General features: G+C 45.5%; 48 protein-coding genes (2 of these 48 running past the window's edge). 20 read left to right on the top strand and 28 right to left on the bottom strand.

The annotated features are described in order from the left end of the window. The 3 genes in view from sufB to DXN04_RS28510 are tightly spaced (at most 46 nt apart) and all read right to left on the bottom strand, a layout consistent with a single transcriptional unit that may run on beyond the window. A protein-coding gene (gene sufB, locus DXN04_RS28520) for a Fe-S cluster assembly protein SufB (RefSeq protein WP_116856818.1) crosses the window boundary here: on the bottom strand, positions 1 to 381 show its start. It extends 1,062 nt beyond the left edge of the window; only the first 381 of its 1,443 coding nucleotides appear in the window; its start codon is at positions 379 to 381; its stop codon lies beyond the left edge, outside the window. Positions 382 to 427: 46 nt separating this feature from the next. Continuing rightward, positions 428 to 757: a HesB/IscA family protein gene (locus tag DXN04_RS28515; protein ID WP_116856817.1), complete on the bottom strand. Its 330-nt coding sequence runs from the start codon at positions 755 to 757 to the stop codon at positions 428 to 430. 30 nt (positions 758 to 787) lie between these two features. After that, complete coding sequence (locus DXN04_RS28510) at positions 788 to 1,345, bottom strand: NADPH-dependent FMN reductase (protein WP_116856816.1); 558 nt, start codon at positions 1,343 to 1,345, stop codon at positions 788 to 790. A gap of 122 nt (positions 1,346 to 1,467) precedes the next feature. Between DXN04_RS28510 and DXN04_RS28505 the strand changes: the two genes are divergently transcribed. After that, positions 1,468 to 2,142, top strand: coding sequence for a helix-turn-helix transcriptional regulator (locus DXN04_RS28505; protein ID WP_116856854.1), 675 nt, complete (start codon positions 1,468 to 1,470; stop codon positions 2,140 to 2,142). A 15-nt stretch (positions 2,143 to 2,157) separates the two neighbouring features. Here DXN04_RS28505 and DXN04_RS28500 read toward each other — a convergent pair whose 3' ends face one another. The 4 genes from DXN04_RS28500 to DXN04_RS28485 form a co-directional block, all read right to left on the bottom strand. Next, positions 2,158 to 2,649: a GNAT family N-acetyltransferase gene (locus DXN04_RS28500; protein ID WP_116856815.1), complete on the bottom strand. Its 492-nt coding sequence runs from the start codon at positions 2,647 to 2,649 to the stop codon at positions 2,158 to 2,160. A gap of 316 nt (positions 2,650 to 2,965) precedes the next feature. Further along, positions 2,966 to 3,541: a GNAT family N-acetyltransferase gene (locus DXN04_RS28495; RefSeq protein WP_116856814.1), complete on the bottom strand. Its 576-nt coding sequence runs from the start codon at positions 3,539 to 3,541 to the stop codon at positions 2,966 to 2,968. Between the two features lie 53 nt (positions 3,542 to 3,594). Continuing rightward, positions 3,595 to 4,701 (bottom strand): AI-2E family transporter, encoded by a 1,107-nt coding sequence (locus DXN04_RS28490; RefSeq protein WP_116856813.1) that lies wholly within the window; start codon positions 4,699 to 4,701, stop codon positions 3,595 to 3,597. A gap of 122 nt (positions 4,702 to 4,823) precedes the next feature. Beyond that, a complete protein-coding gene (locus tag DXN04_RS28485; protein WP_116856812.1) occupies positions 4,824 to 5,753 on the bottom strand; it encodes a helix-turn-helix domain-containing protein in 930 nt (309 codons plus the stop codon). Positions 5,754 to 6,203: 450 nt separating this feature from the next. Here DXN04_RS28485 and porG point away from each other — a divergent pair, with 450 nt between their 5' ends. Then, positions 6,204 to 7,085, top strand: a complete 882-nt coding sequence (porG, locus tag DXN04_RS28480; RefSeq protein ID WP_158569206.1) for a type IX secretion system protein PorG — start codon at positions 6,204 to 6,206, stop codon at positions 7,083 to 7,085. A gap of 468 nt (positions 7,086 to 7,553) precedes the next feature. Here porG and DXN04_RS28475 read toward each other — a convergent pair whose 3' ends face one another. Then, a complete protein-coding gene (locus DXN04_RS28475; protein WP_147320089.1) occupies positions 7,554 to 7,757 on the bottom strand; it encodes a hypothetical protein in 204 nt (67 codons plus the stop codon). Between the two features lie 96 nt (positions 7,758 to 7,853). Between DXN04_RS28475 and DXN04_RS34650 the strand changes: the two genes are divergently transcribed. The 3 genes from DXN04_RS34650 (at position 7,854) to DXN04_RS28460 (ending at position 10,918) form a co-directional block, all read left to right on the top strand. Next, positions 7,854 to 8,186: a hypothetical protein gene (locus DXN04_RS34650; RefSeq protein WP_147320088.1), complete on the top strand. Its 333-nt coding sequence runs from the start codon at positions 7,854 to 7,856 to the stop codon at positions 8,184 to 8,186. 349 nt (positions 8,187 to 8,535) lie between these two features. Continuing rightward, the gene (locus DXN04_RS28465) at positions 8,536 to 10,461 is read left to right on the top strand and encodes a menaquinone biosynthesis decarboxylase (RefSeq protein WP_116856808.1); all 1,926 of its coding nucleotides are present in this window, start codon (positions 8,536 to 8,538) and stop codon (positions 10,459 to 10,461) included. Continuing rightward, on the top strand, positions 10,433 to 10,918 hold the full coding sequence (locus DXN04_RS28460) for a DUF6265 family protein (protein WP_116856807.1): 486 nt from the start codon (positions 10,433 to 10,435) through the stop codon (positions 10,916 to 10,918). The genes DXN04_RS28465 and DXN04_RS28460 overlap by 29 nt, the downstream gene beginning before the upstream one ends. A 284-nt stretch (positions 10,919 to 11,202) precedes the next feature. Here DXN04_RS28460 and DXN04_RS28455 read toward each other — a convergent pair whose 3' ends face one another. Next, positions 11,203 to 12,786, bottom strand: coding sequence for a peptide chain release factor 3 (locus tag DXN04_RS28455; protein ID WP_116856806.1), 1,584 nt, complete (start codon positions 12,784 to 12,786; stop codon positions 11,203 to 11,205). Positions 12,787 to 12,833: 47 nt separating this feature from the next. Between DXN04_RS28455 and DXN04_RS28450 the strand changes: the two genes are divergently transcribed. From DXN04_RS28450 to DXN04_RS28435, 4 genes are all read left to right on the top strand, one after another. After that, positions 12,834 to 14,141, top strand: coding sequence for an ABC transporter permease (locus DXN04_RS28450; RefSeq protein WP_158569204.1), 1,308 nt, complete (start codon positions 12,834 to 12,836; stop codon positions 14,139 to 14,141). Positions 14,142 to 14,240: 99 nt separating this feature from the next. Next, entirely contained in the window at positions 14,241 to 15,245 is a 1,005-nt protein-coding gene (gene tsaD / locus DXN04_RS28445; protein WP_116856804.1) for a tRNA (adenosine(37)-N6)-threonylcarbamoyltransferase complex transferase subunit TsaD, read from the top strand. 7 nt (positions 15,246 to 15,252) lie between these two features. Continuing rightward, complete coding sequence (locus DXN04_RS28440; RefSeq protein WP_158569202.1) at positions 15,253 to 15,966, top strand: tRNA1(Val) (adenine(37)-N6)-methyltransferase; 714 nt, start codon at positions 15,253 to 15,255, stop codon at positions 15,964 to 15,966. Between the two features lie 21 nt (positions 15,967 to 15,987). After that, complete coding sequence (locus DXN04_RS28435) at positions 15,988 to 17,040, top strand: mechanosensitive ion channel family protein (RefSeq protein WP_116856802.1); 1,053 nt, start codon at positions 15,988 to 15,990, stop codon at positions 17,038 to 17,040. Positions 17,041 to 17,287: 247 nt separating this feature from the next. Here DXN04_RS28435 and DXN04_RS28430 read toward each other — a convergent pair whose 3' ends face one another. Next, positions 17,288 to 18,487: an NAD(P)-dependent oxidoreductase gene (locus DXN04_RS28430; RefSeq protein ID WP_116856801.1), complete on the bottom strand. Its 1,200-nt coding sequence runs from the start codon at positions 18,485 to 18,487 to the stop codon at positions 17,288 to 17,290. A 173-nt stretch (positions 18,488 to 18,660) separates the two neighbouring features. Between DXN04_RS28430 and DXN04_RS28425 the strand changes: the two genes are divergently transcribed. Then, positions 18,661 to 19,497, top strand: a complete 837-nt coding sequence (locus tag DXN04_RS28425) for an MBL fold metallo-hydrolase (protein WP_116856800.1) — start codon at positions 18,661 to 18,663, stop codon at positions 19,495 to 19,497. Positions 19,498 to 19,580: 83 nt separating this feature from the next. Here DXN04_RS28425 and DXN04_RS28420 read toward each other — a convergent pair whose 3' ends face one another. Continuing rightward, a complete protein-coding gene (locus DXN04_RS28420; RefSeq protein WP_116856799.1) occupies positions 19,581 to 20,465 on the bottom strand; it encodes an SDR family oxidoreductase in 885 nt (294 codons plus the stop codon). Between the two features lie 202 nt (positions 20,466 to 20,667). Between DXN04_RS28420 and DXN04_RS28415 the strand changes: the two genes are divergently transcribed. The 6 genes from DXN04_RS28415 to DXN04_RS28395 all read left to right on the top strand — a co-directional run bounded on the left by DXN04_RS28415 (position 20,668) and on the right by DXN04_RS28395 (position 30,816). Then, complete coding sequence (locus tag DXN04_RS28415) at positions 20,668 to 21,312, top strand: toll/interleukin-1 receptor domain-containing protein (protein ID WP_116856798.1); 645 nt, start codon at positions 20,668 to 20,670, stop codon at positions 21,310 to 21,312. Continuing rightward, positions 21,312 to 23,429 (top strand): tyrosine-protein kinase family protein, encoded by a 2,118-nt coding sequence (locus DXN04_RS28410; protein WP_116856797.1) that lies wholly within the window; start codon positions 21,312 to 21,314, stop codon positions 23,427 to 23,429. Before DXN04_RS28415 ends, DXN04_RS28410 begins: the two co-directional genes overlap by 1 nt. Before the next feature lie 51 nt (positions 23,430 to 23,480). Continuing rightward, entirely contained in the window at positions 23,481 to 28,838 is a 5,358-nt protein-coding gene (locus tag DXN04_RS28405) for a DUF7379 domain-containing protein (RefSeq protein ID WP_116856796.1), read from the top strand. Between the two features lie 3 nt (positions 28,839 to 28,841). Beyond that, complete coding sequence (locus tag DXN04_RS28400) at positions 28,842 to 30,086, top strand: RDD family protein (RefSeq protein ID WP_116856795.1); 1,245 nt, start codon at positions 28,842 to 28,844, stop codon at positions 30,084 to 30,086. Positions 30,087 to 30,100: 14 nt separating this feature from the next. Further along, complete coding sequence (locus tag DXN04_RS35660; protein ID WP_262512545.1) at positions 30,101 to 30,226, top strand: hypothetical protein; 126 nt, start codon at positions 30,101 to 30,103, stop codon at positions 30,224 to 30,226. A gap of 188 nt (positions 30,227 to 30,414) precedes the next feature. Further along, the gene (locus DXN04_RS28395; protein ID WP_116856853.1) at positions 30,415 to 30,816 is read left to right on the top strand and encodes an NUDIX hydrolase; all 402 of its coding nucleotides are present in this window, start codon (positions 30,415 to 30,417) and stop codon (positions 30,814 to 30,816) included. 195 nt (positions 30,817 to 31,011) lie between these two features. Here the strand turns inward: DXN04_RS28395 and DXN04_RS28390 are convergent, their stop codons facing one another. The 4 genes from DXN04_RS28390 to DXN04_RS35285 form a co-directional block, all read right to left on the bottom strand. After that, a complete protein-coding gene (locus DXN04_RS28390) occupies positions 31,012 to 31,794 on the bottom strand; it encodes a DUF4249 family protein (protein WP_158569200.1) in 783 nt (260 codons plus the stop codon). A 1-nt stretch (position 31,795) separates the two neighbouring features. Then, a complete protein-coding gene (locus tag DXN04_RS28385; protein ID WP_116856852.1) occupies positions 31,796 to 34,123 on the bottom strand; it encodes a TonB-dependent receptor in 2,328 nt (775 codons plus the stop codon). 328 nt (positions 34,124 to 34,451) lie between these two features. Next, positions 34,452 to 36,098 carry a serine hydrolase domain-containing protein gene (locus DXN04_RS28380; RefSeq protein ID WP_116856793.1) on the bottom strand — a complete coding sequence of 549 codons (1,647 nt, stop codon included), beginning with the start codon at positions 36,096 to 36,098 and terminating at the stop codon, positions 34,452 to 34,454. 218 nt (positions 36,099 to 36,316) lie between these two features. Then, a complete protein-coding gene (locus DXN04_RS35285) occupies positions 36,317 to 36,487 on the bottom strand; it encodes a hypothetical protein (protein WP_199415156.1) in 171 nt (56 codons plus the stop codon). 213 nt (positions 36,488 to 36,700) lie between these two features. On the opposite strand from DXN04_RS35285, the gene purL reads away from it, so the two are divergent. Continuing rightward, positions 36,701 to 40,360, top strand: coding sequence for a phosphoribosylformylglycinamidine synthase (gene purL / locus DXN04_RS28375; RefSeq protein ID WP_116856792.1), 3,660 nt, complete (start codon positions 36,701 to 36,703; stop codon positions 40,358 to 40,360). 588 nt (positions 40,361 to 40,948) lie between these two features. On the opposite strand, the gene DXN04_RS28365 is transcribed toward purL, so the two are convergent. Next, positions 40,949 to 41,827: an SDR family NAD(P)-dependent oxidoreductase gene (locus tag DXN04_RS28365; protein ID WP_199415155.1), complete on the bottom strand. Its 879-nt coding sequence runs from the start codon at positions 41,825 to 41,827 to the stop codon at positions 40,949 to 40,951. 136 nt (positions 41,828 to 41,963) lie between these two features. On the opposite strand from DXN04_RS28365, the gene DXN04_RS28360 reads away from it, so the two are divergent. Beyond that, positions 41,964 to 42,338, top strand: a complete 375-nt coding sequence (locus DXN04_RS28360) for a helix-turn-helix domain-containing protein (protein WP_116856790.1) — start codon at positions 41,964 to 41,966, stop codon at positions 42,336 to 42,338. A gap of 18 nt (positions 42,339 to 42,356) precedes the next feature. On the opposite strand, the gene DXN04_RS28355 is transcribed toward DXN04_RS28360, so the two are convergent. From DXN04_RS28355 to DXN04_RS28345, 3 genes are read right to left on the bottom strand one after another with little or no spacing between them, the layout of a single operon-like run. Then, entirely contained in the window at positions 42,357 to 43,121 is a 765-nt protein-coding gene (locus tag DXN04_RS28355) for a DUF4846 domain-containing protein (protein WP_116856789.1), read from the bottom strand. A 39-nt stretch (positions 43,122 to 43,160) separates the two neighbouring features. Next, complete coding sequence (locus DXN04_RS28350) at positions 43,161 to 43,757, bottom strand: class I SAM-dependent methyltransferase (RefSeq protein WP_116856788.1); 597 nt, start codon at positions 43,755 to 43,757, stop codon at positions 43,161 to 43,163. 35 nt (positions 43,758 to 43,792) lie between these two features. Next, entirely contained in the window at positions 43,793 to 44,329 is a 537-nt protein-coding gene (locus DXN04_RS28345) for a ribonuclease H family protein (RefSeq protein ID WP_116856787.1), read from the bottom strand. Between the two features lie 169 nt (positions 44,330 to 44,498). Here DXN04_RS28345 and DXN04_RS28340 point away from each other — a divergent pair, with 169 nt between their 5' ends. After that, positions 44,499 to 44,858 carry a hypothetical protein gene (locus tag DXN04_RS28340; protein ID WP_147320087.1) on the top strand — a complete coding sequence of 120 codons (360 nt, stop codon included), beginning with the start codon at positions 44,499 to 44,501 and terminating at the stop codon, positions 44,856 to 44,858. A 75-nt stretch (positions 44,859 to 44,933) separates the two neighbouring features. Here DXN04_RS28340 and DXN04_RS28335 read toward each other — a convergent pair whose 3' ends face one another. Continuing rightward, on the bottom strand, positions 44,934 to 46,367 hold the full coding sequence (locus tag DXN04_RS28335) for a serine hydrolase (protein WP_116856785.1): 1,434 nt from the start codon (positions 46,365 to 46,367) through the stop codon (positions 44,934 to 44,936). A 304-nt stretch (positions 46,368 to 46,671) separates the two neighbouring features. Here DXN04_RS28335 and DXN04_RS28330 point away from each other — a divergent pair, with 304 nt between their 5' ends. Next, entirely contained in the window at positions 46,672 to 48,225 is a 1,554-nt protein-coding gene (locus DXN04_RS28330) for a family 43 glycosylhydrolase (RefSeq protein ID WP_116856784.1), read from the top strand. Between the two features lie 333 nt (positions 48,226 to 48,558). Here DXN04_RS28330 and DXN04_RS28325 read toward each other — a convergent pair whose 3' ends face one another. The 8 genes from DXN04_RS28325 to DXN04_RS28290 form a co-directional block, all read right to left on the bottom strand. Beyond that, positions 48,559 to 49,581, bottom strand: a complete 1,023-nt coding sequence (locus tag DXN04_RS28325; protein WP_116856783.1) for a glycoside hydrolase family protein — start codon at positions 49,579 to 49,581, stop codon at positions 48,559 to 48,561. A 155-nt stretch (positions 49,582 to 49,736) separates the two neighbouring features. After that, positions 49,737 to 50,267, bottom strand: coding sequence for a DUF1349 domain-containing protein (locus DXN04_RS28320; protein ID WP_116856850.1), 531 nt, complete (start codon positions 50,265 to 50,267; stop codon positions 49,737 to 49,739). 4 nt (positions 50,268 to 50,271) lie between these two features. After that, positions 50,272 to 51,420, bottom strand: a complete 1,149-nt coding sequence (locus tag DXN04_RS28315; RefSeq protein WP_116856782.1) for an MFS transporter — start codon at positions 51,418 to 51,420, stop codon at positions 50,272 to 50,274. 168 nt (positions 51,421 to 51,588) lie between these two features. Next, a complete protein-coding gene (locus DXN04_RS28310) occupies positions 51,589 to 52,272 on the bottom strand; it encodes an HAD family hydrolase (protein WP_116856781.1) in 684 nt (227 codons plus the stop codon). 11 nt (positions 52,273 to 52,283) lie between these two features. Then, on the bottom strand, positions 52,284 to 53,309 hold the full coding sequence (locus DXN04_RS28305) for an alcohol dehydrogenase catalytic domain-containing protein (protein ID WP_116856780.1): 1,026 nt from the start codon (positions 53,307 to 53,309) through the stop codon (positions 52,284 to 52,286). Between the two features lie 12 nt (positions 53,310 to 53,321). Then, positions 53,322 to 54,560 (bottom strand): aspartate aminotransferase family protein, encoded by a 1,239-nt coding sequence (locus DXN04_RS28300; protein ID WP_116856779.1) that lies wholly within the window; start codon positions 54,558 to 54,560, stop codon positions 53,322 to 53,324. A gap of 416 nt (positions 54,561 to 54,976) precedes the next feature. Beyond that, a complete protein-coding gene (locus tag DXN04_RS28295; RefSeq protein WP_116856778.1) occupies positions 54,977 to 56,686 on the bottom strand; it encodes an IlvD/Edd family dehydratase in 1,710 nt (569 codons plus the stop codon). 11 nt (positions 56,687 to 56,697) lie between these two features. Beyond that, positions 56,698 to 57,671, bottom strand: the 3' portion of a protein-coding gene (locus DXN04_RS28290; RefSeq protein ID WP_116856777.1) for a SusD/RagB family nutrient-binding outer membrane lipoprotein. The gene runs 550 nt beyond the window's last position; 974 of the gene's 1,524 nt are visible here — the last part of the coding sequence; the start codon falls outside the window, past its right edge — the gene reads right to left on this strand; it ends in the stop codon at positions 56,698 to 56,700.

Raw genomic sequence — 57,671 nt, 5'->3', positions numbered from 1 at the left:
GTCTACAGCTACACCGGTGAGCGCTTTCTGCTCATTCAGGGGAATCCCCAGTTTCTCCATGGTCGCCAGGATTTCAGGATCTACTTCATCCAGGCTTTTTAATGATTTCTTTTTTGGAGCGGCATAGTAAGAGATCTTCTGCAGGTCCAGTTCAGGCATTTTAAAGTGCTGCCAGCTGGGCCACTGCATTTTCTGGAAGGCAGCGAATGCCTTCAGGCGCCATTGCAGGAGCCATTCTGGTTCTTCCTTTTTAGCAGAGATGTAGCGAATGGTATCCTCGTTGAGGCCAACGGGAGCCATTTCCATCTCGATGTCGGTGGTGAAGCCAAACTCGTATTCCTTGTTGGCTATGTCGTCAATTATTTCGTTGCTATTTCTCATTTTCCGGATTAATTAAGTATGCTGCCTTGCTGTCTTTATTTTATTATTATACAGCGAAGCTCTCCCCACAACTACATGTACGGGTAGCATTTGGGTTGTTAAAGAAAAGCCCTTTACCATTCAGACCGTCGCTGTAGTCCAATTCTGTACCGTAAAGATACAAGAGGCTTTTCATCTGTACTACTATCTTAACACCTTTATCTTCAAAGATTTGATCGCCGTCCTGTTTTTCTGATTCCTCAAATTTCAGTACATATTCCAGGCCGGAGCAACCCCCACCTTTAACGCCTACGCGTACAAAGGTATCAGGTGCATGGTTTTCCTTGACCATCAGGTCCTTAATATATACGCTGGCTTTATCTGATACTGTTATCATAATTGCTTCCTATTTTATGATATTAACCTATTACTGTATGTGTTTTAAAATCTTCGATTCACCTAACAGGGAGATCAGGCGATTGAACTTATTCTTGTAGGGCTCGGTAAAGTCTTTACCATCCGCCGTGTACAGGTGTTCTTTCATGATGGGAACGGAGTAAGGCAATACCCACGCTCTCAATGCTTTAGCTACGGAATCCATTGCATTGATGCCCTGCATGGCCTGATGACCATCTCCCCAGCACACCAAAGCTACGACCTTTCCTGTTAAATATGGATTACTGAGTTTGCTGGTCATTTCTAACCAGTCCAAAGCATTTTTCATGACCCCGGTCATACTTCCATGATAAAGCGGGGTGAGCCATACCAGCACATCTGCTTTTAAGAAGGCATCGCACATGGCCTTTACGGATTCGGGCATGTCGCCCTTGGGATATTCAAAGAACGGTATATGCCCGCCTTTTGGACTGAAAACTTCGGTAGAAAAGCCTTTTTGGCGGAACTGTTCTTCAAAATAGGCAGACAGCCTGTTTGCCGTGGTGTATGGACTTGTATCCATCGTTCCATTGAAGATCAAGACGTTCATCTGTGTCCTTGTATTTATCGTTTAGCTGCCGGCTTTTTGGACCGTGGAGCCCGTTGATTGTCGCAACAAATTTTTTTTACTCCTACAAAATTACGACATTTGAGAATAAAACAAGTAAATACTTGGAAAATTATAAACCCATCACGAAGGCAACAGCAGATAGATTCCTGCAGTTACTGAAAACGAAGGGGCCTCAGTCGGCCGCTATGCTGGCCGCTGCTTTGAATATTACAGGAGAGGGCGCCCGGCTGCAACTGCTGAAACTGGCAGAAGAAGGACTGGTGATGTCGGTAACGACATCTAAGGGGGTAGGTCGTCCCGTGCAGATCTGGGACCTGACCCCGGTTGGGCATGCTCATTTTCCGGATACCCATGCAGAATTTACTTTACAATTATTAGAAACTATACGTGTTGAGCTGGGTGAAGAGGCGCTGGATAAAGTAGTGGCCGCCAGGGAACAGCAGCAGCATGAGAAATATTTTAATGCACTATCTGGTATTACAGACGTAGCGGAGAAACTGGAGGCGTTTGCGGCTTTGAGAACCCGGGAAGGGTACCTGGCGGAGTGGCAGGAAGACGGGGAGGGTGGTTTTTATTTTATTGAAAACCATTGCCCGATCTGTAATGCGGCGCTGAATTGTGCCAATATCTGTAATTCGGAGCTGAAGACCTTCAGGAACCTGATGGGTGATGGGGTGGAGGTGGAGCGCGCTGATCATATCATCAGCGGCGCCCGCAGGTGTGTGTATAAGATTGTGGTAACGGTCAATTCCTGGTCTAAAGAACTTGATTCCTGATATAATTAGAATTTTTTAATAAATCCTTTTCCCAAGAATATCCAGGCTCCTTTCGATGCCATCCAATACGGCGATATTGGGCAAATGCGCCCAGGAACTGAATCCCAGTTTCTCAAATAATTTAATACTCGGTTCATTATGGGAGAAAATAAATCCCAGCAATGTCTTTACCCCAATTGAAGGGCATTGTGCCATCGCATATTCGAGAATTTTCTTTCCATATCCCTTACCTCGTTGATTTTCATCTAAATAAATACTGATTTCGGCGGTACCATCATAGGCCGGCCGGCCATAAAAAGACTGGAAGCTTACCCAGCCTATCATGATTCCATTTTCTTCTACGACCCATAAAGGGCGTTTTTCCGGGTTGTGTACATGAAACCATGGCATACGGCTTTCTACGGATACAGGTGCTGTGTCGGCAGTAACCATTCTGCCGGCAATGGTGCTGTTGTAGATGGCTACAATAGCGGGCATGTCGAGGGTGGTGGCGTTTCTGAATTGCATAAAGGCAAAAATATAAAGATTTTGGACAGGGCAAAAGGGGCTGCAGGGTGGATAAGGATTGAAATATTGGGGCTGGCAGGTAATACTGCCTTTAAAACGGGTTCTAACCTACGCCTGTTCTACTTTGTAAGGTAGATATTCCGCAGATAACCCGCAGATAACCCGCATATAAGCCGCCAATAACCGGCATTCTAAAAGAGGCGGCTTATCTGCGGGTTATTTCCGGCTCATAACCGGCTTATCCGTATTTTTTACCATACAAAAGGCCCGGTTTAGCATGGCGCTAAACCGGGCCTTCATTCATATACTTCACTGGTTAATAATGTAATTCGTAATTGTACTCGCTGGAGAGGAGACTGAACATATAGGCATCTACAAACTTCCCTTTCTGGAAAAAGGCTTGCCTGAGCAGCCCTTCCTGCTGAAAACCGAGTCGTTCCAGGAGCAGGATCGACAGTTTATTGGCCGGGTCTACAACCGCTTCGATCCGGTTCAGCGACAGTACTTCGAATGCGTATTGCAGTAAGCGGTTCAGGGAGGCGGTCATGATACCCTTGCCCCAGAAAGCGGGGAGGAGGTCGTAACCCATTTCCGCCTTATAATGCGTTTTGTTGATATGATGCAGGCCGCAGGTACCGATCAGGGTATCATTGTCCTGCTGGAAGATGCCCCAGCGCATACCTTCTCCGCTCAGCAGCTTCTCCCTGAAAAAGACGACTAACTGTGCGGCTTCGGATACATTGATGAATCGCTCTATATCCATAAAACGGGTCACCTTTTCCGAAGAAAATAAATTGAACAATGCGGCGATGTCTTTTTCGCTGATAGGTCGCAGTTGTAAGTGTTCTGCTTCCAGCACAGGAACTTCCATCTCTTTATATTGTTGATTCATGCTTTATTTTTCGGCCGACTCACGCTTGTGAGCCACGCTCACTTTTCCTTAACTTACTTCTCCGGCGCAGCTTCCGCCGCAGCCTCACTCGTTCTGCGCACCTCCACCTTCTTCAATACTGCATCCCCCAATAAAATAGCCCAGGGCTTCATTTGTTCGATATTTTCAAAAATAATCTTCAAAATAGCAATGAAGGGAATGGCCAGGAACATTCCCGGTACGCCCCACAACAAATTGCCCGCTACTACCGCCAGGATGGTAATAAGTGCATTGATCTTCACCTTGCTGCCCACGATGCGTGGCAGCAGCACATTACTATCCAGGAAGTGCACTACCAGCAAACCTACACCCACCTGGATGGTAGTTCCGAGTGTACTGTTTGTCAATGTCAGCAACATAGAAATGACGGTCGCCACATAGATGCCCAGGTAAGGAATGATATTGAAGATCGCGGCCATAATACCTAACAGTGTCGCATACTTGATTCCTAAGATCCAAAAAAGACAACAGTTCACAAAAGCAACAACCACCATTTCAATCATCAGTCCTGTTACATATCCCTTAATGATCAGTCGTGTCTCTACAATCACACTGAGCAGGGTTTCCCGGTGTTTTGCATCGAACACGGTAATGAGGAATGTAACCAGCAGTGAACGATAGAGCAGGAGGAAGAAGGTATATAATAACACGAAGATAATAAAGATCAGGAGGGAAGACAATGACAAGAGGGTAGTGCTCACAAAAGCAGTAGCAGAGCCCAGTGTGCCCATGGCCAGTTGTTCTAAATAATCCATCTGGCGGGCGGAGTCAATGTGAAATTTCATATTCACCCAGGCTTGCAGATCGGTAATGGTATGAAGCAATTGTTGTTGCAGGTGTGGAAAATCGGCTACAAAAGTGCCCATTTGCGTAGCCAGCAGCATACCGACACCAAAGAGCAAAATCACGACTAACAGGATAGTGGTAAGGGCGGCCAGGGCCCTGGAGAACCGGCATTTTTCAAGAAAGCTGGCGATGGGCAGCAGCATGATAGCTATCAGAAAAGCAAAGGCCAGCGGTACCAGCAGCTCATGTCCCAGCCTGGCAATATACATGAGCAGGATAAGGGACAACAGGGTGAAAGCAAGTCTTGCATTAAAGGGTAGCTTTACTTCATTCATGGGATGGTTTTATAATATTTTTATAAAGGAAGGTAAAAAAGAGCAATAAATTGGCCAAAGCCTAAATAAAAACGGTTCTGCCGGGAGGCAAAACCGTTTTATTTTTTTAAAGTATTGCTTATTTACAACAACTGCTTCATATATGGAATATAAATCTCACTTTCATTCGGTCCTACCAGCGAAATAAAGAAATGATTCCCGCTCATTTTAAAAACTCCTTCCTTCACATACCTGTCTATAAACTCATACATCGGGATGCCTGCCATCGCAAAATCCATGGGTACAGGCAGTTTGATGTAGTGCCCTGCAGGTATACGCTTCGCCATCAGGTTCTCGGTCAGTGCCATCGTCATCAGGCCCTGTGTCACATCTTTACATGGCAAAAAGATCCCGGCGAACATACTCATTTGCTCATACGAAGTAACGGGTACTGCATCCAGCGTACTGGTAATCACCCTGGCCTGTGGCAGTTCCTGTATTTGCAGGATCTTCCTTAAGCGCAGCTCCTCCCTCGTCATCTTCATAATCATATGCGCCACCGGATCCTGGCCCCGCGACAGGATAGTATAATACAACATACTCTCAGGCAGGTACGTCATCTCAGTGCGCTCAAAATTGAAATAAGAAGTGATCGTATCGCCCTTTTTATCAAACGCTTTCACGATAGAATCTACCAATTGCAGGGTACGTTGTTCATTGGGCAGGGTGGGAATCTTCCTGAAGCTGCGGGGACTCTTATCAAAATACTGGGTAAACGCTTTTGTAAAAGCAGCAACAGTTGCATAACCTGAGCGTTCAGCAATCTCGCTGATATTGTACCCGCTATGCCTGAGCAGGCCTGCAGACAACTCCAACCGATGTCTTTTTACATATTGCCAGTAAGGTTCCCCGATTACCTGAGTAAAACTGTGATAGAAGTAAGAGTAGGAGATGCCAAGCCATTCGGAAACGTGTTTCATCTCAAAAGAGTCAGAAACATGATCATCTGCAAAACACAGTGCTTTGAGTGCTAACAGCTCCATCTGCTCCTGAGGGGGAGGTTTTTGTTTCATAGCGAAGTTTATTAAAGCAATCAATCGGTTAGGGCTAAATGAGGTTCATCGTTAAGGACCATTTCATCCAAAATTCTGGTAGTATTTTACGATGAATTGATACTATTCGAAAGTAAGGTATTAGGTTCAGATAATAAAAAAAACGTTTCAACAAATGTATGCAACTAAACTCCCTGATGCTAAGCATTTAAAGCTAATATGTGAGTGTTTTTGTCTATTTATAAGTCTCAATATCGAGTGCCTGTAAATAATAATTGAGTAGTTCTAATTTCCCGGAGTAGTTGTTCAGCCTGCAAAAATGTACTATTTTGCGGCTGTTGTTTTGAATGAGAATGCCTGCTTTACAATTTTATGCCAGTCTAATTCGTTATAAAACAATGTCCTGATACCCCGTTACAAATACCTATCGAAATGCGATGAAAAAAGGTCACTAATCAATCACGAATGTTGATGCCAAATCTAATTGCATTGAGAAACCATTTTATGCGTATTATTTCCAGGAAGGTACTAGTTACTTTATTTGTTTGTCTCCCCTTTGCCGTTTTTGGGCAGTACTGGCAGGTTGGTGGTGCATTAGGGATCAGTAATTACAGCGGGGATTTATCACAGTCACGGGTGGATATGCGCTATACGCGATATCACATTGGTTTGTTTGTAAAAAGGGATCTCACTCCCCATGTTACACTGGGTGCCGGGTTTACATATGCGCGGATAGCCGGTGCAGACAGTACAAACAAGCAGATCGATTTAAGAAACAGGAACCTGAGTTTCCGTTCTCCTATCATGGAAGGTCATATTAGGTTAGAATTAAATTTATTTGATATTGATGATAAGGGCTGGACTCCATATGTATTTGGTGGAGTAGGTGTCTTTAATTTTTATCCGACCACCCGCGATGCGAATGGAGACGTGATTAAACTGAGAGGACTGAATACAGAAGGGCAGGGGCTTCCACAGTATCCTGACCGTAAGCAATATAATCTTACAAGTGTTTCCATACCATTTGGTGCAGGTGTAAAGTTTTTGGTGCGTGACAACCTGGTAGCGGGTTTTGAAATAGGCCTCCGTAAAACGTTTTCTGATTACCTGGATGATGTGAGTAAGGGCTATGCGGATTACAATACATTGTTGGCTGCATATGGCCAGAAAACGGTGAGTTATGCATACAGAGGACCGGGTGCTTATCCTGAAGAAGGGTTTCCCAGAGGGTCACAGAAGTATGATGACTGGTATGTGTTTACTGGTTTTACGCTGGCGTATCGCTTTGGTGGTGGCAGCGGCCCTTATAATCATTGGGGTAAACAGAAGGTGTCCAACTGTCCGAAATTTTAAGGAAGGATGCGTTTGAAAAAGCGTATTAAATTGTATGTCCTCAAAATTTTACATGTACTTAAAGACACAAAAAAAAGCAGCCTGTATTTAGGATATAGTGTACGAACAGGACCATTTCCCCACTAAAAGAAACACGAAATTCTAAGCTGTTCAAAGTTTTAGTAAGTGTAAGTTGGTGCTGGTCAACGATCTTCAAGGATTTTTGATTTTGGCATACTTCTTGAAATTTCATAGGCAAAACAGGAATAAAGAGAAAGCGATTAACAACTGATCATTGAAGTGAACGAATTCAGAAATCGCGGAGAGAGTAAAGAATAAGAAGCACTGTGATGGTTGTACGCTTTTCCTCCCTGTTCATTTGTTACCACTCTCCTCATGAAGATCCGATCGCGCTAACTTTATTTTACTTACTAAACCTTAGGATCATGAAAAAGATAGTATTCATCATCTTATTTATATTAGGAGGGTTCATTGTTTCGAATGCGCAGCCACCAAGGCCTCCGCATCCGCACTATGTAAGGCATCACAGGCATTTACCGCCACATCCTCCACTGCCACCGCGTCCGCCATTGCCGCCGCATCCGCATCACAGGGTGACACACCATCACCACTGGCATCACCGGCCGCACAGACCACATCGTTATCACCGTCATGTGTATAGTGATGTAGCACCGGCACACACTTTAAATGCGACTTTTAACGTTTAAGTATATATTAATTCCTATATTTTAATTCCAATCAATTTTACCAAAAACTAAATCAAACAGTATGAAACAGATAGTATTAATGATGCTGCTGATGGGCGGAGCCGTTGCAGGTGCACAGGCACAACATGGACATCGTGGAAATGGCTGTGATAGAGGTTACCGTGTTCATGCTGGCCGTTGGGAAGATTGCAATAAAAGCTATCGTGGTGCTTATTATGATTGCCGCCCGGGCGCAAGAGTATTTGTACCAGTACCAGCACCGGTTGCAGTTTGTGCGCCAGCGCCAGTACCTGCTCCAGTAGTTGTTTATGCCCCAGCGCCACCGCCACCTCCACAGGAAGTTGTGTATGTGAAGAGACCGAGAGTGGTGATTAATGCGAATATTAGCTTATAGTTGATGTGATATTAAAGTACAGTAAGGCTGTTCCCTTCGGGAATGGCCTTATTTCGTTTTGGGATGATTGTGGTCAGGTTTTTGGATGCCTTTATGTTGGGGGGCGTTTTTTGGGGATGCCTTTATGTTTGGGGGGCGTTTTTTGGATGCCTTTATGTTGGGGGGCGTTTTTTGGGGAAGCCTTTATGTTGGGGGGCGTTTTAAGGGATGCCTTTATATTGGGGAGCGTTTTAGGGATGCCTTTATGCCGGGGCCGCCCACTGCGTCATCTATATCAAAATAAATGCTTTTGCGGTAGCAAAAGCATTTATTTTGGTGTTACCTTCGCATAAATTTTTCAAGGATTTGTATGGCATATAAGAACCTGAAACACTTCATAGATACACTAGACAAAGCCGGAGAACTGGTCCGCATCAAAACCTTCGTAGACCCTATCCTGGAAATCTCCGAAATCACTGACCGGATCAGCAAATCCCCCGATGGCGGCAAAGCCCTCCTCTTTGAAAACACCGGCACCGACTTCCCTGTTCTTATGAACTCCATGGGCAGCCTTAAAAGGATGTGCCTGGCGCTGGGTGTCAACGAATTAGACGACATCGCCCGCCAAATCGAAGACCTTTTCAAAATGCTTTCCAAACCCAAAGAGAGCATCCTCGATAAACTCGCCATGCTCCCTAAACTCGGCCAATTCGCCAGCTGGATGCCTAAGGTAGTCAGCGGCAAAGGAGCCTGCCAGGAAGTTGTCATGGCCAACCCGGACCTCTCCAAAATCCCGGTCATCCAATGCTGGCCTAAAGATGGTGGTCCCTTCATCACCCTCCCTGTCATCCACACCAAAGACCCGCACACCGGCATCCGCAACGTCGGCATGTACCGCATGCAGGTGTTCGATGGCCAGATGACCGGTATGCACTGGCATAAACACAAAGTCTCCGCTAAACACTACAACGAATACAAGGCACTGAAAAAACGCATGCCGGTAGCCGTTGTACTCGGTGGTGACCCTGTCTATACTTATTCTGCCACCGCTCCACTTCCTGAAAATGTGGATGAATACATGCTGGCGGGCTTCCTGCGCAAGCAGAAAGTGGAACTGGTAAAATGCATCTCCCAGCCTGAAATCGAAGTGCCTGCTGATGCTGACTTCGTGATCGAAGGCTATGTAGATCCGGAAGAAGACCTGATCTGGGAAGGACCATTTGGGGACCACACCGGTTACTATTCCCTCGCAGACTGGTACCCTCGTTTCCATGTTACCGCCATCACCCATCGTAAAGATGCCGTATATCCTGCTACCATCGTCGGGATTCCCCCGCAGGAAGATGCTTACCTCGGTAAAGCGACTGAAAGAATTTTCCTGGCACCGATTAAAATGGCGATGGTGCCTGAAATGATCGATATGGAAATGCCGGTAGAAGGGGTATTTCATAACCTGGTGATAAGCAAGATCAAGAAAGACTACCCAGGCCAGGCGCAGAAAGTGATGAACGCGATGTGGGGCGCAGGCCAGATGATGTTCAACAAAATCCTGGTTGTCGCCGATCAGCACACGACCATCAGTGATTACAAATCACTGGCGCAATATATGTTTAAGCACCTGAATCCTGCTACAGACATCTATTTCAGCCAGGGCCCCATGGATGTACTCGACCACTCCTGCTCCAAAATGGGCTTCGGTGGCAAGATGTGTATCGATGCTACCACCAAGTACGACGAAGAGATTTTGGATAGTCATGTACGGGATATCAAACCTGCTGCTATCAATAAAGCTGAACTGCAAAAACGTTTCCCTGAAATCAAGGGGATCAATGATAGTCTGCTGGCAATGGATATTCCATGCCTGTTCGTAGCAGTACAAAAAGCACGTCCCCTTCATGTTAAGGAACTGAATGAGCAACTGTATGCGCTGCCTGAAATGCTGGGCATCAAGATGATCATTTATGTAGAACATACTGTAGATGTCAGCGACCTGGCGACCACCCTGTGGCGTTTTTGTAATAACCTGGATCCAAGAAGGGATAGTTTTGTAGTACGTAATCCTGTTGCCGGCCAGCCTGGAAAAGAGTGGGCAGGCGTAGGGATGGATGGTACCCTCAAAACCAGGCTGCTGGATGGCTTTGAGCGTGACTGGCCAAATATTGTAGTGGCTGATGATGAGACTATTCGTAAAGTAGATGAGAAATGGGCTTCTTTAAATATCGGGCCTTTCCTGCCATCGCCTTCGCTGAAATATAAACCACAAATGTATGGGGAAGAAGCTGTGGTACCACAGTAAATACCTGCTGCTGTTATTGTTTTGCACTAACAGTGTTGCACAGGTAAAGCCGGCCGACTTTAAGTATGTGGATCACATACTGGGGTATTGGCGTATGCCTACGAAGCACAGTACTTTTACAGAGTATTGGGTGAAGAAAGATGATAATACCTGGGAAGGAATGACACATCGTATAACCGGGAAGGATAGTGTGGAGATGGATAAGATGCAGTTGGTGAGGAGTGGGAATGATCTTGTTTTTACTGTAGTGGCAGTGGCGGATCCGAAGACTGGAAAGCCGGTACCATTCAAGGTGACGGTGATTCAGGCGAATGGGTTTGTGGCGGAGAACCCGGATTGTGATTATCCGCAGAAGATCGTGTATAAATGGAAGAAGGTGGATGAACTGGAAGTGCATTTCAAGGGGGAGAAGGAGAAGACATTTAGTGAGATCATATTGGAGTATAAGCGGAAATAGTTTTATGGAATTCCCATTTGCGTAAATCAATTTCCCAAATGCATAAATAACAAAGGCAAAGCTGTAATAGCTTTGCCTTGTTGTTTTACAAGTCTTAGGACAGTCTGCAATTGTACTTCATTTGAGTTGGTCGTACAATTTATTATACCGCCGCGCCTGATCACAGGATGCGGCTATTTTTTTACTTCTCCGGTGCGATTGGGATGAGCTCAGCTCATCCTAATCGCACCGGTCTACCGCGGTTCTGGTGATTGCGGAGCAATCACCAGAACCGCGGCGATTTATTATTTATGAATTTCTGAAGTAAAATGAAACTCCACCTCCGGGTTATTCGCCCGCTCCGTATTCAAATACCACTCACTCTGCGCCAGGTACACCAGATGTCCATCCTTATCCTCTACCACATTCGCCTGTTTAAAACGAATAAACTCCTCTACCTTCGCCTTATTGCCCGTTATCCAACACGCCTTATAAAACGGCAAAGTATTAAACATACAAGACGCTCCATACTCCTGCAGCAACCTATACTGTATCACCTCAAACTGCAGATCACCCACACAACCAATAATCTTCCTGTTACCACCATGCTGCGTAAACAACTGCGCCACACCCTCGTCCGTCAACTGTCTCAGGCCCTTCTCCAGCTGCTTCGTCTTCATCGGATCCTTATTCACCACCTCCTTAAACAACTCAGGAGAGAAGCTTGGAATACCCGTAAAATAGAAGTTCTCACCCTCCGTCAGCGTATCTCCAATCTTAAAGTTCCCGGTATCAAACAAACCTACCACATCCCCCGGAAACGCATCATCCACCACATTCTTCTCACGCGCCAGGAAGGTATATGGGTTACTGAACCGCACATCCTTATCCAACCTCACATGATGATAAAACTTATTACGCTCAAACTTACCGGAACACACACGTAAAAACGCGATACGATCACGGTGCCTTGGATCGAGGTTCGCGTGAATTTTAAAGATAAAACCACTGAATTTATCATCCGCCACCGGTACCGGGCGTGTACTTGACTCACGATCTCTCGGTGTAGGTGCGATCTCCACGAAGGTATCCAGCAGATCCTTCACCCCGAAGTTATTCACCGCACTGCCAAAGAACACAGGAGCCATCTTTCCCTCCAGGTATTCGGTATTCTCGAATGTATCATACACACCTTCAATCAGTTCCACATCATTCCGCAGCTGCGCCGCATCTGTTGCATTGAAGGTCTTATCGACAAAATCACTGCTCAGGTCCGGCAGGGGCACGATATCATCATCCGTCGCTTTCTTGTTAGGCGCGAAGGATACAAAGCTCTTATTATACAGGTTATATACCCCTTTGAAGTCTGTACCGCCATTGATCGGCCAGCTCAGCGGACGTACCTTGATACTCAGTTTCTCTTCCAGCTCATCGAGCAGGTCGAACGGATTCTTACCATCACGGTCCATCTTATTGACAAAGATGATCACCGGGGTATCGCGCATGCGACATACTTCCATCAGTCTTTCCGTCTGCTCTTCCACCCCCTTTACGCAGTCGATCACCAGCACAACGCTGTCCACTGCCGTCAGGGTACGGTAGGTGTCTTCCGCAAAGTCTTTGTGACCCGGGGTATCCAGCAGGTTCACCAGCATATCCCGGTATTCGAAAGTCATCACGGAGGTAGCCACGGAGATACCACGCTGCCGTTCTATTTCCATAAAGTCGGAGGTCGTATGTTTCTTGATCTTGTTAGACTTTACGGCACCCGCAGTCTGGATCGCACCACCGAAGAGCAGGAACTTTTCTGTCAGGGTAGTCTTACCGGCATCCGGGTGGGCTATAATAGCAAATGTCTTTCGTTTATTGATTTCGCTTGCGTACTTCATATGCGTTTGTACCAAAAATGTGTGCAAAGGTACGAATGAATTGTGAAATGGATGTAATCTCACAATTTATCATTACTTTACATTTGATCAATGATTGCCACAACGCTATGATTGCCACCATTAAAATATTATGGAGTAGCCTGAAAATGGCAGCCCAGGAGCTCAGGATGAACAAGCTCCGTACTTTTTTGTCCCTCTTAGGTATCACCATTGGTATCTTTTGTATCATCACTGTATTTACTGCTACAAACAGCCTGGAAAACAATATCCGCAAAGGGATGGAAGCGCTTGGCTCCGACGTTATATTTATCCAGAAATGGCCATGGGATGGCGGTCCTGATATGCCCTGGTGGAAATTCGTGAACCGGCCGCAGCCAAAATACAAGGAACTCCATTCCATCATGGAAAAAACGCATACCGTTGAGTATTCGGCATTTGCGTTTTCTTCGGGCAATAAAAGAATAGATTACAAAAGCGAGTCTATGGAAGGGGTAGAATTCCTGCCTGTGACAGCAGATTATATTAAAATCCAGTCCCTGAAGATCATCGGGGGGCGTTTCTTTGCAGGCAAGGAAAATGACGGGGCCAATGTAGCTATCCTGGGTGGAAATATCTGGGATGGACTGTTTGGAAGCCCGGAAGCGGCACTGGGCAAGGTGATCCGGGTAGCCGGCCGGCCTGTGAAGGTCATTGGCGTACTGAAGAAAAAAGGGGCCGGTATGGATGCCATTAACTATGATAATACGGTAATGGTGCCTTATGCCTTTGGCAGAACGGTCGTAGATGAGCGCGTATACGGCGATCCTTTTATCATTGTAAAGGCAAAGCCGGACGTATCGGTAAAGGAAATGAAGGATGAGCTGACCGGGGCCATGCGGGCTATCCGCAGGCTGCGCCCTACTGAGGAGGATGATTTTTCCCTGAATGAAATTACTTCCATTGCCCAGAACCTGGAATCCGTATTTACAAAAGTAAATCTTGGAGGGGTGGTGATCGCCATGTTTGCCCTGATTGTGGGCGGATTTGGGATTGCCAATATCATGTTTGTGACGGTGAAGGAGCGGACGAATATCATTGGCCTGAAAAAGGCGATTGGGGCCAGGAAGAAGGTTATCCTGATGGAATTCCTGCTGGAAGCGATCATGTTGTGCCTGGTGGGTGGCGGATTGGGATTGCTGCTGGTGTACCTGGTTACCATAGTGATTAATAGTACAGGCGTGTTCCCGGTGGCACTGACCTTTAAGAATATCATGGTGGGATTGAGTGTGAGTACGGTGGTAGGGATCATTGCAGGGTTTATACCAGCGTATTCGGCTTCAAAACTGGACCCGGTGGTGGCCATCAGAAGTACCTGATAAATGGAGGATAAAATTCAGAAATCCGTTTTTGCCCACGGCAAAAACGGATTTTCTTTTAAAGCACCCATAAGCAGATTTTCTTTTAAATTTGCACCCATGTCAGTAAAAATACTCGCGATAGAGTCGTCTTGTGATGAAACCAGTGCTTCCGTACTGGTAGATGGAAAAATCCTTTCCAATTATATAGCTAACCAGACTATTCATGAGCAATACGGTGGAGTGGTGCCTGAACTGGCTTCCCGCGCGCACCAGGAAAACATCGTTCCCGTGGTAGATTATGCCCTCAAACAGGCAGGCATACGCAAAGAGGAACTGGATGCCATTGCTTTTACCCAGGCCCCCGGCCTGATTGGTGCCCTGCTGGTAGGTAGTTGTTTTGCGAAGTCACTGGCACTGGCACTGAACAAACCACTTATTGCCGTTCACCATATGCAGGCCCACGTACTGGCCAACTTCATCGAAGATCCTATTCCTTCATTTCCCTTCTTATGTCTCACCGTATCCGGGGGGCATACCCAGATCGTGCGTGTAGATAGTCCCCTGCAGATGAAGGTGATTGGTGAAACCCTGGATGATGCTGCAGGCGAAGCTTTTGATAAAAGTGCGAAATTATTGGGCTTACCTTATCCCGGTGGTCCATTGATCGATAAGTATGCAAAACAGGGAGACCCGGAAAAATTCAAATTCCCTGAACCGCAGATCCCGGAACTGAATTTCAGTTTTAGCGGGTTGAAGACATCCATTCTTTATTTCCTGCAGGAAAAACAAAAACTGGATCCTGATTTTGTGCAGCATCATATGGCGGACATTTGTGCCTCTATACAGCACAGGATTGTCAGCATACTTATGAATAAGCTGAAGAAGGCATCGAAAGAAACGGGTATTAAGCAGATTGGTATAGCGGGTGGTGTGAGTGCCAACTCCGGGCTAAGAACCGCTTTGCAAAGCTACGGTGAAAAGTATGGCTGGAAGACTTACATCCCGAAATTCGAATATTGTACGGATAATGCAGCCATGATTGCCATCACAGCCTATTATAAATACCAGGCCAAGGAGTTCGTAGGGCTGGATGCGGTACCTGGTGCAAGAGCAGCTTTTTAATCATCACATGGCGAATTCATTTTTTCGTTTCAAACAATTTACGGTTCACCAGGAAGACTGTGCCATGAAAGTATGCACGGACGCGTGTTTGCAGGGAGCGTATACCGCTTCGTCTATACCGGCAGCATCGCGGATCCTGGATATTGGTACAGGCACAGGTTTACTGAGCCTGATGCTGGCACAGCGTTTCGATTCTGCATCCATTACTGCGATAGAACTGGATGAAGGAGCGGCGGCACAGGCAGCACGCAATTTTGCAGCGGCTCCATGGGCAGGTAATATGAATGTAGTGAGAGGGGATGCCAGGGAATTGTCATTAGAAGAAAAATATGACCTCATCATCACCAATCCGCCATTTTACGAAGCAGATTTAAAAAGTCCCGACCGGTTAAAGAACCAGGCAATGCATGCCACCACACTTAATTATGCCGAACTGTTAGATGTGATAGATCAGCATTTGTCAGCAGACGGTGTTTTCTCTATATTATTGCCCTATACGCCTTTTGCCACTTTTGAAGTATTAGCCACACAGAAAGGATTTTTCCCACACAGCGTACTACATGTAAAGCAAAGCGTGCAACACGACAAATTCCGTACGATCGCCATTTTCGGACGATCGCCGGTGCCCCGTAAAGAGGAAACGATGTCAATCAGGGAAGCGGGGAATGAATATACTTCAGCATTTAAAATATTGTTACAGCCTTATTATTTGTATTTATAAATTTTAGTTTCAAATCACAGCATGGAAGGTTTAAATCAGATCTTTTGGGGGAATACTTTGTATGCCTACATCGTCGCTTTGGGCGTTATCGTAATTGGATTGGTTGTCCTGCGAGTTATCAAAAGTATCGTACTACACAGGTTAAGAAAATGGGCGGAGACTACTGTCAATACAGTAGATGACTTTATTATCAGCGTGATAGATCGTGCGATAATGCCGGCATTGTATATCTCGGTGATTTATGGGGGTATTCACTATCTCACATTGCCGGAAAAATTAGCGAATGCATTGCGGAGCGTGCTGGTATTAGTCAATACCTTCTTTGTACTGCGGGTGTTGACGATGGTGATCGAATATTCACTGATTTCTTACCTGAAGAAGCGGCATTATGCGGATCCTAAGCGGAGCGAGGTGAAGGGGGTATTGATGATCATCAACCTGGTTTTGTGGTGTATCGCGATCGTGTTCCTGCTGGACAATTTCGGTTATAATGTGACGACCATTATCACGAGCTTAGGTATTGGTGGTGTGGCTATCGCTTTGGCTTCACAGAATATCCTGAGTGATTTGTTTTGCTATTTCGTCATTTTCTTTGACAGGCCTTTTGAAATCGGGGATGCGATCCTGGTGGGCGATAAGAGCGGTACAGTGATGGAGATAGGTGTCAAGACAACCAGGATCCGGAGCACGAGCGGGGAGGAGATGATCTTTTCCAACAAGGCGCTGACGGATTCACGTATTCACAACTTCAAGAGAATGGAGAAGCGCAGGATTGCGTTTGTGCTGGATGTGGTGTATGAAACGCCGGCGGAAGTGATAGAGGAGATCCCGGGATTACTGAAGACGATCATTACAGCGCAGGAAGGGCTTGCATTTGACAGGGCGCATTTTGCGAGTTATGGTTCTTATAGCCTGAAGTTTGAGGTAGTGTATAATGTGCTGACGAGTGATTACAATAAGTATATGGATATACAGCAGGCGATCAATTTTGCGATTTTCAGGGAGTTTGCCAATAGGAATATACAGTTTGCTTATCCTACGCAGACGATTTTCAATGCAAATAACCAGCAGTAATTTCATGAATAAGGGGGAAAACATTTTTGCCCATAGTAAAACAATGAAAACCGCTATGGCGCTTATGTTTCAGCTTTGCTTTCCCCTTGAGTTGAATTAGTTAAAACGGCATTAAATAAATGAGTGCTGGTAAAAAGAGCTTGTATCAAAAGTAAAATTTGCAGGGTTTTATCAGGATCCTTTCCTGATAAGAGAATTAATTTTTTAATTCCCAATGCCTGTAAATTACTTTTGATACAACCTTTTTTTATTTCGATACATAATCTTCCAGGTAAGCGAAGCGCTCCGTAAGGGCCCCATTTGCGGCAATCGTCGCGTTTTGAATGACGATGCTTTCAGCCTTCAATAAATCATCGAATACATACTTCATCAACTGGTCTCCAAAGTACTGCGAGGCATCGCGCGGCAGTTCGTTGGGCAGGTTGCTCACGCACATCATATCCACGGTATCCTGCTGGTAGGGAGCGGTTTGCTCTCTTGTATGGCGGTTTACGCCGTATACAGGGTCTTCGATAGTGGAATCGCCGATGTTGCAGGGTACGGAGCCATGTTTATCATCAGTAATATCTGCAATCACTTTAATCCTGAAATTATTCTTTGCCAGGTCAGCCCAGGTGAAGAGGGGTGGAATGCGTTCATCCCAATATACCCCGTTCATAAGGATGTCCGAGGCTGTTACATAAGGCAGGAAGCGGCAGTCGTATTGATCAGGGTGGGTATGGAAGTCTTCCCGGCTATAGGTTTTATCTGATTTTCTCAGATAGAGTTCACCGGCTTTGAGCTGGGTGTATACGGGATATGTATAGGTATTGATCAGGAATTCTTCCGGGGGCAGGTATTTGATACCCAGTAGTCCCATTACTTCCAGGGTACCTGCGGCGACTCTTCCTGAACCGGTGATCACAATTTTCAACGGGGGCAGTTTGGCTCCAAAATAGTGATTGATCAGTTCTTTGAAGTCATGGCAGGCATATACAGGGACGAGCGAAAAAGTACCTGTTTTACGGCCATAGGCAAGCAGGCCATTGTGTGCGCCGACTACACCTGCAAAGAAGCCGAAGCCCAGGATGCGTTGTCCGTCGGGGTGCACCAGGCATTCGTAGTCAATGAGGTTGATTTTCCTTTCCAGGATGGTCTGGAGCATTTGCCGGTTTTGTTCCTGTTTTTTTCGTGTATGAGAAAAGAACAAATAGGTTTTACCTGGCAGGAGTTTTTCTGCGGGTACCTCTTTAATACCGAGCAGGATCTGGCAATGCGACAGGTCTTCCGACAGGGTAATACCGGCTCTCTCATATTCTTCATCTTTAAAGCAGCGCCATGGGGAGGGCTGAACGATGATGGTAACCTGGGGGTAGTGACGTGCAATCCATTGACATTGTGATGGGGTAAAGGCGACGCGATTATCGTGGGGCTGTTTTTCTTCCCGGATCAGTGCGATGTATAACATACTGGCGATTTGGTGTATAATCAAATATCGGAAAAAATAGTTGGTGTATCATGTTGAATTTAATTGAGCAGGTAGCGGGCATTACAGGTAAAAAGGAGCATTCAGAAGATCCGCTTCCATCCTGATGAGTTAAATAGTGGCATATGGTTTGGATTTTCTCTTCAAAAAAATCCATGGAACAAAGCAAGGATAACAAGGTCATTCCCATGACCTCTGTGGATAGTGGAAGGTTGAGGGAAATCGCCCCTGATGTCGCTTATTATACCAACCAGATCGTCAACCTGATCATGATCGGAGCGCCTGGTGGTCCATGGGTATTGGTAGATGCCGGTATGCCTCATTGCGGTAAGGAGATCATTGCAGCGGCGGAGGAGCGTTTTGGCAGGGGGCGCAAGCCGCAGGCCATCATACTGACTCATGGCCATTTTGATCATGTAGGCAGTATCATCAGCCTTGTCAGCTACTGGCAGGTTCCCGTGTATGCACATCCCCTGGAATTTCCTTTTCTGACGGGGGCACAGGCTTACCCGGAGCCGGATAATACAGTAGAAGGAGGCTTACTGGCAAAGATTTCATTTGTATATCCAAATGAGCCGATAGATATCAGTGAAGTACTGCAGCCGCTACCGGCAAATGGCCAGGTGCCACATCTACCCGAATGGAATTGGGTCTTTGTACCCGGGCATTCACCGGGGCAGGTGGCGCTGTTCCGACATTCAGACGGTATATTGATAGCCGCGGATGCATTTGTAACGGTGAAGCAGGATTCTTTTTACAAGGTAATGATACAGGAAGAGGAGGTATGTGGGCCCCCGGTGTACTTAACGACCGACTGGCAGGCGGCATTTGAATCCGTAAAGAAACTGGCAGACCTAAGGCCACAGGTAGCGATCACAGGTCACGGCACAGCTATGGGCGCTGATAAACTAACAAATGGATTGCAGGCGCTGGTAAGTTTGTGGGATGACCTGGCTTTACCGTCACATGGCAGGTGGGTGGAAAAAAGTTAACGTTCATTTCTTTGGTTCTTGCATAGAGGTAACAGGTGAGAAGGGCATCTTCAGTATTGAAGATGCCCTTTCTTTTTTTTAGTTTAAATGGTAGGTTGGCCGCCTGTAACAGGAACAGTGGCACCTGATACATAACTTGCTTCCTGGGAAGCGAGCATTACATACACGGGTGCCAGTTCTGCAGGTTGACCAGCACGTTTCATGGGTGTGTTTTTACCAAATTCAGCCGTCTGTTCCGGTGAGAAACTCGCCGGTATGAGCGGTGTCCAGATAGGCCCCGGGGCCACGCAATTGACCCTGATCCCCTTTTCACCCCAGAGCTGGGCCAGCGTAGCGGTAAAGTTCTGGATGGCAGCTTTGGTCACCGTGTAGGGTAATAGAATCGGCTTAGGTGTATACGCGTTGACAGACGTTGTATTGACAACACTGCTGCCCGGTTTCAAATGCGGCTCGGCAGCTTTGAGGATGTAGAACATGGCATGCACATTTGTTTTGAAGGTGAGATCCCATTCATCGCTGGGTATATCCTGCAGTGACTCATGAGTAACCTGGAAGGCAGCGTTGTTCACGATGATGTCGATACTACCAAATTCTTTGAGCGCTTTGTCTACTATCTGTTTACAATGTTCTTCACTACTGATGTCACCAGGCACCAGCACTGCCTTTTGACCAGCCTGTTCTACATACTTAGCCGTTTCTTTTGCATCTTCTTCTTCATTCAGATAAGAGATGAGTACATCAGCACCTTCCCGGGCAAATGCAATAGCTACAGCCTTGCCTATACCTGAATCAGCACCGGTAATAATGGCTTTGCGGCCCGCGAGTTTGCCACTGCCTTTGTAAGAATCTTCGCCGTGATCAGGTTTGGGTTGCATGTCCTGTTCGGAGCCTGGGAGTGATTGTTCCTGTGGGGTAAAACCGGATGGATGTTTATCAACCGGATTTTGTAAGGATGTTGTATTAGCCATATCAATATCATTTTAATAGCTTGTTGTGATACGAACATTATGCCATTGCTGCCGGGCCTTGATTTAGGTGATTTTTTTCAATATGAAAATTATATAATAACTACCCACTAGTTGGTATTTTTACGTGGCTGTCAGGCCCTTTAAAAAAGTATAGCTAAATTTAACCTGTGAACCCCGGTTATAGCCCCATAAATAAGTCTTTATGCCTTATAAATACGATGTATTCATCTCCTATAAGCGAGGAGGAACCAAGGAGCGTTGGGTGAATGAGAACTTCCTGCCTCTCTTTAAGGAATACCTTGGTGACAGCTTTGCTGAAGCGGGATTGGATGATCCCCGGATTTTCCAGGATACCAGTGAGCTGGTAGATGGAGAGGATTTTACAGAAGCGCTTGTAAGTAATGTGGCGCAATCAAAATGTATGGTTGCGATTATTTCACCGCCTTACCTGGTGCGGTCTAAGTGGTGTATGTATGAATTTATGTCTATGCGTTACCGGGAGGAGGCATTGGAGCTGGAGCTGGGGCCTAACAGGGTACCGCGATCGTTGATATGGCCCATATTGCTGCAGGAGATGGATCCTTACCCACCTATTATCCGTTCTATCCAGTTGGCGAACTATACAAAATATAACGTAATTGGAGCGGGCTTCCTTAACTCAGAAGATTATGTTTCTTTTCAGCGGGAGCTGAGGAAGGATGTAAAGACGGTGACGAATATTGTGAAGAATATTCCGGCGTGGAAGAGAGAGTGGGATACGAGTGAATGGTCTGAGGTGGTGAAGCAAAGGCTGACTGATTATTTTACCGCACATACAGCTCCACAACAACAATTAATTTCCTGGTAATGGATCGGCAAAAAAGCGCATACCCTACAGGTAGGGTAGTTACATTTTATTCCTACAAGGGTGGGGTAGGCAGGTCTATGTCTATGGCAAATGTGGGCGTGATATTGGCAGATTGGGGGTATAAGGTGTTGTTGATAGATTGGGATCTGGAGGCCCCTGGCCTGGAGAATTTCTTTAGTAATTATATTAAGGATCTGAAGGGTGTTCGCCTGCAGAAGGGTTTGATTGACTTGCTGAATATGCGCATGGACAATACGTCTTCGGGAGAGCTGGCCTGGACAGAATTTATCCAGCCGCTGACGATTGGAGACCATCAGAACCTGCACTTGCTCACTGCCGGAAAGCGGGATGACAATTATGTAAATAATGTAAGGAAGTTTGATTATTCCAGCTTCTATAATAACTATGATGGTGGGCAGTACCTGGAGGACATCAGGGATTACTGGATCCGGGAATATGATTTTGTGTTGATTGACAGCAGGACTGGATTAACGGATAGCAGTGGCATCTGTTCTATCATGATGCCTGATATTTTGTTGTTGCTGTTTACGCCGAATGAGCAGAGTTTTAATGGGATAAAGGAAGTATATGGGAAGGCGGTGGCGGCGAGATCGAAGATTATCTATGAGCGGTTTAACCTGCATGCGATCCCCGTTCCAAGCAGGATAGAAAATGCAGAAACAGGCCTGCAGGATGAGTGGATCGGGCGGATAGCGCGGGAGTCCGCAGACATCCTGACCTGGTTGCCGGTAAAGGATAAACAGCTGTTAGTAGATCCTTTGCAGTTCATAGAGAAGATAAAGCTACCATACAGGACTTTGTATGCATATGGGGAGCGCTTGCCTGCGAAGGAGAGAGGGGTGAATGATCCGCAGGATATTGGCTATGTGTATGAGACCATTGCGGCGATTGTAGCGAATGATTTGCAGTATGTAGAGGTGTTGATGCAGGCGAGGGATGCGTATGTGAAGGTGGCAAAAGGAGAAATGCAGATTTCATTGCCCGGGAATATAGCTTCAGAAACGGGACGGGTGTACGAGGTGACGGAAAAGAGTACAGATGCCAGTCAGGTGAACTACAAGGGCTATGTTAATATTAAAACAAGGCCTGCTCTTACCGAACCTGTAAAGCATAGTAGCTCCCGCTGGAAGTACCTTGCAGGCGGGGTAGCAGGCTTGCTGCTGGTGATGGTTTCATTCTTTTTCTTTATGCCGCAAAAGAAATTAATCGTGGAAGGTGCAGCGCCCATTGCAGATAATAATGCGGAGACAGTTTACAATAAATTCATCGCTGACTATACCTCTTCCGACAGCACCTACGATCTTAATTTTAACCTCTCCAGTCTGCAGCATTACTACGACCTGGACACGGCTTTGCAAAACCGTCCTCAAATTCAAGCTATCCGCAGCACTATCGAACAAAATATTGCTTACTATTTCAAGGATCAAATTAAAAAATTTTACGCCGATTTAAGAAGTCAAAAAGTCAATGCGCTTACTTACTTTGACGACAATATCTCCGCTTATGGTGACTTCCGCAATCTCAGTCTGCAGGCGTTAAGCAATAAATTCGACTCCTTATCTTTCGTGAAAAAGATTACGAATCAACCGGGGGTGGACAGCGCTGTATTTTACAGCAACAAAGATGGTTTCGTTCTCTCGCTGAGCACACGGGGTAATTTCTACCTTGACCGCTGGAACATTTATCCGGAGTCAAAAGACTCCCTCTCATTCATCTTCTCAAAGAACCAGCGCATCAACAGTATTATTTACTTAAAACGTGGCAGCACTGATGCCGGTACAGCTGTTGCCTTCCCTATCAAATATCGCATTGATCTCTTTATCTGCAAGGAGTTTAATCCCAAACTTACTTACAGCATCGGCAATGACCTGAGAGGATTGAACAAATACCAGGTTGTGAACAGGGGCTATACAGTGCCCTCGGATACTGCAAATCCTTACTATATAAAATCAAACGAAATCAGGTATAACGGGGATGATGAACTGGCGGTGGCTAAAGACCTTCAGAAAATACTTTCAAAGTATGGCACTGCGTGCAAACTTACATATGCCCGTACCAAGACCCCTGGCATCGTCAGCGCATTGATCTGCTACTAGCATATTACCCCGATATTATTATTGCAATTATACTATCAATATACACACCACATGAGCATCTCCAAAATCAAAGTCAAAGGCGAACCTCTTCCCCTTACCGCGAATATTGAACCCGCTGGTTCCCTGCTGCAATTGACTGAAAGTTATAGTCTGAACGGGCCAGTGAGAGGGTTTTCTGTTGCCCGCGAAATTACCCTGAGCGGGAATAACCTGGTAGAATTAATCTTTGATGATGGCACCACCTGGATGGGCAATGCAGACTCGCTGGAAGAAATATTTCCGGAGGTGGTGCTCCGGGGGAATGCGGATCCGGAGACCCTGGAAATTCCGCTTACGCTTCGTGGTGGGGAGACTGAACGGGGTGTGGTGACAGATATTGCGCTTAAGTTTTTGAATATTTTTGTTAAGAAGGCAGTTAATTATACGGTCAGGCAACTTGCTGAGGATCTGGAAAACAAGGCGCTGGAGATGGCACCGGATCTTTACCGGGTAGACAGGGAATTTAAACTTCGAAAATTTACCGGTACGCAAACAGATAAGCCTTATCTCTTATTCCTGCATGGTACCTGTTCTTCTACCAATGGGTCTTTTGATAAATTACTGAATACGCCTGCCTGGAATCATATTGTACAAACCTATGGTTCCAATATCTTAGGTTTTCAGCACCGTTCATTGACGGAAAGTCCGCTTGAAAATATTGCGCTATTAGCGAAGCTATTACCGCAGGAGGCAACGCTGCATATCATCAGTCATTCCCGTGGTGGTTTACTGGGAGACATTCTTTCCCGGTTTTGTACAGATAATGAATTGTACAATGGTTTCTCTGACCAGGAAATCGATTCGCTGCAAAAAAACGGGCATACTAAGGATGTAGAGAGCATCAAGGCGATCAAAGCATCTTTGAAGAACAAGCGGATCACTATCAAAAAATTTATCCGCATTGCCTGTCCGGCGCATGGTACTACGCTGGCATCTAAAAGACTTGAATATTTTCTCAATATCAGTTATAACCTCATTGCCTATAGCACAGGGATCGCTGCCAACCCGGTGGTAGTGGCTATCAAGAACCTGATTGCTGCGGTCGTAGATACCAAGAACAATATAGACGTGTTGCCGGGTATTGAGGCCATGAATCCAGAGTCGGCATTTATCACTGTACTCAACAGCCGGGACACCAAAACAGTGATCTCCCAACAACTTGCCGTCATAGCAGGAAACAGCAGGTCGAAGGTGAATTTGAAAGGGCTGCTCATCCTGGCCAGCAAGTTCTTTTATGCAGGTAAAAATGACCTGGTGGTAGATACAAGTTCTATGTACCTGGGTGCAAAGCGTGCGAATCCCCTGCAATTCTTCTTTTATGAAGGAACGGATATTGACCACTTCGAATACTTCTGTAATAGCAATACCAACAAGGCTATACTGTACGCTTTGCAGGCCAGGGAAAATATGACCATACCGGGCTTTAGTACCTGGACCGAGGAGATGGCCTACCAGGACAGGCAGGCAGTATTCAACCTGGACGGTGGTGAAGTGGCATATAGCAACGTATCAGGCAGCAAGCCTATTCTGTTGCTGATACCAGGTATCATGGGTTCCACCCTGCATGAAAACGGGCAAGCACTCTGGATTCAATATTGGCGGTTCCTGAAAGGGCAGCTCACGCACATGAGTATTGATAAAAGTGGTATCACTGCTCCGGGCCTGATTGCGACTTCCTATAAGGAAATCTGTCTTGCTTTTGCAGCTACTCATGATGTAGTCACCTTTGCATATGACTGGCGGCGTTCATTGAAGGATACGGCAGCATTGCTGAAAGATAAGATCGAAGCATTACTGGCTTACAGGCAGCCTGTCAAAATCGTTGCCCATTCAATGGGGGGCGTATTGACGAGGGACTTTATCCTTTATCATCCCGAGGTATGGGCAAAGCTCAATGCATCTCCCAAATTCAGGCTGATTTTTTTAGGGGCGCCTTTAGGTGGTTCTTTCCGTATTCCGGCGGTACTTTTTGGTATGGACCCCATCATCCGGAAATTGAAAATGATCGACCACTTTAACAGCAAGAAGGATCTGGTGGCGATGTTTGCCCGTTTCCCGGGTATCCTGAGCCTATTGCCCTTGTCCAGGGCCACTCCTTACGACTTTGCAGATATCAGCACCTGGAAGGCCATGCGGAATGCCCTGGGTAATGAAAGCTGGCCATTGCCAACAGAGGTCGATCTGAAAGCCTTTGGCGAATACCGGGATAAGGTGCTGGACAATATGGAAGGAATCGATTATAGCAACATTGTATACATCGCGGGCAGACATAAGGAGACCACTTCAGACTATCGTATTGAGCAGAAAAACAGGGGGCCGGAACTGGTTTTCCTGGCGAATAAACCTGGTGATCAGAGTGTGACATGGGAGAGTGGAATTCCACAGAGAATGATTGCCCTGAATGCGGTGTATTATGTAAATGTTGTCCATGGTGAGCTGGCGAACGATCACTCTTTATTCAGCGGGATAGCGGACATCCTGGAACATGGGTATACCAATTTGCTGAGCCGGAACAGACCGGTGGTGAGGGGTGTAACTGCTGGTACCGTGTCTGAGTTCAGTGATTTTGATACTTCGGAGAAAGGTGTGTTTAAGACATTACTTGGATTGGACACAACTGACACCATCCGGAGCAATGAAAATCCATTACAGGTAACGGTGACCCAGGGGGATTTGAAATATGCGCAATATCCATTACTGGCCGGGCATTTTGACGGAGACGGGATTCTCAATGCAGAGAATGCGATTGACATCAACCTGAAAGGTGCGCTGGTGCAAAGGCATAAATTAGGCTTGTACCCGGGGGAGATCGGTACCACAGAGGTACTGGTATCCGGGCAGGAAGATTTTAAAGGTGCGATCATTGTCGGCCTCGGAAAGTTTGGCGGACTTACAGCTTTTCAACTTACGCAAACCGTAGAGCAGGGTATTTCAAAGTACCTGATTAACCTGAATAGTAAGTTGCCGCTGAAAAATTATGCATCGCAGCCCAACTTAAATGGTATTTCATCATTGATCATTGGTTGTGGTTATGGCGGGCTCACGGTTGGCAATTCTATACGTGCCATTTTGCAGGCGGTGACGAATGCCAATACCAAGGTCAGGCAGCTGTTTAACGGCGATGCAAAGCTGATTGAAAAGGTGGAGTTCTTAGAGCAATACGAAGATCGCGCATTAAATGGATTTTATAACCTGAACAATATCCAGAAGGAGGAAAGTAAGACAATCAATATAGACGTAAGCCGGAAGATCAATAAAACACTGGGCTCACGCTTACGGCTACCTGTAGAAACAGTGGATGAGTGGTGGAATCGTATTACAGTGAGACTGGTAGCAAATGAAAAGATCAGGCACCTGAGTTTTAGTGCGTCAACGGGTGGGGCCAGGGAGGAGCAGCGTGAGTTGTATACCAGCAATGAGATCATAGAGAAATTGTTGGAAGAGATCTCTACGCATAATCAATGGAAGTCATCCTTAGCGAAGACGGTTTTTGAGTTATTGATACCCAATGATTTCAAAGAGCAATTGAAGAAGCAGTGGAACATCAACTGGATCCTGGATAAATTTACGGCGGGGTATCCATGGGAATTGCTGCAGGACAGTGTTTCGGATGCGCGGCCTTTTTGTATCAATGCGGGCATGATCCGGCAGTTGGCAACAGAAGATTACAGGGTGAAGATTAATAATGTAGTAAAGGATACAGCGTGTGTCATTTCAGCGCCAGATTTGGGTGGATACCTGGCGCCATTACCTGGTGCTTTGGCGGAGGGGCAGCATGTAGCGCAGATCCTGGTGGACAATAATTTTGAGACCTTGCATGTGGAGAATGGAAATGCGGCGACTATCATTGAAACGCTTTTTAAAGACGATTATAAGATCCTGCACCTGGCGGGACATGGCATGTATGATCCGGCATGTCCGCAGAGTTCGGGTATGGTGATTGGCAAGGAGGTCTACCTGACGACTTTTGATATCCAGCAGATGAGTGGAGTACCGGAACTGGTGTTTATCAATTGTTGTTACCTGGGTAAGATGAATGGGGTGGATGATCGTTTTTTCAGGCAGCGGTATAAGCTGGCGGCGAACCTGGGTACACAGATGATAGAGAATGGGGTGAAGGTGGCGATAGTGGCAGGATGGGCGGTGGACGATGAGGCGGCGGCAGCCTTTACGAAGGAGTTTTATGAGCGGATGTTTGCGGGAGATACCTTTGGAGAGGCCGTCAGAAAGGCCAGAGAGCTGATTTATAATAATTTTCACCACCGGAGTAATACATGGGGGGCATATCAGTGTTATGGAGATCCTTTTTACAGGTTGCGTATCCGGGCAGAGAAGGAGACGGAAGTGCATTATGAGTTTTTGATAGCACAGGAGGCGGAGCTGGTATTGCGGAATATGCTGAATGATATGGAGAACGGGGATTATACAGAGGTAGACTACCTGGCGAGACTGGATGCGATTGGGGCGGCGGTAGATAAGGCAGACCTGCGGACGGCGATGATTACGGAGCTGGAGGCAATGGCGTATGCGGAGTTGTATGACTATGGGATGGCGGTGGTTAAGTTTGAAGCTATAAAGGAGCTGAAGCATGGGTCATTGTCGTTTGAAGGGATGGAGCGGTATTGTAATGTGAGGAGCAAACAATTATTACTGGATTATGGTAATGCGCCTTCGGCGGCGTGTGCAAAAGAGCTGGACCATATCATCAGGGATGTGAAAAGTCTGCTGACCCTGGGAGAGACGGGGCATCGGTATGCATTGATCGGGAGTGCGAACAAGCGGAAGTCCATGGTGACGCATGTGTATGATAAGAAGGTGGTGGCATATAAGGAAGCAGGTCTGCATTATTTCAAGGCGGATGGGATGGCGAACAATAACTATGAGACGTATACATATGTAAGTTATCATACGCTGTTTTATATTTTGATTTTGTTGGGAGAGTATAAGTGGGGGGAGAAGATAGTGTTTGAAAGAGGGGCCTGGGAGTTGGTGTTGCCATCGGATAAGGAATGTTTGGTGGCGGGTTTGAAAGAGCGGTTGTCGATGGTGAATACGCAGGCGAATGATGGGGATTACTGGAAGTTTGTAGGGATCGCGAATTTGCATTTGTGCATATTGTTTGTGAGTTATACCGAGGCAGAGGGAGACAGGTTGTTCAATGAAGTGTTGGAAGCTTATTTGAAGCGCTGGGCGAAGGCGGGATCGAAAGGAAGGCGGATGGCGGAGATAGAGCACCTGGATTTTTTGGTGGATGCGGTGGCTTTTGTGATTGAGTATACGAAGGGGAAGAAGGGGAATGTGGTGAAGCAGCTGGAGGGGCTGAAGAGGAGTATTGTGCAGTTGAGGGGGCGCTTATTAAAGGAAATTTAAACAATGAGTTTTATTGCAAAATTAATCAGGTTGTCAGGCATCGTGATGCTGATATTGGGAGGCGTATTTATTAGGATGGCAGTGAAGGCTCCTAAGGAGTATCCTCTTTCATTTGTTTTTTACGGTGCATGTCTTGCGGGCACCGGTATCTTTTTGTGGCGAAGGGCGAGGCGCTGGATGAAAGCGATAGCCGCGAAGGAAATGAGTATTGATATGCGGGCACCGATCCTTTATTTACGGGCGTTTGAAGACGAGCGGAAAAGCGGGAAGCCTTTATTACATTGGATATTGATTGTATTGGGATTGATCGTATCTCCTGTACCGCAGGATTTAAAAACGGAGGAGGAGCACCTGGCAGGCATCTTTAAATATGCAGGGCCCTTTATTTGTATAGGGAGACCCAGGGAGAAATTACCACCATTAGGTGCGTTGCGGTTTTACTTTGGCGATGATTGGAGAGAGCAAATTTTAGCTTTGTGTAATCGTGCAAAATTGATAGTGTTGCGTGGGCACGCATTGAATGATGAGAAGAAGCAGGAAGGTTTCAGGTATGAGCTTGAAATGGTGTGGAGGGAAATAGATCCTCGTAAGCTGGTGTACATATTGCCAGTAAGGCAGAAGGATGTAGACAGCTTTTTGAGTTTGTTAAGCGGGATTACGAAGAAGGAAATGCCGCTTGTGCAGGTGAGTGGAAGTGCGGATCGCTTTAGTGGGATCTTATTTATCAATGAGCATGGGGAGTTTCAGTTCCAGGAGATGAAAAAGCAGTATTACAGGTTTGGAAATGTGTTAAGCATAAAGTTGAAGAAGACCTTTGCAGCAGCCGGGATAGACCTGGATAATGGATTGTTTGAAAAGCCGTTGTTAGTAAAGCAATGGTACGCATTCCTGATTGATTTTATGATAGTGTTTGGATGTAGTATCCTGTTCTATGGAATCCATTTTATTTGGAATGGAAAGGCATATTCGTTGAGCGTTATTTTGTGGTTGATGCCGCTGGTTTACATTTTTTATTGTGGAATAATGGACTTCACGCCATCAGCGGCGACGTTTGGGAAGCGGTATTATAAAATAGTTGTTTTAGATAAGGAGCGAATTAAAATGAATATCCAGCAGGTATTGAGCAGGTGTGCAATGCGGATGTTTTCCGTCTTTTTATTTCCACTTGATTTTTTGTTGATGTATTTGTATGGGGCGCATGTGCATGATATAATTGCAGGTACCAGAGAGTTTCAGAGAATGCAATGATAAAATAAAGCGTTATGAAAAATCTATTCTGGGTAAAGATTGTCAGGGTGATCGGTTTGTTGCTAATTGCGGTGGGTGGTGGATCGATGAGTATAGAAATTGCGGGGTTTATAGAGGGATTTACAATTCAGTGGTTTTGAGAATTTTCCTTTTATTCGATTAGTGTTTGCAGCCTGTATTGCGGGGATTGGGTTTTCTCTGTATAGATATGCAAAAAAGAATTGAAAGGCCTGGCATTGAAGAAATTGAATGCTGACCGAAGGGCAGCGGTATTGTATTTGAGAGCGTTTTTGGGGAAATGCTAATGATCTTTTTTTATTTTTGTGGGATGAAGCGTTTACATACAGCAGGATTGATCGTAGTAAAAGACAGGAAATTATTATTGGCTTTTAGTAAGAATAAACGGGCGTGGTATTTGCCTGGCGGGAAGATAGATGCGGGGGAGACGGCGTTAGCGGCGGTGCGGAGAGAGGTGCAGGAGGAGTTGAATATATTGATCCCGGAGGAGGAGTTGGTGTGGTATTATCATATTACGGCACCGGCGTTTGGGGAGGTGGATTTGATGATGGAGCAGGATTGTTTTTTGCATGAATTGAGGCAGGAGGTGGTGCCATCGGCGGAGATCGGGGAAGTGAGGTATTTTGATATGGAGATGTATAGTAGGGAGGAGGCGCAGGTACCTGGGGTGTTGATAGCGTTTGAGCGATTGAGGGAGGATGGTTTGGTGTGAAGGGATCTGGGGCCGGTGTGGGGATCTGGGCCGGAGCGGTGCTCCGGCGGGCTGCACCAGGTGAATTTATCTTGAAATCGTTAATTTTTGTCCTCTTCTTTCAATCACCAACTCCGGGGCCACATCAGCCTTCAGGCTGATCGATATCGCTATACAAGCTAATAAAAGAAGACTTTTTAATTCCATCATTCAGCGTTATTGGTAAGTTTGAGAAACGATATCAATTGCCTCGGCTCCAAAATATCCATAGGCACCATTTGAAATATTAGAAGGCGGGTTCGATGGGGTGGTGGCAGAAGCCCCGCTATTCGCCTGCAGCACATTGAAATAATTGTACACGTTCCTGTCAACACTCGCCAGTACCACCGTCACATAATCTCTCTTCCTGATATACGCACTATCCATATACAGCTCTTGCGCTATCATATTTCCATCCGTCAGCCTGTCATCCAGTGCATAAAATGCCTTATAGGGTACATTATTCACCAGCAAGGTAAATACGTAATAATTCGTCTCATATGCGGGGTCCGAAAAGGTGACCTGTGGCAGGATCCTTACCTGGTTGAGGATCCTGGTTTGTACGAAATCCAGCTGTTGGATGCCTACAAAAGGCGGCATAGTAGACCTGGCTGTATATTCCTCTCCATCCACCTTCACCGTTAGGATGTAAGTATGGCCCACCTGTCCATAGAGATTATTAGACGCATAATAACCATCTGCGCCGGTATAGGTATAATGATACAACCTGTCGGCAGTACTGTCCAGCACAGTCACCGTAGCATTGACCACAGGTGGATATTCATTATTTGCATCAAAATCAACTGTCTTATTTATCCTGATATAATAGGGCGTGACCGAATTGCTCACCACCCCCTGGATCACTATTTTGGGCTCAGTAGAACGAAGATTTACATCCAGCGTCTTTGTACAGGCAGACAGGAACAGGATCATGAGCACACATGTAAAGATCGGTTTCATACTAGAATGCAAAATTATAGGTGATAGAAGGTACCCAGCGGAAAAGAGCTGTCTGCTGAGCAATGGTACGATTACTGTTGGCCGGATCATTCTTGAATTCTATAAAATACGGATTTTGTTTTCCATAAGCATTATATACAGAGAAATTCCAATCGCTATTCCATTTTTTACCCTTCCTGCCTGCTATTGTAACGCCTACATCTAAGCGATGATAAGCCGGCATGCGGTACCCGTTTCTCTCTGTATACAGAAATACTGTGGCCCCATTGATTTCATACTTTCCACTTGGGTAAGTCACCGCGTTGCCTGTATTGTACACCCAATTAGCCGAAAGGGTCACCTTCTTATTCAACTGGTACATGGATACGATGGCAAGATTATGCGTTTGGTCCTGGTGTGCAGGATACCAGTCCCCTCCATTGATTTTATCTATCTGGCGCTCCGTACGTGATAGTGTGTAGCTTACCCAGCCTGTAAGTCTGCCTGTTTTTTTCTTCAGGAAAAGTTCCAGGCCATAAGCCCTGCCTTTTCCATACAACAGTTGAGACTCTACATAATTATTGATTGATAAAGCTGCCCCGTCTTTGAAATCAATCTGGTGCTGTAATTGTTTATAGTAAATTTCTGATGAAAACTCATAACGCCCCTGGCTAAGATCACGGTAGTAGCCCAGTGAGACCTGGTCGGCTATTTCCGGTTGTACATTGGGGCTACTCAGGATCCAGAGATCAGTTGGTTGCGTAGAAGCAGAGTTCGTGATCAGGTGTATATTTTGCGTGTTGCGGGAATAGGCAATTTTCAGAGAACTGATGCTGTCCAGCTGGTAACTTGCTGATGCACGGGGTTCCAGGTTGATATAGGTGTTTACCAGTTCTGCGGTTTTATAGCTTGTAGAATCAACAGGATCCCCTTCCTCATTGTAATTATAGTATTCGCCAGGACCGAATACATTAAAGACAGATAAACGCAGACCATAGTTAATTTTTAACCTGCTGAGACTAAATTCATGGTTGATATAGGCTGCGCTTTCCAGTGCATATTTCTTATCCAGGATCTGGGAATTGTAAGCGGAATTCTTGCTGGCATCTACCAAACCGGGGTTGAGTGTATGGTGGGTGGATGTAATACCGAAGTTTATCCTGTCATCGTTGGACATGAAGTAGGTAAAGTCTTCCTTGAGGGTAAAGTCCCTGATGGTAGACTCCATCTTTGTATTACTGGCATTGTCCGCGATCTCTATGTGGTGATTATAATCGCTATAGGAGAGCGTGGTGTTGGAAAACAAATGACTGTTGAAATTGTGATTCAAGCGGAAAGTACCGGTTGTATTACCATAGTATAATGCAAAGTCATCTGATATTTTCAGGTTATCTCTTCCATTGTAAAATGAAAGAAAAATGCGGTTGTGATCATCCAGGTTATAACTGAGCTTCGCGTTGACATCGTAGAAATAAAGGTTGGAATTTTTGACATCTTCGCTGGAAGAAAGTTTTAAAAATATATCCGCATAGCTGCGGCGGGCGCTGATCATAAATGAGGATTTGTCTTTAACGATGGGACCTTCCAGGTTTAAGTGAGAGGCGATGAGGCCGAGGCCACCGCTACCATGAAATTCCTGGTTGTTGCCGTCTCTGGTCCTGATATCTACTACAGAAGAAAGACGACCACCGAATTGTGAGGGCATTGCCCCTTTATAGATTGTAAGGTCTTTGATGGCATCCGAGTTAAAAGTTGAGAAGAATCCTAAGAGGTGAGTGGCATTATATACAGGCACTTCATCGAGCAGCAACAGGTTTTCGTCAATGTTGCCACCACGTACATAGAAGCCACCGCTGCCTTCGCCGGTGGTTTTAACACCGGGGAGTAACTGGATGGTTTTGATGATATCCTTTTCTCCGAGGAATACCGGCACATTTGCAATTTCCGCAGTGCTGAGTTTTTCGGTACCCATCTGGGCGGTCGACAACCTGTTTTTTGAGGACTGAGATGTAATCACCACTTCCGAAAGCATGCCGCTGGAGGGATTCAGGGAGATGTTGCGAACGAGATCTTTGTTTAGTGTAATGGATAAGGTATCCTGCTGGTATCCTGTGTAACTAATCACCAGGGTATAGGCACCTTCAGGCACCACGATCGTATAGAATCCATAGTTGTTGCTGGTGCTGCTGTACTTTGATTGTGTCAGGACATGTATGGAAGCGCCGATCAGGGTTTCACCTGTGGTCTTATCACGAATGATGCCGCTGATGGTGTACTTATGCTGGGCCAGGGCTTTAATACTTGTTATTGAAGAAATGAACAAGGCCAGGACAGCAATTCTTATATGCATATGATAGGTACAGTTTTCAGGTATGGAAGTTGCCGGGTAGTGTAGCAATATAATCTTCAGATTGTATAAGGAATGTTAAAATTGCAGGCACCGGCAAATGAAAGAGGTTGTATTAAAAGTAAAATTTCCGGGGATTAACCCGGAACCCTGGTGGAGGGTATTTTCTTTCATTAAATTCTACATGCCACCAGGTTACTTTTGATACAACCTCTTCAATTAATTCGCTACGTTTATCATCCTCCGATTAAAACGCCGCCGATCAGGATAGGAGCTGGTTCTCCGCTTGCTAAAATCTGGAGCAATGTGATTGGGTCTGGATTCATAGTTTTTACATTTTGGTTTTATAAAAATTCAAATTCGCGTTGTTGCCACTGTGCAGCTCAAGGCCTTTGATTACGCCGTTTTTATCACGGAGTGCCATCAGGTGGGCCAGGAAGTCGTATCCTGTAAACAGGTGTTCTGTACCTGCCAGGGTTATTTCTACCGGCTCATGGTACTTATCGTGGATCCATAGTTTATCATTCCTGAGGGAGATAATAAACCAGGCCTCCACCTCGTCTGACCAATACCTGCCGGTGTATTTAGCGAGCAGGGTAGGGCTGAGGGCTACCTCTTTTATTTTCTCTGATTCAAGTGCTTGAGTCAGTACGGGACTTACTAAGCTCACGCTATGGTTGGTGAAAGTATATTTAACGGCAGGGCGGGCGACCAGGTGGAAGATGTTTTCGGCTTCCGGTGCCAATTCTGCACTCCCGTTTAAGTAGAGTTTTTCGTCTTTATATGTGATGGTGACTTTGTAACCATTGGCGGCTACATAGGTGCCACTTAGTTTACTTAGTTGGTCCGGGTGTTTAATCTGAATGGTCGGGTATTCAGGTGCATCTTTCTTTTCACTATGATCTGGTATGAGCAGGGCAGCTAACTGGTTTAGTTTGTTGGATATGTCTCCATCGCCGCCATTGCCGAAGATGAAGAAGCCAAGCTTGTATTCGGGATAGATCATGATGAGCGTTCTATAACCTGCCAGGCCACCGTTGTGAATGAATCTTTGGTTACGGCGATCGGGCAGGATGTCTATTCCCATGGCATAGGTGATGTTTGAGCTATCATTCAGTTTTCCGGGAGTAGTCATCAGCGTGATATCCTGCGTGGTACCAGCCCTGGGATGTGACTGCAGAAAATTAGCTGCCCATCTGGCCATGTCATTGACACTGGTAAAGAGGCCGCCGTCACCAAGTGTATAAACGTTTTGAAGGGCGTTCTTACCATTTTCGTAAGACAATGCCCTGTTTGGGATTAAGGTAGCAGGATCGTCCACAAATGCAGTAGCATTCATGCCCAGTGGTTTAAAGATCGCGGAGTCTGCATAGGCGGCCAGGGTTTTCCCGGTGACGGCTTTGATGATCTCAGCGAGGAGGACATAGTTACTGTTTGAATAGGAGAATTTCTCTCCGGGTGTGAAATTCAGCGTGCGTTGTTTTTGAAGCAGTCGAATGGCCTGATCTTCGGTAAGCATGCCATTGAGGCCTAAACCATAGATGTCAGAAAGCCAGATATCATCGCGGATGCCGCTGGTATGATGAAGGAGGTGGCGGACACTGATTTGTTGGCCCCCGAAGTCACTGAGCCAGGGTAGATAAGTTTGGATCTTTTCATCCAGGTTGATCCTGCCTTCATTTACCAGCATAGCGATGGCATAGCCGGTAAATTGTTTGGAGACGGAGCACATGTAGAATACCGTGGATGGAGTAATCGGGGTGTTGGTTTCCAGGTTGGCCAGGCCAAAGCCTTTGGCGTAAATCAATTGGGTATCGCGAATGATGCCTGCCGCGCAACCGGGAGCGGAGCTGGTGTTCCATTTGGAAAGGAGTTGATCTATCCGGGCGATAGTGGTGTCGGGTAAGGATTGGGATAGCGCTTTGGGTGACAAGAGCAGGAGGCTGAGGAGAAGGGTAATGGTGGGTCTGTGTGTCATGGAGGAGAATGTTATTGGCGGTGGGGCTAATGTAATGGAATTTGGGAGCTAAAACAAAAAAGCCTGTATAATTTGAGGAGGGCAGAATAGGAGGTTGTATCAAAAGTAATTGAATGGCCTTTAGCATTCAATAAAATAAAATATAATTGTCTCCATCAGGGATCCGGATTAAAAGCCCAGGATTTCACTTTTGATACAACCTCTTTGTTCTTAGCTAATTAATATTTATTCTGGCCTGGAGCATAAGGTCTGGCCGACTTGGACCCGGTAGCTTTTTTCATTTGTCCCGGAGGTACTTTACCACTATTACCAGCAGTGCTGGTAGTTGTATAACAGGACGAAAAGGTAATTACAGCAAACAGTGCCAATACAAGTTGAAGGTGTTTCATATGGTTGAATTATTATTTATCCCCGAACGATTTCAGGGACGAATTTAGAATAATAGTTTGATATTGACTGCTATGTCCTGGGGCCTCCACCTGTTTTCCCGGAATTAAAAGGGGGATCTAAACTATTAAAAACAGATGGTTGTTTGACTGCTTTTTGAAAATGAAAGGGTATTTGCCATATTTTAATATAATTTTGCGGAGAATTGACCAGGTATGATCCATTTTTTTTCAAACAGTTTTAATACGGTTTTTGCCGTTCAGAAAGCGCAGGAGCTGACAGACGAGGATATTTCAAAGCTTTGTTGGTTGTTCGGAAATGCACAATTAGACAAGGAAAAAGTACTGAAAGATTATTATGTGGGGCCTCGCGCGGCGATGGTGACACCCTGGAGTACAAATGCGGTGGAGATCACCCAGAATATGGATATTCACGGGATCGCACGTATCGAAACTTACAGCAAGGTAAATCCTGACTTTACGGATTTCGACCCGATGCTGTCTCAAAAATATGCTGAACTGAACCAGGATATTTTTACGATCAGCATTGTACCGGAACCAATTATCGAGATTGATGACATTGCCGCCTACAACAAAAAGGAAGGCTTATCACTGAGTGAGGAAGAGGTTGAGTATTTAAATAACCTGGCCCTGAAAATGGGGCGTAAGCTGACGGACTCAGAGGTATTTGGCTTTTCGCAGGTAAATTCTGAGCACTGCCGCCATAAAATATTTAACGGAAAATTTGTGATAGACGGGGAGGAGCAACCATTGTCCCTGTTTAAACTGATCCGCAAAACATCCGAAACCAATCCAAACAGTATTGTATCTGCTTATAAGGACAATGTGGCTTTTGTAAAAGGCCCTATGGTGCGGCAATTTGCACCAAAACGTCCGGATGTGCCTGATTTCTATGAAGTTAAAGAGTTTGAGTCCGTTATTTCTCTGAAGGCTGAAACCCATAACTTCCCGACTACGGTAGAACCTTTTAACGGGGCGGCTACCGGTGCCGGTGGGGAGATCAGGGACAGGCTGGCTGGTGGTCAGGGTTCTATTCCCCTGGCAGGAACGGCGGTGTATATGACGGCGCTTTCCCGTCTTACGGCTGACAGGGATTGGGAAAAACATGTAGCAGAACGTAAATGGCTGTACCAGGCACCTGTTGATATCCTGATCAAGGCATCGAATGGTGCTTCTGATTTTGGTAATAAGTTTGGGCAGCCCCTGATCACGGGTTCCCTGCTCACTTTTGAGCATGAAGAGAATGCGGTGACCCTGGGTTATGATAAAGTGATTATGCAGGCAGGTGGTATTGGCTATGCCAAGGCTAGCCAGGCTGCTAAACTGAAACCATCTGTGGATGACAAGGTGGTGATCCTGGGTGGTGACAATTACCGTATTGGTATGGGCGGAGCTGCTGTTTCATCTGCAGATACCGGTGCATTTGATTCTGCCATTGAGTTGAACGCTGTACAGCGTTCTAACCCGGAAATGCAGAAGCGTGTAGCGAATGTAGTGCGTGGCCTGGTAGAAAGTGATCATAATACTATTATATCTATACATGACCATGGTGCGGGTGGACACCTGAATTGTCTGTCAGAACTGGTAGAAGAAACCGGCGGTCTGATCGACCTGGATAAACTGCCTGTAGGCGATCCGACGCTCTCAGCCAAGGAAATAATTGGCAACGAATCCCAGGAGCGTATGGGGATCGTGATTGGCCAGGAAAGCATTGAGACCATGCAGCGGATTGCAGAGCGTGAGCGGTCTCCGATGTATGTAGTAGGACAGGTAACCGGCGACCACCGGTTTACGTTTAAGTCCGCCACTACAGGGCTGAAGCCTATGGACCTGAACATGGCCGACATGTTTGGCAGTTCTCCGAAAGTATACATGCGGGATAAAACCATCAGGCGAAGTTACCAGCCCGTTACATATGATGTAAAACAATTGCAGCAATACCTGGAAAAGGTACTGCAACTGGAAGCCGTGGCCAGTAAAGACTGGTTGGTGAATAAAGTGGACCGCTGTGTAAGTGGCCGTGTCGCGAAACAGCAATGTGCGGGTCCGCTGCAATTGCCGTTGAACAACTGTGGGGTAATGGCTTTGGATTTCCAGGGGCAGCATGGTATTGCGACTTCCATCGGGCATGCGCCGCTGTCAGCCTTGATCGATCCTGCGGCAGGAAGCCGGAATGCGATAGCAGAAGCCTTGTCCAACATCGTTTGGGCACCGCTGCAGGAGGGTATCAGGAGTGTATCGCTGTCGGCTAACTGGATGTGGGCATGTAAGAATGAAGGGGAGGATGCAAGATTGTACGAAGCGGTAAAGGCTTGTTCAGACTTTGCGATTGCATTAGGCATCAATATTCCTACCGGGAAGGATTCATTGTCCATGAAGCAGAAATATTCTGATAAGGAAGTGATTGCTCCGGGTACTGTGATCATATCTGCCACAGGACATTGTGATGATATTAAAGCTGTAGTAGAACCTGTATTGCGTAAGAATGGTGGTAGTATCTATTACATCAATCTTTCAGGTGATACTTATAAATTAGGTGGATCTTCATTTGCGCAGATCGTTAACAAGATTGGTGACCAGACACCTGATATGCTGAATGCGGCAGGCTTTAAGCAGGCATTTGATACCCTGCAGCAGCTGATCAAAGCCGGAAGTATCCAGGCTGGTCACGACATTGGCAGTGGTGGTTTGATAGTGACGCTGCTGGAGCTTTGCTTTGCAGATCGTGACCTGGGTGCTGAGATAGATCTGAGTGGATTGGGTACGCAGGATATCATAGAGATTTTATTTGCTGAGAACAATGGGATTGTTTTCCAGGCAGATGCTTCGGTAGAAGGGGTGCTGGAAAAAGCGGGTATTGCTTATCATAAGATCGGGCAGGTGACAGGTACAGCTGCATTGACGGTGAAGCATGCTGGTGCTGACTGGAAATTTGACATCGATCACCTGCGGGATGTTTGGACGAAGACTTCTTACCTGTTGGATCAAAAGCAGAGTGGTGCAGTAAAAGCAAAAGAGCGTTTTGATAATTATAAGCATCAGCCGCTGAAATTTACGTTCCCGGCCGGTTTTACAGGAAAGAGACCAGTCATTGACGGTACAAAGCCCCGTATTAAGGCGGCAGTATTGCGGGAAAAGGGGAGTAACTCTGAGAGAGAGTTGGCGAATGCAATGTACATGGCGGGCTTTGATGTGAAGGATGTGCATATGACTGACCTGATTTCAGGTCGTGAAACGCTGGAAGATATTCAGTTCTTAGGAGCAGTAGGTGGCTTCTCTAATTCTGACGTATTGGGTTCAGCCAAGGGGTGGGCAGGAGCTTTCCTCTATAACCCGAAAGCGAAGGAAGCGATTGAGAAATTCTTTAACCGTAAGGATACCCTTTCAGTGGGGATCTGTAATGGTTGCCAGTTGTTTGTAGAACTGGGTTTAATCAACCTGGATCATGGTGAAAAGCCACGTATGTTGCATAATGACAGCCATAAACATGAGAGCATCTTTACATCGGTGACTATACAGGAGAATAAATCAGTGTTGTTGTCAGGTCTTGCGGGTAGTACATTAGGTGTGTGGGTATCGCATGGAGAGGGCAAATTTGACTTCCCGTATGAAGAGGATAAGTACAATATCGTTGGTAAGTATGGTTATGAGGGTTACCCGGCTAATCCGAATGGATCCGGTTTTAATGCGGCTATGCTGTGTGATGTGACGGGCAGGCATTTGGTGATGATGCCGCATATAGAGCGGTCGATATTCCAGTGGAACTGGGCACATTATGCGGAGGGTAGGAAGGATGAGGTGACCCCGTGGTTACAGGCTTTTGTGAATGCGAGAGAGTGGTTGGAGAAGATTTAAAATCTTTGTTTATAATAGGAAAGCCGGGGATCTTATCCCCGGCTTTTTTTATGTGCTTTCAGAAAAAATACATGATTAGCAAGTAAATCACGGCAAAGGTATAAATGACTGTCCTGGCAATTTGTCTATACCCAATATAGGCCCCGAAATATTCCGCCAGCGGATCTATGCATAAGCTATACACAAAGAATCCCCTTATCATAATGGGGAACAGAAAATCGCTGATGCTGCCGTTGTTAGTAAAGTAAGTGTATGCCGTTCCTAAGTGAATGCTTAGGGAGAACAATTGTTCAGCATAGATGTAGATCCAGCCCCAGAGCTTCTTTGGTTTAGAAAGTTTGTAGAAGGCCATGGGGATGTAGAGGAGAGAAAAGAACTTCAGGAAAAGGTAGAGATTAAGATGACAGTTTTTACACTGAACATAATCTACTACTATCAGGAGAGTTCCGGCAATGGACCATGCATAAAAAATAACAAGGAGGACCAGGAGAAATCGTACCCAAATGATGGGATTTTCCTTTTTAGAGAATAGATAAGCGGCTTCAATATTGAGGTATTAAGCCTTAAAAATAATATTATTATTTAATATTATGTTCGTAAGCGGTTTACAAACAGGTCATCCCCGATAACCCGGTCTTTCATTTGTAATAAATCATTTACATCCCAGGTACTGTCCAAATAGCGGCCTGTAGCCCAGTCGGCCTGGCCAGAACAAAGCCAGACTATAAAACCGGCGGATAACTCAGGTTCGTCAACGAGGTGAGGGTGAATTTCCTGGGGCATATGCTTAGCAAGATCGGTAGGCACGCCGCCTGGGTGAATTGCAAAACATTTGATACCTTCTTCCCCGTGATCGACCTGGATGAATTCGCAGAGACGGTTGATAGCGTGCTTGGAGGTTTGGTAGTCGGATGCCCCTGGTGTTACTAATTGTGCACCAATTGAAGATAAGAGAACCAGGTGTCCGCTATTTGCGTCTTTTTGAGCGGATTGAATCAAATGGGGAATGACATACCTTACGACGTGGTAGGCTCCTTTCATATTCACTTCCCAGGTGTACCACCAGCTGGAGATATCAGATTCGCCGATTTTAGTCCATTTATCCAGGTAACCAGCGTTCACATCCGCAACATCGATACTACCGAAGGTTGTGACGCAATGGTCAATAGCTGCTTTTACCTGAGTGGCATCTGTTACATCGCAAAGTGAGTAAGCACATTGGGTGTCAGGATTGGCTTTTAAGATCTGGGCTTTGGTGTCGAGAAGACCTTCTTCTGATCTTGCTGTAAGATAGATGGCGGCGGCACCGGCCTGGGCAAAGGCAATGGCGGTAGCCTGGCCTATTCCGCGGGAGGCTCCGGATATAAAGATTGTTTTGCCGGCAGCGGTTCCTTTCAAGGTCGTGTTGACATCAATTTCTTTGTATACCTGATGATGGATTTTCAGATCCGGAAATTGTGTGTTCATACTTTTAGTTTTGAAGTGTTGGTTACAATTATTTCCTGTTGCAAAGCTATGGCTGGTGCTTTCAAAGTTGTGGTCATCTGTTAAGTTTTTTGTGGATGGAGGTCTTTGGGGGAAATAGAATCTTACCTTTACAAGAATGAATATTCCTGAAAAATATGAGAGCCGGCAGGCAGAGATCACTGGTTTATTCCTGGAGATATTGAATAGGTATATGGATGACTTTATAGCCGGGCGTATGGAAGAGATGGTAAGTTTAAAGCAGATTGCTGCTGAGTTGTTTCTGCATCCTATTCATGTCACTAATGTGATTAAATTACATACGGGTTATCATCCCTGTCATTATTATGAGATTCGCATTCTGGAGGAGGCGAGGAAGCTTTTGGCTGACCCTGAACTGACGATTACAGAGGTTGCGCATAAGTTGACTTACGATAAGTCTCAATTTACTAAGTTCTTCAGGAAATACCAGGGTATGACACCTTCAGCATATCGAAGTACGCTGGCTAAGTAGTATCGTTTATAATATTTATTATTCAGGGAACCGTTTTAACTCGCTGAAGTCAAAGTGCCATTCTGGTGTCTCCAGGGGGCCTATCGCTTTCACTTTATACCAGGGAGTGCTCCCTGTTTCCGGATTCTTTAATACATGTATATCCTGGGCAGGCATATAGCTTTGTGCCAGCAGGAAGATCTTTTCTCCTTTGTCATTTACGGCAATATCGGTCACAATTACTGCATGGCCTGGAGAACCCCCGTGAATAAAGATATCGCCGGGCTTTAAGGTTCGTGGATCGTTGACGGGTATTAGTTCCTCGCTGAGGGACAAGGTGCCTGCATAGGAAAACAGGTTTTCGAGGTAGGAATTAAATACATTCCGGTTATCTCCTGGGGGAGCAATCAATTGTTTTTGCAGATGGTTTCCTTTCGCGACGAAGCGATAACCTTTTGTATAGCTTAGGTAGTCCATCAGTGTGCCATCGGTAGCATGAAATTTTATCCGGTTGAGTTGATGAGTGCTGTAATAGTATTCTGCATACAGTCGGATGACGGCATCTGCACATTGCTGCAGATCTTTATTGCCCCTGGAGATGTTCAGCACGGCATACTGTGCCTGTTGATTCTGTTTGGGTTGGTTGTTGAATAAATAGACGGTTTTATCTGTTTTGAGGGGTAGTTGCCGGAGCCAGGTACCAAAGTTGCCGGTGGGTGGGCGTTTATACCCTGTAGGCAGGGGAATATCCCCTATCTGAGTGGGAGGGAAAAAAGAGTAAAGGATAAGTAGCAGCGTTTCCATTTTTGAGAGATGCAAACGCCGGGAAATTCCATAAAGCGCTTAGACTTTTTGCAGGCACCAGGTGGTCATGCATCGCAGGTTCTGGACGTTGGTGGTTTTTATTGGTTCGTGAAGGTGAGCGTGGAGGTCTTCAGTATATTGAAGCAGTAATTGTTGATTCACCAGAAATCGTTGGCTGCCATCGGGCAGGAGGTAGCGGCCGTTCCCCAGGTGCTGCACCAGTGATTCTATACCGATATCAGAAGCTAGTCTGGCGAATAGGTATCCTCCTGGTTTTAGTACCCGCCACATAGAGCGGAGCATACTATCAAAATGGGCCGGATCGTGGGCAAAATGTAATACGGCGCTGCTGATGACCAGGTCGAAAAAATGATCATCGAAAGGCAGGTTTTCGGCGCTGGCAACAGAAAAGTTTTCAGGGGTAGAGGGGCTTAGTGTTTGCACTGCTGATATGGCATTGGGGTTGGGGTCGATGCCGTATACTTCATAGCCGTTTCTAAAGAAGTAAGTAAGGTTACGTCCGCCACCGCAGCCTGCATCGAGTACTTTTTTACAGTTGTCATATGTGCCTTTCAGTAATTGGTCGAAAAGGTAAATGTCTATGTTCCCGAAAAGTTGCTGAAGTTCCGATTGCATGGCCCAAAGGTAAGGATAGGTTTTGGGAATTTAATTTAAAGGCTGCTCCTGCGCAGTTCTTCTCTCATAATTTTTCTTACGAGTTTATCGGCGCTGATATTGTGGTTGATATCGGTACCGGGTTTTTGATGCGCTTTTACTTTGGTAAAGATTAATTGAACCTGATTGGTGAGGAGGTAGAGTTGTTGTACGAGGTCTGCATGAGGGATGGGGCTGCCTTTTTTGGTGAGGAAGTTTGCATGGCTGAGTTTAGATTGACGGGCTATCAGGCCTGTTACGTATTGACTATCAGTATAAATGTGCAGGGATTGGATGTCTTTAAAGTTGTTCAGCGCATATGTAATACCTTCAATCACTGCGGACAGTTCCATTCGGTGATGGGTGGTGGCTGGCACTTTGCCGGATAGGGTTATTTTTTCCGTGTCGGTTAGCAGGATGGCGACCCATGCGCCTTGCCCGGTTTGGGGGGAACAGCTTCCGTCGGTGTAGATATCTGCCTGGGAGATCATTCGTGTAAAGGTAGGGGATATAAAATTGGTTTTGGGACATGATGCAAACACCTTGTGTTTCATTTTATTGGAATGAAATTACTGAGCTGATTATCCATTAAAACCTGGGATTTGGCATGGGGGTTTGTAAAACTACAAAGGAGTTGGTATTTTTACAAGTATCGGGAGTTAGATGGCTGGCTAAAAAAACTACCAGGCTCATTTAATGCCTTTTTAACTAAATCTTATGAAGATGCACAAACTATTATGTGGATTCCTATTGCTTTTCTGTCTGCAAGTCAAAGCACAATCCAAAGATTCATTGAGTGTAAAGTTGGCCGCAGCCAAAAGTGAAGTATTGGCGAATGTCGTTTTTAACGAGAACTCCAATAAGGCTTTTGATGCGTTGACCCAGAAAGCGACAGAGGCGTATCAGCGCGATGGATCAAGGCAGAACCTGGCTAAGATCATTGACCATTACCGGACATTGTTAACAGAAATCAAGGGTGCACAAACACCTAAGGCGAACAATACGGAAGAGTTTGAAGTGAGCTATGAATCAGTAAAAAAAGCTAAGTTAAAATTGTGCCCTATATATCCTTTTTGTGATTAGGGAAAATATTGAATTGTTTTGTAGGGCCAAGGGTTTGGTCCTGCAAAACAAGTTTTAGGTGATTATTGTGGATTATTATTTAATCTTTTTTGCTTCCTGTTGTTCCCCATTTTGATAAAGGATCAAGGCGTTTACTTTCCCCGTGTTATCTTTTGTAAACTCCAGGTTCGCCGGGAATTCTCTGGTGAAAAACCTGGTCTGCGTTTCGGGGATTATTTCAAAACTTCCCTGCCTGGTAGCTTGCGCAAATAGTACTTTCCCTTCTTTGTAAATTGTAATAGTAAAGTCATTGGACAGGGCATATTCCCCGGTATAGGTTTGTAGTACTGAGTCTGGTATCGTTACTGATTCTTTGATGCTGGAATGATACAATCCTTTAAATCCATAGACTTTTGCGACACTATTAATTACCTCAGGCAATATGCTGCCATTGTCGGAGTTGATCATCACCACTACGCCATTCCCATCTTTCAGGCTGCCGTAATATTGGCAGCGAAATCCATCATTTCCACCCCCGTGTCCAAAGTATCCGCTCTCAGTGTCAATAAAGACTCCCAAAGCCGCGCTTTTGTCGAGGTAAGGTGTTAGTCTGAGTTTGGTTGTCGCCTGGTTGAGCACTTTGGCAGATCTGCCTTCAGCAGCCAGCTGTGTTTCGATGATATATTTAGCAAGGTCAGTTGGGTTTGTCCATAATCCCGCAGCAGCTTGTTCGGGATAGATATGATAATTTCCCTCGATTGGTTTTCCATCTCCACGATAGGCGGTAGCGAGGAGGGTAGGTTGAATTTCTACAGGTGGTTGGGAAAAGGTACTGGCAGTCATTCCCAGAGGTTGTAATACTTCTTCTTTCATATAATCAGCATAGGGTCTATGTGTTATATCCATTACAATCAATTGGGATATTATGGTACCACCGCCGGAATATTCTGATTTTATGCCAGGTTCGAACATGGAGCGTACGGGGTCAGAATTTGCGGGTTGCTCACCATTCAGGATTTGTATAACAGTTGGTAAAGGAGCTCCCTGCAGGTAGCCTCTAAAGCCATGTACAGTTAATCCTGCGGTATGGCTTAACAGGTTGGCTACAGTGATTTTTTTTCCTTTAGCCAGGCTGTCGTAGGGGAAATGCCAGCTGGTGAGATAAGTATTAATATCTGTATACAAGTCCAGTTTATTATGCTGTACCAGTTTAAGAATGCCTACCCCGTTTAAGGATTTGCTAATAGAGGCTGCCTGGAAGAGGGTATTAGTAGTAACTGGTATTTTCAGGCTATCATTTGCCCAGCCATAGCCTTTTGCCCAGGCTATTTTGTAATGCTGGATAACGGCAATGCTGAGGCCTGGTATTTTATAATGGGTCATTCGTTCAGTTATTGTCCAGGGAGTTTCGCCGGACAGCTGTATGGTACCAACCAGGTTCTTTTCCACCTGGAGTATTTTCTCCTTGTCGGTTTGGGCGTAGGTATTGAGGTGGATTAACAGGAGGAATGGTATAATGGATGGTTTCATAATTTGGAATTTAGGATGTTGAATGGATATGCTAAGATATTGGAAAGGCTGGAACTTTGAGGGGGAATTTTATTTGGGGGAATCCGAGTGTTGTTCGGTCGCTGTAATTTGTCAATTTTAATCTTCCGATGGGGGTTTGTTTTTGGTTTGGCTGGATGGTGCTGACCTTGTTGTGTTATTGGAATTGTAGTAGGGGAGGGGGAAAAATGGGTTGGGATAAATCGACAAAAAGTTGAACAGATTATGTACTATCCATTCGTTTATTTTGAATGGAACATATCAATTCACTTAACCTCAATTCTCTATGAAAATCGAATTATTAACCAGGACTGTTGTTGTCATGGCCTTGCTGACGACCAGTTGTAATAAAAAGCAATCAGAAGGCATTACCCAATTGAGTCTCCCCAAAACGATCAGCGTAGCACCTCCATTGGGAACACTGGAGGATAGTGCTATCTATCGCATCAGGGGTTTCTCTTCTTTACCATACGGCCCGGTAGTAGAGGTGACCGGAAACTCCACGGCTGAAGGTGCAAAAATCCAGCAATGGGGATGGTTTCCCAATAATGGGCAGAAATGGAAACTTATAAAAATCGATGCCACTTATTATAAGCTGGTCAATGTGACCAGTAATAAGTGTCTTCAATCGCCATCGGCCATTTCCGGAGAGGTATTACAGCAAGGAACTGATGATGGTTCTGATGCGCAACGTTGGGCAATTGCCTATTCCGGCAGTAACAATGTTTTTTCCCTGACCAACAAGCAAACAGGGATGAAAATGGTCGTAGATCCTGAAGATAGTATACCAGGCAGAAAAATCAGACAGAAAAGTAGTGTAACAGGTACACAGGATCTTTTTGAATTCCGTAATCTCAATTTTCAAAATCCTTTAATTGCAGCCAGCCGTCCTGATCCCTTCATCGCGCAAAGAGATGGCTATTATTATTTCCTGTACACTAAGGGCAATAAGATAGGCATTACAAAAACCCGCTCTGTATCATTACTGGCGGCTATGCCTGAGACCATCGTCTGGACACCTCCTTCAGGTACAGCGTATTCATCCAATATATGGGCACCTGAATTACATTTCCTGTCAGGCAAGTGGTATATTTATTTCGCTGCAGATGATGCAGGAGGTGATGATAATCATCGCATGTTTGTGTTGGAGAATCCCAATGCTGACCCTACGACAGGAACTTGGACATTCAAGGGAAAGATATTTGATTCAACTGATCAATGGGCTATAGATGGTTCGGTGCTGACTATTGGCTCGAAAAATTACTTTATATGGTCGGGCTGGGAGAGTGTGGCTACCAAATATAAACAATATATTTACCTGGCTCCCATGTCTAACCCCTGGACGATCAGCGGTCCGAGAGTCGCAATATCATCGCCTACCAATACCTGGGAAAAATACGAGCCCAGTTCAATAGGGGCGGGGGTTAATGAAGGTCCTATCATGTTGCAGAAAGATGCCGGTAGCCCGGTATTCATTATATTTTCAGCAAGCCGGTATACGAGTGATAATTATTGCCTGGGGCAGATACAGTTAACAAGTGGAGCTGATCCTACAGTTGCGGCCAACTGGATAAATAAGAAGCAGGTGTTTGTCAGAAATGATGCTAACAATGTTTATGGCCCAGGACACAACGGTTTTTTTACCAGTAGTTATACCGACGCAAACAATGTGTTGCATACCGAAAACTGGTTTGTGTATCATGCGCGTAGTGTAGCCGCGACTACAAATGGAGGCAGGCCGGCAAGAATACAAAAACTGACCTGGAATTCGGATGGATCGCCAAACTTTGGTGTGGCGGGAGCGACAGGGGTTAATATTCCTATTCCGATAGGGGATTGATAAAGTAGTCAGAAGTTATTCATGTGAATCGTACTTCGGGAAGATGAATAGGGGAGGATGCTTTTGATGCCTCTTTTGTGGACAGGTTATGAGCAATTAAAACAAGGTATACGGAATGCGCAGGCCCTTAAGTTGTGCACAAAAAAACGGCTGGATATTATATCCGGCCGTTTTTTTATGCTTATTACTGGTAAATTTTCTATTCTGATTGTCTGGGAATTATCAGGGAGGATATTCTGGTGGAGGCAATAAAACTAAGTGAGTACTTAGCTGCGCCCACTTTGTCGATCCGGGAATGACCATTCGCCAATAACAGGAGCAGCTCCCTGGCAATTAATTAGTTGATATAAGATAAGGCGCATCAGTGGTTGATCCATTTGCAGTTCCTCTTTCCTTTAGAACGCCATCTCTGTCGTCCGCATAATAAATATTGTCATTATTATGGGTATTACTTCTATATGCCACTACAAACCTGTTATTAACATTATCAAATGTTATAGAGGGCCTCACTGTTGAACCTGCGATTGCTCCTGATGTTGACAAAAGATAGGTAGGCAGCGACCAGTTAATCAGATCATCGGAATAGGAAACATTAATTTGACCTGTTCTATCAGTCCTGACAAGGCATGCTTTACCATTCGGATTAACTGCCACAGAATAATGAACTGAGCTATAATTTAAACTTGAAGCCTGGGTCCAGGTTATTCCGTCTGTAGATGAAATGATATTTATAGAAGCCAGGTTACTTGTTGCATATGCAATATATATCTTATTGCCGTAAGAATATATGCATGGTTCACTGTAGGTTGTAAAAGGTAAAATAGCCTCTGTCCATGTACTTCCATTGGAACTGTATGAATAATAAATATTGCTATAACCTGGTGCTGAATTGAAGGTGGCACTTACATATGCGAGGAACATTTTACCATTAAACGTACATGCTGAGGGCGAGCTGGCTGTACCTGCATTATTTCCGAGGGCTGCATCGGCTGACCAGGAATCCCCCCTGTTTACACTGTAGGAATAGTATAAATTATTGTTGGTTCTTCCTCTGTGAAATACGTAAATATTCCCATTAAAAAAGGCTGCTGCAGGCCCACTTTGCAATGTTGCTCCATTAGAAATTAGGGTCGAGATCCAGTTAGTACCATCAGTGCTGTTTCCACTGTAAATATTATTGTTAGTTGATCCTTTATAGTAATACCTAAGAATGTCAGATGTTAAAACTGAAAGGGATCCATTAGTGCTGGCGGTTGTACTATTACTGTTTAATTTTTCAATCTCCTTCTTTTGGCAGGATGTTAAAGCAAAGATTGAGGACAACATTAAAATTGACGAGATAAAATTTTTCTTCATGAAGATGAGTTAATGGTTAAATGGATTTAATTAGGTTCTTAAATTACAGCATTTGGATTATGTTCTCAAAATAAACGTGTACACTACCCAGGTTTTTGAGTAGAGGGATTAATACAAAAAAATACAGCGTGAGTGTGGTTACGGGACAAGCCCTTTTAAATTACCCGAAAGTCTTCAAACAACACTGAAAATGACTCCTTGCCAGGTGCCGCGGCCACAAGTCCCACCCGGACTATTCCTCCCGGTGGAAAATAAGCCAGCCGCAACATCTCATATCTCTCTCCTTCAAATGAATAACTGATCTCCACATAATCTCCCTTCCGCAACAACTTTAGCCAAATCGCCTCCGGACTATCATTCCTGGGTACCACAGACCAGTCAGATACTTCCCGGGTCACTACAGCGCTTACATTTTGTACACCATCGACATACTCTATGCCGGTCTTGATCCAATTTTTATCATCAAGCCGCACCATCAGGCCCGCCTGATGAAAAAGCTCCCGATATTGCCCTTTCACTTTCACACTGGCTACAAAATCACCTTCCTGCTCCACGTAATAAAACGGCCCGTTATCACGTATAAAACCATAATGCGTAACACGCCAGAAGTCTGTATCAGCATCTACTGTCATCGTCAGCTGCTGATTGTCACCGGCCCATTGGGCAGGTTCATTCATCCATTTCATATTCTTATTGTTTTGTATCAATACCACGTGTCAGCCAGACAGTGCATCCGGCAAATACAGCGATTAAACCCAATGACCATCGTAAATCCAATGCTTCTGCTATAAAACCAATCATCGGGGGACCAATCAGGAATCCAAGGAACCCTACAGTGGACACCGCAGCTATTGCCATGCCCGGCGGCAATGTGTCTGACTTACCTGCCAATGCCAATACCAGGGGCACAATAGACGAGACACCAATTCCTACCAACAGGAAACCCAGCGTAGCCGTCACGATATGCGGGAAAAAAATAGCGATCATCAACCCTGTACTACTGATTATACCGGCATATGTGAGCACATGCTTCACACCCAATTTTGTCACTACGCTATCTGCCACAAACCGCCCTCCGGCCATTGTACTCATAAAAGCGATATACCCTACCGTTGTCAATGCCTCAGGTACCTTCACCACTTTCTGGAAATATACCCCGCTCCAGTCAAACATAGTTCCCTCTGTAACCAGGCTGGCGAACGCAATCAATCCCAGTTGCATGATCTTCCTGTCTGGCATGGCAAACAGTGGTCCATCATCCGTAGGCGCATCGGCCGGCAACAGGTATGAACTGGCACAGCATACCAGCACCCAGCATAGCAACGCTACTATCAGAAAGTGCTGCCATATAGGCCAGTTGAAATTTACCGCCAGGGTACCAATACCCACACCCGTAAATCCCGCCAGGCTCCAGAGCCCATGAAAAGAAGCCATGATCGAGCGCCCATATAAATTCTCAATGCCTACAGCCTGCGTATTCATGGATATTTCAAACAGGTTGTTCATAAACCCAAAGCAGAATAATACGATGACCAACTGCCAGATGTGTGTGGTAAATCCAATAAATGTGAGCATAAAAGGAAACAGCAGGCCGGCGGCTATTAATACCCTTCTGCTGCCCGTCTTTGTCACCAGCCATCCTGACACAGGCAGACTCACCATCAGCCCGATGGGCAATGCAAAGAGGACACTTCCCAGCCCGGCGTTTCCCAGCCCAAATTGTGATTTGATGTCATGAATACGGCAGGCCCAACTTGAATAGGTTAGGCCTGCTATAAAAAAGAAAATGGATGTCGCTATACGGTAAGAACGTTTCTGGTCAATCGTAACTGAAAGCATAAATTAACATTTATTAATCTGTTCAAGACGTACGGCAGGTCATTATCAGCATGAGGTTGTACCAAAAGTATTCTGAAGGCATTGAGAATTACATAAACAAAAATTCTCTCCATGAGGTACCCGAATTAAATCCCGGCAATTTTACTTTTGATACAACCTCGCTTCTTTTTACTTCATCTTCTCAGCATATAATCCTATATGCTGATAGAGCTGATCGTAATCGTCAATCCTGATAATATCCTCCAGGTGAGCGAGTTTCCTGTTGGCAATGCCAATGAACCCAATACCCATCTGTTGCGTAGTGAGATAATCCCACACACCATCTCCCACATAAACGATGCCGGGAGGTGCGGTATCCAGTCCATTTTTTTCATTCATTTTCCGGATGGTAGCATGGATAATATCCTGCCTGGCCAGCGCATCCTGTGCAAAAGAAGCTTTACAGGCACTTACATCAATCCCTGCACATTGCAGTTTAAAATGTGCTGATTGCCGCCATCCACCTGTAGCAAGTCCTATACTATAATGCTCCTGCCGGCATAAGGTGCTGATCACAGCTCCCGCCTTTGCTATTTCACGAATGGTACCAGGATCTTCCTGGTAGGCTTGCAGCAATAATCCACAGAAGTGGGTGATAAAATGATCCCGCTCTGCTTCCGTAAATGTGCGACCTAGTCTTTCACGGCACAGCTGGTCGATAATGCCACTGTCTGTGGTATTCTGATAATATCCGTAATTCGTTTCGAAATCTTTAAAACCAAAGCAATCTTCTATGGCACGGGTATAACAATGGTCGTCAATAGCAGTGGTGTCGGTCAATGTACCGTCTATATCAAAAATGATGTACTTCATACTGGTTAAATTTAAGAGATCCTGATAACTGATTTCAGACTACTGATATTATTGCTTCGCTGACGGGTAGTGAGATCGCAACCCAGGTCCTTTACAGCGGCATCGAAGTGATGCAGATCATACTCATTGGTGATGATCTTCTGCAACTCCAGCTGGCCGCTGTTAATAAGATCCACCGCATGCCGGAAAGTGTCCTGTGAATCAATGGAGCCAATGATAGAAATACTCCGATCCGCTATCTCTCGTGGATTGATGGTTTGCAGATTATTGCGCAATCCCATCAGTGAGATCTTTCCTCCGTCAGCAATAGCCTGGATGGATTTTTCCAGCAGGCTGGCCGTGGTATCAATGATCAGGTCATACTGGTTCTTCTGGGGTACGAACGATGGAGACATGGTCCAGCGATCAGTCAACACGTCATTCTTTTCGATCAATTGCATGCGTTGACCCGATGCTTCATAAATCACGCCTTCGCGTATACCATATTGCTTCAGTGCCAGGTAGAACAACAGGCCAATAGGCCCACCACCTAATATAGCTGTGCGCATGAATGGTGTGACCTGCAATTTTTTAACAGCTGTGAGTACACAACTCAATGGCTCAGACATGGCCCCCTGTTCATAAGGGATGGCATCTGCCAATGGATAAATAAATCGTTGCGTGGTTTTGAAATACCGGGTGAATGTGCCATCAATAGACACACCTGCTTCTGTAGAAGATTTCAGCAGGCAATGATTGCGCAGTCCTTTCCGGCAGTTATCGCAATAACCGCAATAATATGTGGGGTCTATGATGACCCTGTCACCGATCTGGCAATTGTCTACAGCTGCGCCTTTATCTACTATCACACCCGCAGATTCATGCCCGATAATCACCTGTGGACGTGCCATGTATTCACCGGAAATAATACTGAGGTCTGTACCGCAGATGCCTGTGGCACGGACTTCTACGATTACTTCATCGGGAAGTATAATAGATGGTTCTTCCTTTTCCTGGATAGAGATCTCCCAGGGATTGTTATAAACAATGGCTTGCATGATTTGCAATTTTTAAAGTTCATGAAATATCTTATCCAGCCGTGCACAGATCTCTTCGATGTCATCGACTGTTGCTGTCAGGGAAGGTCTTACCTTCACGACATTCCCAAATCCGTAACGGGATCCACGCAGTATGAGGTGATGATTTTCAAGGCCATTGTCAATAATCTTGTTCGTAAGATTTACATCTGGCGCACCATCTTTATCAACGATTTCTAATCCCCACATGTAGCCGATACCACGTACATCGCCGATGACATCGCTATATTTTTCCTTGAGCCTGTTGAGCAGGCGGCCAAGGACTACGCCATTTTCACGCACGTTTTCCAGGAAACCTTCCCGGGATACAATCTCCATGGTCTTTTGTGATGCAGTTAGTGAGAGCAGGTTCCCACCGGATGTGTAGGAGTGTTCAAATTTCTCCAGCACGGCCAGTTGGGATGTGTAAAGTATAGCAGCAGCAGGAATACCAATACCACCAAGGCCTTTGGCCAGTGTGATGATGTCAGGTTTAATGTCGTAGTATTCACTTGCAAACATGTGTCCTGTTCTGCCAATGCCAGTTTGTACCTCATCAGCGATCAGTACAATATCCAGCTCATCACAGATTTTGCGGACCCGTTCGAAGTAACCTTCAGGAGGTACGATGTTGCCACCATTGCCGAGGATAGGCTCTATGATGATACATGATACACCACCGGAAGCGGCATACTCAGCATAGTCGTGAATGGCTTCTGCACAAAGGAAACCACAGGCAGGCGCACCTTTTGCCGAAAAAGGACAACGATAGCAGTAAGGTGCAGGTACAATACCATTCTGTGTTACAACGGTATGCGGAAAAGATTTGCGCCGGAAGGCATTGCCTGAGATAGCGGTCGCAAAAAGTGTCTGTCCGTGGTGGGACAGGGAGAGGCTGATGACCTCATTTTTGCCATTATACTTATTGGCAATTTTAACAGCTCCTTCGTTGGCTGTGGAACCGATAATGTCGCGCATCCAGCCTGTTGTGATATGGGCAGGTGCATGGGCAAGAATGCTATCCAGTACTTGCTGGGCAAGGTCGCCGGTGAAGGAAGACGATACATGGATAAGGTCTTCCAGTTGGGTTTTGAGGGCATCAACCAGTTCGGGGTAGCTGTAGCCTAAGGCCAGGTTAAAGGTGCCGGACACAGCATCGATGTATTCATCCTGATCAGGGGTGTACAGGCGAATGCCTTTCCCTTTGTTGAATTGGACTTGAGTAGTGGTCATGGAATTTGTTTTTTGGGTATGTGCATTGAAGTGCCGGACGAGGGTGATGTTTCGTCAGGGTGTTTTGTGTCATGATACGTTTTTCGATTTTTCTATTTTGAGGGTCTTACGGGTTTTTTAAAGGATAAACAATAAGAGATCTTGTCTTAAAGATGGAATAGTAAAAACGGGTTACATAATGGGTGTAAAGTAAAATGTAATCCGGGTAAAATTCTTTTTTTTATTTTCGAAAAAACAGGTACTATATATTATAATTAGGGTGTCATAAAAATACTTTCTTACATTCTTCTCTTAATAGTTTTATTCGTGTTGTGAAGCATACAGCGCAGTAATTTTATAGCCGCTGCGGAAGAACAGCAGGCAAATCATTCCTTACCAGTTAATCAATTTAAATATTGATACAAGATCACAAAAAATTAATGCAGATCTCTGATCACTTTAGATCCTGAACCATTTCGTAATATATCCAGGTCTGCACCGAGGTGTGCCTGTTGTACGTGATCAATATATAATTTTACATACCCACGGGTGGCCATAGGAAGTGGGGGCTGCCAGCTTGCTTTGCGTGCAGCCAGCACTTCTTCACTAATATCAAGATGCAGCTTTCTTGCAGCCACATCCAGCTCGATCATATCGTCATTTTTTACCAATGCCAATGTACCTCCTATTGATGATTCAGGCGATACATGTAAAATCACGGTACCACCTGCCGTACCACTCATGCGACCATCAGAAATACGTACCATATCTTTAATACCTTTTTTCAATAGTTTCATTGGCAGATCCATGTTTCCTACTTCAGGCATACCGGGGTAACCTACCGGGCCTACTCCTTTCAGGACCATCACGCAATGTTCATCAATATCCAGATCCGGATCATCAATCCTGGTAAGATAATCTTCTATACTTTCAAATACGATTGCACGGCCGCGATGCTTTAATAAATGGGCAGAAGCTGCAGCAGGTTTAATAACAGCTCCGAGTTCGCATAAATTGCCTTTTAGTACTACTATACCGGCTTCCTGCTGAAGGGGTTCCTGCAGCGTTGCGATTACATCTGTATTGTAGCAGGGGGAAACAAGGCAATTGGCACTGAGACTTTTTCCATTGACAGTTAAAACATCCGTTTGCAGATAAGGTTCCATTTCACGGATCACAACAGGTAGTCCGCCTGCATAATAAAAATCTTCCATCAAAAATTTACCGGATGGTTTCAGGTTAACTAACAAGGGAATGTTACTGCCTATGGTGTCGAAATCTTCCAATGAAAGCGGAACGCCGATACGACCGGCGATGGCCAGTAAATGAATGATGAAATTGGTAGAGCCGCCGATAGCGGAATTGATTACAATAGCATTTTCAAAAGCATGTCGGGTAAGTATGCGGGAGAGTTTGAGGTCTTCCTTTACCATCTCTACAATCCGGCGACCACTCAACTGAGCCAGTAATTTCTTGCGTGCATCAACAGCTGGAATGGCAGCAGCACCGGGTAATGTCAATCCGAGTGCTTCTGACATACAAGCCATCGTACTTGCAGTACCCATCGTCATGCAATGTCCCTGGCTACGTGCTACTCCCGTCTCTACTTCCCTGATGTCCTGTGCAGTGTATTCTTCCACACCTTGTTTTTCCTTTATAACCCAGTTAAACGTACCACTGCCAATACATTCCCCACGAAAACGACCATTGAGCATGGCTCCGCCGGGTACTACTATCGTCGGGAGGTCTACACTGCAGGCACCCATAATGGTACTTGGAGTGGTTTTATCGCAACCTGTGAGCAACACAACTCCATCAACAGGATTTGCACGGATGGTTTCTTCTACATCCATACTGGTTAGGTTGCGAAACAACATGCTTGTTGGGCGCATGACCGTTTCTCCGAGAGATGTAACAGGAAATTCAAATGGAATGCCTCCGGCTTCCAGTATTCCACGCTTTACAACTTCTGCTATTTCGCGTAGGTGTGCATTGCAGGGAGTCAACTCGCTCCAGGTATTACAGATGCCGATGACAGGTCTGTTTATGAAATAATCATCGGGATAGCCCTGGGTGCGGAACCATGACCGGTGTACAAATCCCATTTTATCCTGTTTTCCGAACCAGTCTGCGCTTCTTAAATTCATGCCGCTTATTTTTATTGTTTATCCCACCAGATCCTTGTACTCAATTTATCAGGTCCCTGCCTGGAAATGGCCTCGTTCACATTTTCGCTATTTACGCTCAATTCGGAGGTAGGATAGGTGAGTCGCCTGATAAAAGTGCCATTGGGCACATCCGGATTATTAGGTTGCCCATATGGGTTAGGCGTGAGCGCAGGGAATCCACTTCTCCTGAAATTGGCAAAGGCTTCCGGGCCATTCAGAAAGGAGGCTATCCAGTATTGGGTGTTGATCTGTTCCAGTTCATTGCCGGCTGTAAGCGGATTGGCGGCTATGTAAGTATCACGGTCTGCTGTACTAACAGCAGCATTCATGTCATAGACTGCCATTTGGTCCATATGGGCGCTTATACCATCAGCAAAATATTGAGCCGCGCTACCGGTATTGATCCAGCCCCGGAAACGGGCTTCTGACAGTAAGAGGTTGGTTTGTGCGGCAGTCACCAAAAACACAGGAGAAGAAATTTTGAGCATTCTGCGCCGGTCTACCTGGCTATAATCGTAAAAGCTGGCGAGACCATCAGCAGCTGCTGCTGCAACAATGGTACCGTTGTCTTTGCCAATAGGCATCCCAATTTGTTTAGAGGGATCCGTAGTGCCTACTGCTACGGTTTGCCCGGCACCGCTGGTAGCCCCAACATATCGGATAGCTATGGCCGTTAGTCGCGGGTCCGCAGTGTTCTTCAACTGATCAACAAATGGTTTGGCAAGGTAAAAGTTGGCCGCCTCACCTCCATTCAGTGTATTGCCAATAGGTTGGGTGTAATTGGCATCATGCCGTATATATGCATTGTCGGCATTAGCAGTAATTACCCCGCCTGCTACGGCTGCCTGCACAATACTTTGTGCCTGGGCAGGATCTACTTTACTCAATCGCATGCCGGCTCTCAGCAACAGGGAATTGGCAAATTTTTTCCATTTAGCCACATTGCCGGCATACAGCAGATCGC

This window comes from Chitinophaga silvisoli (genome assembly GCF_003412465.1).
Classification (GTDB): Bacteria; Bacteroidota; Bacteroidia; order Chitinophagales; family Chitinophagaceae; genus Chitinophaga; species Chitinophaga silvisoli.
Note: the sequence above shows the minus strand (reverse complement) of the source record. Positions and strands in the feature narration are given on the sequence as shown.

Coding starts and splice junctions, on each gene's coding strand:
- DXN04_RS28515 (WP_116856817.1), bottom strand. CDS start 757: ATGATAACAGTATCAGATAAAGCCAGCGTATATATTAAGGACCTGATG.
- DXN04_RS28510 (WP_116856816.1), bottom strand. CDS start 1,345: ATGAACGTCTTGATCTTCAATGGAACGATGGATACAAGTCCATACACC.
- DXN04_RS28500 (WP_116856815.1), bottom strand. CDS start 2,649: ATGCAATTCAGAAACGCCACCACCCTCGACATGCCCGCTATTGTAGCC.
- DXN04_RS28495 (WP_116856814.1), bottom strand. CDS start 3,541: ATGAATCAACAATATAAAGAGATGGAAGTTCCTGTGCTGGAAGCAGAA.
- DXN04_RS28490 (WP_116856813.1), bottom strand. CDS start 4,701: ATGAATGAAGTAAAGCTACCCTTTAATGCAAGACTTGCTTTCACCCTG.
- DXN04_RS28485 (WP_116856812.1), bottom strand. CDS start 5,753: ATGAAACAAAAACCTCCCCCTCAGGAGCAGATGGAGCTGTTAGCACTC.
- porG (WP_158569206.1), top strand. CDS start 6,204: ATGCCAAATCTAATTGCATTGAGAAACCATTTTATGCGTATTATTTCC.
- DXN04_RS34650 (WP_147320088.1), top strand. CDS start 7,854: ATGAAACAGATAGTATTAATGATGCTGCTGATGGGCGGAGCCGTTGCA.
- DXN04_RS28465 (WP_116856808.1), top strand. CDS start 8,536: ATGGCATATAAGAACCTGAAACACTTCATAGATACACTAGACAAAGCC.
- DXN04_RS28460 (WP_116856807.1), top strand. CDS start 10,433: ATGGGGAAGAAGCTGTGGTACCACAGTAAATACCTGCTGCTGTTATTG.
- DXN04_RS28455 (WP_116856806.1), bottom strand. CDS start 12,786: ATGAAGTACGCAAGCGAAATCAATAAACGAAAGACATTTGCTATTATA.
- DXN04_RS28450 (WP_158569204.1), top strand. CDS start 12,834: ATGGATGTAATCTCACAATTTATCATTACTTTACATTTGATCAATGAT.
- tsaD (WP_116856804.1), top strand. CDS start 14,241: ATGTCAGTAAAAATACTCGCGATAGAGTCGTCTTGTGATGAAACCAGT.
- DXN04_RS28440 (WP_158569202.1), top strand. CDS start 15,253: ATGGCGAATTCATTTTTTCGTTTCAAACAATTTACGGTTCACCAGGAA.
- DXN04_RS28435 (WP_116856802.1), top strand. CDS start 15,988: ATGGAAGGTTTAAATCAGATCTTTTGGGGGAATACTTTGTATGCCTAC.
- DXN04_RS28430 (WP_116856801.1), bottom strand. CDS start 18,487: ATGTTATACATCGCACTGATCCGGGAAGAAAAACAGCCCCACGATAAT.
- DXN04_RS28425 (WP_116856800.1), top strand. CDS start 18,661: ATGGAACAAAGCAAGGATAACAAGGTCATTCCCATGACCTCTGTGGAT.
- DXN04_RS28420 (WP_116856799.1), bottom strand. CDS start 20,465: ATGGCTAATACAACATCCTTACAAAATCCGGTTGATAAACATCCATCC.
- DXN04_RS28415 (WP_116856798.1), top strand. CDS start 20,668: ATGCCTTATAAATACGATGTATTCATCTCCTATAAGCGAGGAGGAACC.
- DXN04_RS28410 (WP_116856797.1), top strand. CDS start 21,312: ATGGATCGGCAAAAAAGCGCATACCCTACAGGTAGGGTAGTTACATTT.
- DXN04_RS28405 (WP_116856796.1), top strand. CDS start 23,481: ATGAGCATCTCCAAAATCAAAGTCAAAGGCGAACCTCTTCCCCTTACC.
- DXN04_RS28400 (WP_116856795.1), top strand. CDS start 28,842: ATGAGTTTTATTGCAAAATTAATCAGGTTGTCAGGCATCGTGATGCTG.
- DXN04_RS35660 (WP_262512545.1), top strand. CDS start 30,101: ATGAAAAATCTATTCTGGGTAAAGATTGTCAGGGTGATCGGTTTGTTG.
- DXN04_RS28395 (WP_116856853.1), top strand. CDS start 30,415: ATGAAGCGTTTACATACAGCAGGATTGATCGTAGTAAAAGACAGGAAA.
- DXN04_RS28390 (WP_158569200.1), bottom strand. CDS start 31,794: ATGAAACCGATCTTTACATGTGTGCTCATGATCCTGTTCCTGTCTGCC.
- DXN04_RS28385 (WP_116856852.1), bottom strand. CDS start 34,123: ATGCATATAAGAATTGCTGTCCTGGCCTTGTTCATTTCTTCAATAACA.
- DXN04_RS28380 (WP_116856793.1), bottom strand. CDS start 36,098: ATGACACACAGACCCACCATTACCCTTCTCCTCAGCCTCCTGCTCTTG.
- DXN04_RS35285 (WP_199415156.1), bottom strand. CDS start 36,487: ATGAAACACCTTCAACTTGTATTGGCACTGTTTGCTGTAATTACCTTT.
- purL (WP_116856792.1), top strand. CDS start 36,701: ATGATCCATTTTTTTTCAAACAGTTTTAATACGGTTTTTGCCGTTCAG.
- DXN04_RS28365 (WP_199415155.1), bottom strand. CDS start 41,827: ATGAACACACAATTTCCGGATCTGAAAATCCATCATCAGGTATACAAA.
- DXN04_RS28360 (WP_116856790.1), top strand. CDS start 41,964: ATGAATATTCCTGAAAAATATGAGAGCCGGCAGGCAGAGATCACTGGT.
- DXN04_RS28355 (WP_116856789.1), bottom strand. CDS start 43,121: ATGGAAACGCTGCTACTTATCCTTTACTCTTTTTTCCCTCCCACTCAG.
- DXN04_RS28350 (WP_116856788.1), bottom strand. CDS start 43,757: ATGCAATCGGAACTTCAGCAACTTTTCGGGAACATAGACATTTACCTT.
- DXN04_RS28345 (WP_116856787.1), bottom strand. CDS start 44,329: ATGAAACACAAGGTGTTTGCATCATGTCCCAAAACCAATTTTATATCC.
- DXN04_RS28340 (WP_147320087.1), top strand. CDS start 44,499: ATGCACAAACTATTATGTGGATTCCTATTGCTTTTCTGTCTGCAAGTC.
- DXN04_RS28335 (WP_116856785.1), bottom strand. CDS start 46,367: ATGAAACCATCCATTATACCATTCCTCCTGTTAATCCACCTCAATACC.
- DXN04_RS28330 (WP_116856784.1), top strand. CDS start 46,672: ATGAAAATCGAATTATTAACCAGGACTGTTGTTGTCATGGCCTTGCTG.
- DXN04_RS28325 (WP_116856783.1), bottom strand. CDS start 49,581: ATGAAGAAAAATTTTATCTCGTCAATTTTAATGTTGTCCTCAATCTTT.
- DXN04_RS28320 (WP_116856850.1), bottom strand. CDS start 50,267: ATGAAATGGATGAATGAACCTGCCCAATGGGCCGGTGACAATCAGCAG.
- DXN04_RS28315 (WP_116856782.1), bottom strand. CDS start 51,420: ATGCTTTCAGTTACGATTGACCAGAAACGTTCTTACCGTATAGCGACA.
- DXN04_RS28310 (WP_116856781.1), bottom strand. CDS start 52,272: ATGAAGTACATCATTTTTGATATAGACGGTACATTGACCGACACCACT.
- DXN04_RS28305 (WP_116856780.1), bottom strand. CDS start 53,309: ATGCAAGCCATTGTTTATAACAATCCCTGGGAGATCTCTATCCAGGAA.
- DXN04_RS28300 (WP_116856779.1), bottom strand. CDS start 54,560: ATGACCACTACTCAAGTCCAATTCAACAAAGGGAAAGGCATTCGCCTG.
- DXN04_RS28295 (WP_116856778.1), bottom strand. CDS start 56,686: ATGAATTTAAGAAGCGCAGACTGGTTCGGAAAACAGGATAAAATGGGA.